Origin of the sequence: Cupriavidus sp. WS (genome assembly GCF_000395345.1) — a bacterium.
In the GTDB taxonomy this organism is placed as follows: domain Bacteria; phylum Pseudomonadota; class Gammaproteobacteria; order Burkholderiales; family Burkholderiaceae; genus Cupriavidus; species Cupriavidus basilensis_B.
Window position 1 is genome coordinate 1 of the sequence record NZ_AQPL01000123.1, and the last position, 57,233, is coordinate 57,233.

The 57,233-nt window shown below is 69.1% G+C and carries 48 protein-coding genes; 13 read left to right on the forward strand and 35 right to left on the reverse strand.

What is annotated here, in order from left to right:
- The 7 genes from K206_RS38030 to K206_RS0111190 all read right to left on the reverse strand — a co-directional run.
- On the reverse strand, positions 1-999 hold a 999-nt coding region (locus tag K206_RS38030), incomplete at its 3' end, for an MSMEG_0569 family flavin-dependent oxidoreductase (protein ID WP_020202495.1).
- Positions 1,000-1,058: 59 nt separating this feature from the next.
- A complete protein-coding gene (locus K206_RS0111165) occupies positions 1,059-1,346 on the reverse strand; it encodes an MSMEG_0570 family nitrogen starvation response protein (RefSeq protein ID WP_020202496.1) in 288 nt (95 codons plus the stop codon).
- 9 nt (positions 1,347-1,355) lie between these two features.
- Positions 1,356-2,348, reverse strand: coding sequence for a sll0787 family AIR synthase-like protein (locus tag K206_RS0111170; protein ID WP_020202497.1), 993 nt, complete (start codon positions 2,346-2,348; stop codon positions 1,356-1,358).
- Positions 2,345-2,890 carry an MSMEG_0567/Sll0786 family nitrogen starvation N-acetyltransferase gene (locus K206_RS0111175; RefSeq protein ID WP_020202498.1) on the reverse strand — a complete coding sequence of 182 codons (546 nt, stop codon included), beginning with the start codon at positions 2,888-2,890 and terminating at the stop codon, positions 2,345-2,347. Before K206_RS0111175 ends, K206_RS0111170 begins: the two co-directional genes overlap by 4 nt.
- The gene (locus tag K206_RS0111180) at positions 2,887-3,966 is read right to left on the reverse strand and encodes an MSMEG_0568 family radical SAM protein (RefSeq protein ID WP_029043493.1); all 1,080 of its coding nucleotides are present in this window, start codon (positions 3,964-3,966) and stop codon (positions 2,887-2,889) included. The genes K206_RS0111175 and K206_RS0111180 overlap by 4 nt, the downstream gene beginning before the upstream one ends.
- The gene (locus K206_RS0111185; protein WP_020202500.1) at positions 3,959-4,975 is read right to left on the reverse strand and encodes a Nit6803 family nitrilase; all 1,017 of its coding nucleotides are present in this window, start codon (positions 4,973-4,975) and stop codon (positions 3,959-3,961) included. Before K206_RS0111185 ends, K206_RS0111180 begins: the two co-directional genes overlap by 8 nt.
- Positions 4,976-4,997: 22 nt before the next feature.
- A complete protein-coding gene (locus K206_RS0111190) occupies positions 4,998-5,480 on the reverse strand; it encodes an MSMEG_0572/Sll0783 family nitrogen starvation response protein (RefSeq protein WP_020202501.1) in 483 nt (160 codons plus the stop codon).
- A gap of 400 nt (positions 5,481-5,880) precedes the next feature.
- Between K206_RS0111190 and K206_RS0111195 the strand changes: the two genes are divergently transcribed.
- Together K206_RS0111195 and K206_RS0111200 are read left to right on the forward strand one after the other, a co-directional pair.
- Entirely contained in the window at positions 5,881-7,272 is a 1,392-nt protein-coding gene (locus K206_RS0111195) for a PLP-dependent aminotransferase family protein (protein WP_020202502.1), read from the forward strand.
- 18 nt (positions 7,273-7,290) lie between these two features.
- The gene (locus tag K206_RS0111200) at positions 7,291-9,723 is read left to right on the forward strand and encodes a DNA polymerase II (RefSeq protein WP_020202503.1); all 2,433 of its coding nucleotides are present in this window, start codon (positions 7,291-7,293) and stop codon (positions 9,721-9,723) included.
- A 27-nt stretch (positions 9,724-9,750) separates the two neighbouring features.
- Here K206_RS0111200 and K206_RS0111205 read toward each other — a convergent pair whose 3' ends face one another.
- The 4 genes from K206_RS0111205 to K206_RS0111220 all read right to left on the reverse strand — a co-directional run bounded on the left by K206_RS0111205 (position 9,751) and on the right by K206_RS0111220 (position 14,739).
- Positions 9,751-11,325, reverse strand: coding sequence for a DHA2 family efflux MFS transporter permease subunit (locus tag K206_RS0111205; protein WP_020202504.1), 1,575 nt, complete (start codon positions 11,323-11,325; stop codon positions 9,751-9,753).
- A gap of 82 nt (positions 11,326-11,407) precedes the next feature.
- A complete protein-coding gene (locus tag K206_RS0111210; RefSeq protein ID WP_020202505.1) occupies positions 11,408-12,697 on the reverse strand; it encodes an efflux RND transporter periplasmic adaptor subunit in 1,290 nt (429 codons plus the stop codon).
- 77 nt (positions 12,698-12,774) lie between these two features.
- A complete protein-coding gene (locus tag K206_RS0111215) occupies positions 12,775-14,265 on the reverse strand; it encodes an efflux transporter outer membrane subunit (protein WP_020202506.1) in 1,491 nt (496 codons plus the stop codon).
- A gap of 39 nt (positions 14,266-14,304) precedes the next feature.
- The gene (locus K206_RS0111220) at positions 14,305-14,739 is read right to left on the reverse strand and encodes a MarR family winged helix-turn-helix transcriptional regulator (protein WP_020202507.1); all 435 of its coding nucleotides are present in this window, start codon (positions 14,737-14,739) and stop codon (positions 14,305-14,307) included.
- Positions 14,740-15,075: 336 nt separating this feature from the next.
- Here K206_RS0111220 and K206_RS0111225 point away from each other — a divergent pair, with 336 nt between their 5' ends.
- From K206_RS0111225 to K206_RS0111240, 3 genes are all read left to right on the forward strand, one after another.
- A complete protein-coding gene (locus K206_RS0111225) occupies positions 15,076-15,861 on the forward strand; it encodes an SDR family NAD(P)-dependent oxidoreductase (RefSeq protein WP_029043495.1) in 786 nt (261 codons plus the stop codon).
- 364 nt (positions 15,862-16,225) lie between these two features.
- Positions 16,226-17,212, forward strand: coding sequence for a tripartite tricarboxylate transporter substrate binding protein (locus tag K206_RS0111235; protein WP_020202509.1), 987 nt, complete (start codon positions 16,226-16,228; stop codon positions 17,210-17,212).
- Between the two features lie 22 nt (positions 17,213-17,234).
- A complete protein-coding gene (locus K206_RS0111240) occupies positions 17,235-18,212 on the forward strand; it encodes a D-2-hydroxyacid dehydrogenase family protein (protein ID WP_020202510.1) in 978 nt (325 codons plus the stop codon).
- 21 nt (positions 18,213-18,233) lie between these two features.
- Here K206_RS0111240 and K206_RS0111245 read toward each other — a convergent pair whose 3' ends face one another.
- On the reverse strand, positions 18,234-19,622 hold the full coding sequence (locus K206_RS0111245) for an MATE family efflux transporter (protein WP_020202511.1): 1,389 nt from the start codon (positions 19,620-19,622) through the stop codon (positions 18,234-18,236).
- A gap of 173 nt (positions 19,623-19,795) precedes the next feature.
- Between K206_RS0111245 and K206_RS0111250 the strand changes: the two genes are divergently transcribed.
- Entirely contained in the window at positions 19,796-20,260 is a 465-nt protein-coding gene (locus K206_RS0111250; protein WP_020423748.1) for a MarR family winged helix-turn-helix transcriptional regulator, read from the forward strand.
- Between the two features lie 189 nt (positions 20,261-20,449).
- Here the strand turns inward: K206_RS0111250 and K206_RS0111255 are convergent, their stop codons facing one another.
- Complete coding sequence (locus K206_RS0111255) at positions 20,450-20,644, reverse strand: hypothetical protein (RefSeq protein ID WP_020202513.1); 195 nt, start codon at positions 20,642-20,644, stop codon at positions 20,450-20,452.
- 168 nt (positions 20,645-20,812) lie between these two features.
- On the opposite strand from K206_RS0111255, the gene K206_RS0111260 reads away from it, so the two are divergent.
- From K206_RS0111260 to K206_RS0111275, 4 genes are all read left to right on the forward strand, one after another.
- On the forward strand, positions 20,813-21,628 hold the full coding sequence (locus K206_RS0111260; RefSeq protein ID WP_020202514.1) for a fused MFS/spermidine synthase: 816 nt from the start codon (positions 20,813-20,815) through the stop codon (positions 21,626-21,628).
- A 351-nt stretch (positions 21,629-21,979) separates the two neighbouring features.
- Positions 21,980-22,963 (forward strand): ABC transporter permease, encoded by a 984-nt coding sequence (locus tag K206_RS0111265; RefSeq protein ID WP_020202515.1) that lies wholly within the window; start codon positions 21,980-21,982, stop codon positions 22,961-22,963.
- A gap of 140 nt (positions 22,964-23,103) precedes the next feature.
- Positions 23,104-23,994 carry an ABC transporter permease gene (locus tag K206_RS0111270; protein ID WP_020202516.1) on the forward strand — a complete coding sequence of 297 codons (891 nt, stop codon included), beginning with the start codon at positions 23,104-23,106 and terminating at the stop codon, positions 23,992-23,994.
- A 1-nt stretch (position 23,995) separates the two neighbouring features.
- A complete protein-coding gene (locus K206_RS0111275; protein WP_020202517.1) occupies positions 23,996-25,711 on the forward strand; it encodes an ABC transporter ATP-binding protein in 1,716 nt (571 codons plus the stop codon).
- Between the two features lie 72 nt (positions 25,712-25,783).
- Here the strand turns inward: K206_RS0111275 and K206_RS0111280 are convergent, their stop codons facing one another.
- The 9 genes from K206_RS0111280 to K206_RS0111320 form a co-directional block, all read right to left on the reverse strand.
- Positions 25,784-27,403, reverse strand: coding sequence for an ABC transporter substrate-binding protein (locus tag K206_RS0111280; protein WP_020423749.1), 1,620 nt, complete (start codon positions 27,401-27,403; stop codon positions 25,784-25,786).
- Between the two features lie 32 nt (positions 27,404-27,435).
- Positions 27,436-29,226 carry a hydantoinase B/oxoprolinase family protein gene (locus tag K206_RS0111285; RefSeq protein ID WP_081651373.1) on the reverse strand — a complete coding sequence of 597 codons (1,791 nt, stop codon included), beginning with the start codon at positions 29,224-29,226 and terminating at the stop codon, positions 27,436-27,438.
- Positions 29,223-30,941, reverse strand: coding sequence for a hydantoinase B/oxoprolinase family protein (locus K206_RS0111290; RefSeq protein WP_020202520.1), 1,719 nt, complete (start codon positions 30,939-30,941; stop codon positions 29,223-29,225). Before K206_RS0111290 ends, K206_RS0111285 begins: the two co-directional genes overlap by 4 nt.
- Positions 30,938-33,094 carry a hydantoinase/oxoprolinase family protein gene (locus tag K206_RS0111295; protein WP_020202521.1) on the reverse strand — a complete coding sequence of 719 codons (2,157 nt, stop codon included), beginning with the start codon at positions 33,092-33,094 and terminating at the stop codon, positions 30,938-30,940. The genes K206_RS0111290 and K206_RS0111295 overlap by 4 nt, the downstream gene beginning before the upstream one ends.
- Before the next feature lie 287 nt (positions 33,095-33,381).
- Positions 33,382-34,926, reverse strand: coding sequence for an amidase (locus K206_RS0111300; RefSeq protein WP_231401593.1), 1,545 nt, complete (start codon positions 34,924-34,926; stop codon positions 33,382-33,384).
- Entirely contained in the window at positions 34,923-36,530 is a 1,608-nt protein-coding gene (locus K206_RS0111305) for an ABC transporter substrate-binding protein (protein ID WP_052165859.1), read from the reverse strand. The genes K206_RS0111300 and K206_RS0111305 overlap by 4 nt, the downstream gene beginning before the upstream one ends.
- A gap of 393 nt (positions 36,531-36,923) precedes the next feature.
- Positions 36,924-37,193, reverse strand: coding sequence for a Txe/YoeB family addiction module toxin (locus K206_RS0111310; protein WP_020202524.1), 270 nt, complete (start codon positions 37,191-37,193; stop codon positions 36,924-36,926).
- The gene (locus K206_RS0111315; RefSeq protein ID WP_020202525.1) at positions 37,190-37,453 is read right to left on the reverse strand and encodes a type II toxin-antitoxin system Phd/YefM family antitoxin; all 264 of its coding nucleotides are present in this window, start codon (positions 37,451-37,453) and stop codon (positions 37,190-37,192) included. Before K206_RS0111315 ends, K206_RS0111310 begins: the two co-directional genes overlap by 4 nt.
- A 167-nt stretch (positions 37,454-37,620) precedes the next feature.
- Positions 37,621-39,813, reverse strand: a complete 2,193-nt coding sequence (locus tag K206_RS0111320; protein WP_020202526.1) for an SdiA-regulated domain-containing protein — start codon at positions 39,811-39,813, stop codon at positions 37,621-37,623.
- A 517-nt stretch (positions 39,814-40,330) separates the two neighbouring features.
- Here K206_RS0111320 and K206_RS0111325 point away from each other — a divergent pair.
- Positions 40,331-41,968 carry a hypothetical protein gene (locus tag K206_RS0111325; protein ID WP_029043498.1) on the forward strand — a complete coding sequence of 546 codons (1,638 nt, stop codon included), beginning with the start codon at positions 40,331-40,333 and terminating at the stop codon, positions 41,966-41,968.
- A 104-nt stretch (positions 41,969-42,072) separates the two neighbouring features.
- On the opposite strand, the gene K206_RS0111330 is transcribed toward K206_RS0111325, so the two are convergent.
- The 7 genes from K206_RS0111330 to K206_RS0111360 all read right to left on the reverse strand — a co-directional run bounded on the left by K206_RS0111330 (position 42,073) and on the right by K206_RS0111360 (position 48,570).
- Positions 42,073-42,438 (reverse strand): glyoxalase superfamily protein, encoded by a 366-nt coding sequence (locus tag K206_RS0111330; RefSeq protein ID WP_020202528.1) that lies wholly within the window; start codon positions 42,436-42,438, stop codon positions 42,073-42,075.
- 146 nt (positions 42,439-42,584) lie between these two features.
- Positions 42,585-42,902, reverse strand: a complete 318-nt coding sequence (locus tag K206_RS0111335) for a chaperone modulator CbpM (RefSeq protein WP_020202529.1) — start codon at positions 42,900-42,902, stop codon at positions 42,585-42,587.
- A gap of 4 nt (positions 42,903-42,906) precedes the next feature.
- Positions 42,907-43,851 (reverse strand): DnaJ C-terminal domain-containing protein, encoded by a 945-nt coding sequence (locus tag K206_RS0111340; RefSeq protein WP_020202530.1) that lies wholly within the window; start codon positions 43,849-43,851, stop codon positions 42,907-42,909.
- A gap of 191 nt (positions 43,852-44,042) precedes the next feature.
- Positions 44,043-45,584, reverse strand: a complete 1,542-nt coding sequence (locus K206_RS0111345; protein WP_029043499.1) for a tripartite tricarboxylate transporter permease — start codon at positions 45,582-45,584, stop codon at positions 44,043-44,045.
- Between the two features lie 5 nt (positions 45,585-45,589).
- Positions 45,590-46,072 (reverse strand): tripartite tricarboxylate transporter TctB family protein, encoded by a 483-nt coding sequence (locus tag K206_RS0111350; protein ID WP_020202532.1) that lies wholly within the window; start codon positions 46,070-46,072, stop codon positions 45,590-45,592.
- 350 nt (positions 46,073-46,422) lie between these two features.
- Positions 46,423-47,565, reverse strand: a complete 1,143-nt coding sequence (locus K206_RS0111355) for an iron-containing alcohol dehydrogenase (protein WP_020202533.1) — start codon at positions 47,563-47,565, stop codon at positions 46,423-46,425.
- A 204-nt stretch (positions 47,566-47,769) separates the two neighbouring features.
- Positions 47,770-48,570 carry an IclR family transcriptional regulator gene (locus K206_RS0111360; protein ID WP_020202534.1) on the reverse strand — a complete coding sequence of 267 codons (801 nt, stop codon included), beginning with the start codon at positions 48,568-48,570 and terminating at the stop codon, positions 47,770-47,772.
- A 171-nt stretch (positions 48,571-48,741) separates the two neighbouring features.
- Here K206_RS0111360 and K206_RS0111365 point away from each other — a divergent pair, with 171 nt between their 5' ends.
- Positions 48,742-49,155, forward strand: a complete 414-nt coding sequence (locus tag K206_RS0111365) for a hypothetical protein (protein WP_020202535.1) — start codon at positions 48,742-48,744, stop codon at positions 49,153-49,155.
- A 242-nt stretch (positions 49,156-49,397) separates the two neighbouring features.
- Positions 49,398-50,699, forward strand: a complete 1,302-nt coding sequence (locus tag K206_RS0111370; RefSeq protein ID WP_020202536.1) for a UDP-N-acetylglucosamine 1-carboxyvinyltransferase — start codon at positions 49,398-49,400, stop codon at positions 50,697-50,699.
- A gap of 15 nt (positions 50,700-50,714) precedes the next feature.
- Here K206_RS0111370 and K206_RS0111375 read toward each other — a convergent pair whose 3' ends face one another.
- The 6 genes from K206_RS0111375 to K206_RS0111400 form a co-directional block, all read right to left on the reverse strand.
- Positions 50,715-52,352, reverse strand: a complete 1,638-nt coding sequence (locus tag K206_RS0111375) for a histidine kinase N-terminal 7TM domain-containing protein (protein WP_029043501.1) — start codon at positions 52,350-52,352, stop codon at positions 50,715-50,717.
- A 75-nt stretch (positions 52,353-52,427) separates the two neighbouring features.
- A complete protein-coding gene (locus tag K206_RS0111380; RefSeq protein ID WP_020202538.1) occupies positions 52,428-53,732 on the reverse strand; it encodes a HipA domain-containing protein in 1,305 nt (434 codons plus the stop codon).
- Entirely contained in the window at positions 53,729-54,001 is a 273-nt protein-coding gene (locus tag K206_RS0111385) for a helix-turn-helix domain-containing protein (RefSeq protein WP_020202539.1), read from the reverse strand. Before K206_RS0111385 ends, K206_RS0111380 begins: the two co-directional genes overlap by 4 nt.
- 170 nt (positions 54,002-54,171) lie before the next feature.
- Positions 54,172-55,347 (reverse strand): acyl-CoA dehydrogenase family protein, encoded by a 1,176-nt coding sequence (locus K206_RS0111390; RefSeq protein WP_020202540.1) that lies wholly within the window; start codon positions 55,345-55,347, stop codon positions 54,172-54,174.
- A 100-nt stretch (positions 55,348-55,447) separates the two neighbouring features.
- Positions 55,448-56,785, reverse strand: coding sequence for a type II toxin-antitoxin system HipA family toxin (locus K206_RS0111395; protein WP_020202541.1), 1,338 nt, complete (start codon positions 56,783-56,785; stop codon positions 55,448-55,450).
- Positions 56,786-56,787: 2 nt separating this feature from the next.
- Positions 56,788-57,039: a helix-turn-helix domain-containing protein gene (locus K206_RS0111400; protein WP_020202542.1), complete on the reverse strand. Its 252-nt coding sequence runs from the start codon at positions 57,037-57,039 to the stop codon at positions 56,788-56,790.
- Positions 57,040-57,233 lie beyond the last annotated feature (194 nt).

Here is a 57,233-nt window from a genome sequence, read left to right on the forward strand (position 1 = left end):
CCGCCACACCGGCTCGTAGACGCTGGCCGGCGGCGCCGCGATGCCTTGCTTCTCGATGTACTTGTCGATGCCGGCGTTGATGCGGTTGTAGGTGTCGTCGGCGTCCTGCAGGTTGGCCGCCAGGTTGGGCGCGAAGCGCAGGTGGCCGTCGCGGTAGTCGTCCAGCACGCCGTACAGTTCCATGCCTTCGCTGGCGAACTTGCGCAGGTCGATGTCGCGCCCGCCGTCGCGCCCGGTCACGTAGTGGTTGGTGTTGTCGCGCACGCCTTCGCGCAGCGGGTGCTCTTCCACCGGCATGTCGTAGTACTGCATGTCGGCCAGCCAGTCCACCACGTCGCGGCCGCGGTAGAAGCGCGCGCAGCGCGGCGCCTCGCCCACCGCCAGGTAGACCTTGCGCCCGGCCAGGTGCAGGTCTTCGGCGATCTGCGCGCCGGACTGGCCGGAGCCCACCACCAGCACCGCGCCTTCGGGCAGCGCCTGCGGGTTGCGGTACTCGGACGACTGGATCTGGCGGATGCCGGCCGGCAGCCGCTCGGCCATGCGCGGCACGATCGGCGCGTGATAGCCGCCCGAGGCCACCACCACCTGGTCGGCGGTGAAGTCGCCGTTCGAGGTGAAGACCTCGTAGCCGCCGTGCTCGCGCGGCCTGACGCGGCGCACCTCGGTGTGCTCGAGCACCGGCGCGTCGACCATGCGGATGAAACCGTCCAGATAGGCCTCGATCTCGTCCTTCTTCATGAAGCCGTGGGGGTCGCTGCCCCGGTACGGGTAGCCGGGCAGCGCGCATTGCCAGTTGGGCGTGACCAGGCAGAACGCATCCCAGCGCTGGTTGCGCCAGGTGTGGGTGATGGTGTGCTTCTCGATCACGAGGTGGTCGATCCTGGCCTGCTGCAGGTAGTAGCTCATGGACAGGCCTGCCTGGCCGCCCCCGACCACGATCACGCTGTAGTGCTTGGCGGCTGCCCCGCCGGGTTGGCTTGCGCCGAGAGTATTGGACATGATGGTTCCTTCGTAGATAGCGGTGATGCGCGAATGACTGGCGTGCTGCCCGGGCCGCGCTAGCGCCCGAAGCCGAGCACGCGCACGGTGGCGTCCGGCTGGGCGCTCCACTTGGCGGCGGTGTTTTCGATCTGCTCGAGCTGGTCCATCGCCGAGGAGCAGGCGTAGCCGTACTTGGCCCGCACGCGCTCGGAGGCGCTGCCCAGCGCCTGGCGCGCGCGCGCGAGGAAGTCCTCGAGCGGATAGTCCTGCCCGGCGGCGAAATACTCGGTGACGACCGACGAGGGCGAGTAGCAGGTGGCCTGGCTGTTGTCCGGCCATTGCACCCGGAAATGCGTGACTGGCATGGGTAGTCCTTATGCGGTGAGGGGGGCCGTGCCGCGCGGCACGATGAAGGCGTCGCTGGCGAAGTCCCACAGCACGGCGCGCTCGCCGTGCCGCTCGACCCGCACCGTGCGCGTGGCGTCGATGGCGCCGATGTCCGCGCACGCGATGCCGCGCGCGCGGAAGCGCGCGCCCACGGCTTCCACGTCCTGCTCGTCCACGGCCAGCAGGAAACCGAAGCTGGGGAAGGCGCTCAGCCAGCGCTGCGGGTCCACGCCGGGCGGGGCGGGGATGCGCGCGAGGTCGATGACGGCGCCCACGCCGGAGCACTCCAGCAGCATCAGCGCGGTGCCGAGCGTGCCGGCCATGCTGATGTCCTTGGCCGCGGCGCACAGGCCGTCCTCGGCCAGCGCCGGCAGGATCTCCAGGTCGCCGCGCAGGCGCTGGGCGGGCGCCTCGGTGGAGGCGTTCCAGTACGGATACGGCTCGACGAAGGCGCCGCGCAGGTCCACCGCCATCAGCAGGCGCTGGCCGGGACGCGCGGCGAAGCTGGAGAGCAGGCGCGTGGCGCGCCCGAGGATGGCCACCGCGAGCTGGGCCTGGTCGGCGCGGGCGTTGCTGTGCCCACCCACGATCGGCACGCCGTAGCGCGAGGCCGCCGCCGCCATGCCCTTGAAGACCTCGGCGGCATCGTCCACGCCCTGGCTCCAGATCGCGTCGACCACCGCCAGCGGGCGCCCGCCCATCGCGCACACGTCGCTGATGTTGACCATCACCGCGCTGTAGCCGGCGAACCACGGCATGGTGCGGATGAAGTCGCTGACCATGCCTTCGATGGCGAACAGCAGGTAGCCGCCGCCGTCGGCGATGGCGGCGCAGTCGTCGCCCACGGCCACGGCCTGGTCGAGGTCGCGCGCGCCGCCGGGCAGGGCGCTGCCGAGCGAGGACAGCATGCCGGCGATGTCCGTCTTGTGGCCGAAGCCGCGGCTGGCGCGCTGCGCGCGCACGAGTTCGTCGAGCGTCATCGCGCGGCCCTGCCTTCGGCGACGAAGCCTTCGCGCGGCGTGTGGCAGGGCGGGTACATGTTCAGGTCCGCCTGCATCAGGTGGTGCGGATGGCCGAGCAGCGTTTCTTCCGACAGCACGCTCCAGTGCAGGCGCCGGAACAGCGGCACGTTCTGGCTCTGCACGTGGGCCAGGAAGCGCTGGCAGCCCAGCGCGTTGGCACTGCTCACGGCCAGGCGGATCAGCGTGGCGCCGATCTTGCCGTGGCGGCGGAAGGCCGCGTCCACCGCCAGGCGCGAGCCGAACCACACGCCGGGCTCGCTCTCGTGGATGCGCACGGTGCCGACCACCTGCTCCGGCTGGCCGGGACGGGACACCACGGCCACCAGCAGCTGGGCCACGTCGTCGACGGCATCGCGGTCGTCGCCGGCGAAGATGCCCTGCTCGTCGCAGAACACCGCGCGCCGCAGGCGGTAGGCCTGCTCGCTTTCCCAGGCCGCGTCGGCCCAGCGCACGCGCAGGACCTCGGCGGCCGGCACTTCGACGCAGAGATCGGCTTTCATGCTGCCAGCCCTTCGTAGGACGACAGCGACGAGCAGGCGCCGCACTTGCCGCAGCCGGCCTTGATGTCGGCCGAGCGCATACCGGCCGCGGCGACCATCGCGCCGAGCGGCTGCAGCACCGACTTCATGAATTCGGGCGTGGGCGCCGGGTGGTCTTCCAGCGGCGTGCCGGAGATCGGCACGAACGGCACCACGAACGGATAGACGCCGAGGTCGAGCAGCTCGCGCGAGATCGACAGGATGGCCTCGGCGGTGTCGCCCAGGCCGGCGAGGATATAGGTGCTGACCTGGCCGCGGCCGAACACCGCCACCGCGGCCTTGAACGATTCCATGTAGCGGGACAGCGGCACCGAGGCCTTGCCCGGCATGATGCGCTCGCGCACCGACGGCGTGACCACTTCCAGGTGCATGCCGAGCGTGTCGATGCCGGCCGCGCGCATGCGGCTGAACCAGCGGTCGTCGTCGGGCGGCTCGCACTGCGCCTGGATCGGCAGGTCGACCGCGGCGCGGATGGCGAACGCGCTGTCGCACAGGATGCTGGCGCCGCGGTCCGGCGTGGGCGGCGTGCCGGTGGTCAGCACCATGTGCTTGACGCCGTCGAGCAGCACCGCGGCGCGCGCCACCTCGGCCAGTTGCTCGGGCGTCTTGCGGGCGATGGTGCGGCCGGCCGCGAGCGACTGCCCGATCGAGCAGAACTTGCAGGTCTTGCGCCGGCTTTCGTAGCGGATGCAGGTCTGCAGCACCGTGGTGGCCAGCACGTCGGCGCCGTGCAGCGTGGCGATGTGCGAGTAGGGCACGCCTTCCATCGTCTGCATGGCGTAGAAGCGCGGCGTCCTGGGAAAGCTGATGCTGGCGATCGGGATGGTGCCGCGCGTGAGCCTGACCGAGCCGCTCGCGTCGGGCGCGGAGGCGACGAACGGCGAATCCCAGGCCGTGCTGGTATGCACCGGCACCATGATGGTCACGCCGTCGATGGTCACCGCCTTGTGGTCCGACGGGCCCGCGCCGCCGCGGCGGCTGGCCGCCCCCGCGCGCGGGTCTTCCAGGCGCATGCCGACGGATTGAAGCTCAGTCATCAACTGCCGGCTCGAGGCCGGCGTCGTCTCGCTGGAGTGCATGTTGGGGGCTCCCGTTGAAGTTGGCGAATGCGGTGCTCATGGCCGAGACCGTGGTGGCCGGCCGGTCGTTGATGGCGAGGCTCAGCAGTTCGGGGCGCGCGTAGTGCCCCACCGAGTCCATCATGCGTTTGCGCTTGGTGATGAGCGACATGTCCAGGTCGGCGATCACCAGGCCTTCGCCCTCGCGCAGCGGCGTGGCGAGGTGCTTGCCCTCGGGCGAGATGATCGCGGTGTTGCAGCCGCCGCGCAGGGCCTTCTGCAGCTCCGGGTCGGTGGTCACGGAGGCGATCTGCTGCTCGGTCAGCCAGCCGGTGGCGTTGACCACGAAGCAGCCCGATTCCAGCGCGTGGTGGCGGATGGTGACTTCGATCTGGTCGGCGAAGACCGGGCCCACCAGCGAGCCCGGGAACTGGCTGCAGTGGATTTCCTCGTGCTGGGTCATCAGCGCGTAGCGCGCCAGCGGGTTGTAGTGCTCCCAGCAGGCCAGCGCGCCCACGCGGCCGACGGCGGTGTCGGCGACCTTGAGGCCGGCGGCGTCGCCCTGGCCCCAGATCATGCGTTCGTGGTAGGTGGGGGTGATCTTGCGGCGCTTGAGCACGAGGCGGCCGTCGGCGTCGAAGATCAGCTGGGTGTTGTAGATGGTGCCGTGGTCGCGCTCGTTGACGCCGAGCACCACCACCATGCCGTGCCGGCGCGCGCGCTCGGCGACGGCGTGCGTGACCGGGCCGGGTACCACCACGGCTTGCTCGTACAGGCGCATGTGGTCGGCGCCGGCCTGCACCGGCGGCCGCACGAAGGAAAAATACGGGTAGTACGGCACGAAGGTCTCGGGGAAGACGATCAGTTGCACGCCCTCCAGGGCGGCCTTGTCGATCGCCTCGCAGACCTTGCCGAGCGTACCCTCGCCGTGTTCGAGGTCCGGGGAGATCTGGACCGCGGCTGCGCGCACGATGCGTTTCTGTGACATGGTGATACCCGCCTCTCTGTGCTTAAACCGTCCAGGTGTCGATGATCAGCGCGTTCTCCTTGCGGTGCAGGAGCTTGAGGTCGAGCACGTCGAGCGGGTTGATCGGGCGCACGCCTTCGATCAGCGAGGCTTCGCCGTGGCCGTACAGCGCCTGCAGCGCGAAGCGGCAGGCGTAGACCTTGCCGCCTTCGTCCATGAACTTGGTGAGCTGCTTGTTGAAGTTCAGGTGGCCCGGGAAGGCTTCGTCGCCCAGCGTGGGGAAGCCGCGCTGCAGGCCCAGCGTGACGCCCGGGCCATACAGCAGGATCGAGGTCTCGAAGCCCTTGCGCTGCAGGCGGGTGGCCTGCAGCATGTTGACGAAGCCGATCGAGCCTTCGAAGGCCACGGTGTGGAAGGTCACCAGCGCCTTCTCGCCCGGCTCGGCCTTCACGTCCTCGAAGACCTTCTCTTCGTAGTCGACCAGGAAATCGCCCTTCTTGTGGGCCGGTTTGTTCACTGCGGGCATGTTTTTGCTCCAATTCGTTGGGGTTCAGTCGATCAAGCGATCCGTCGATCGATCGATCGGCCGGGGGGCCGACGTGGAACCTTGTGCAACCGGTATGCCATCCGCGCGGCATGGCCATGCGATCAATCTGCGATCTGGCAGGCGCAGCCGTATTGATCGCATCAGTGATCGGCAGCGATTCGCGCCCGGCGTGTACCGCGATTGCCACCTCGCGGCCACGCGCCGGCTGCCTGGAATGCACCGCGGCGCGGCCGGCGGGGCGATCGCATGCGCTCAATCGGTGCAATCAGGCTCGTTCACGCACCATCATGCTGCGCGAATTGATGCAATCAATATTGCTTGGGAAAAGCAATCGCTTGGTGCTAGCCTTGAGGCTCGAATCCAGCTACCGGAGCCCGCCTTGTCTGGCCTGACGAACCATTGGGAAAAGCGCATCGCAGAGAGTCCGAAGCCGGCCTATCTGATGATTCCCGACCTGATCGAGGAGGCGCTCGCCAGCGGCCGCCTCCAGGCGCGCGACCGGCTGCCCGCGCTGCGCGATCTCGCCGACGCGCTCAAGCTCAACTACACGACGGTGGCGCGCGGCTACAACGAGGCGCGCAAGCGCGGCCTGATCGACACCAAGGCCGGCAGCGGCACCTATGTGCGCGGACGCGCGCCGGCGCTGCCGCTGCGCGCCGGCACCGGCGCCGAGATGACCATGAACATGCCGCCCGAGCCGCCGGCGCTGGCCGCGCGGCTGCGCGAGTCGATGACGCGCCTGATGGGTGCCACCGATCCGTACACGCTGCTGCGCTACCAGGACTTCGGCGGCACGCCGGCCGACCGCGCGGTGGCCACCGGCTGGCTGCGGCGGCTGGTGCCGGCCTGCAGCGCGGAGACCGTGCTGATCGCGCCCGGCATCCACAGCGCGCTGGTGGCGCTGCTGTCGCAGTTGTCCCGGCCGGGCCAGGCGATCTGCCTGGACACGCTGGCCTATCCCGGCATCAAGGCCATCGCCGCGCAGCTCGGCGTGCAGCTGCAGGCGCTGCCCGGCGACGAGGACGGCCCGCTCGCGCCGGCCTTCGAGGCGCTGTGCAAGACCCAGAAGCCGGCCGCGTTCTACTGCAACCCCACGCTGCAGAACCCGAGCACGCGCACGATCCCGCAGCGCCGCCGCGAGATCCTCGCCGACATCGCGCTGCGCTACAGCGTGCCGATCATCGAGGACGACGCCTACGGCATGCTGCCGCACAGCGTGCCCGATGCGTTCGCCACGCTGGCGCCGGAGCTCACGTACTACGTGACCGGGCTGTCCAAGTGCTTCGGCGCGGGCCTGCGCATCGCCTTCATCCACGGCCCCAACGCGCGCCAGACCCAGCGCCTGGCCGGCACGCTGCGCGCCACCACGGTGATGGCCAGCCCGTTCAACACGCTGCTGGCCACCGCGTGGATCCAGGACGGCACCGTGGACGACATGCTCAAGGCGATCCGCGCCGAGAGCGTGGCGCGCCAGGCGATCGCGCAGCGCATCCTGGCGAGCCGGCCCTACGACGCCGATCCCGGCGGCTTCCACCTGTGGCTGCCGATCCCCGGCGAAAGCGTGTGGAGCCCGTCCGAGCTGGCGCTGCACCTGCGCTCGCGCAGCATCGGCGCGGTGTCCAGCGCGGCGTTCTCCACCGACGGCAACCCGCCCGACGCGGTGCGCATCTGCCTGGGCGGCCCGAGCGACCGCGACGAGGTGGAGGAATCCCTGCAGATCATCGCCGACACCCTGGACGACCCGCACCACCTGCACTCGGCCATGCTCTGAGGCGCCGGCGCCGGTAGAATGTCCGGTGGCCGCGAAGGCCGGATTTTCCAGGGCAGCGAAGGCAACGACAGGGTGGACCGACTACGACAACAGGGTTTTCTTCTGACCCGGCACTGGCGCGACACCGCGGCCGGCGCCGAGGTCGAGTTCTGGCTGGCGACCGACGACGGCCCGCGCCACGTCCGCCTGGCCCCGCAGCAATCGGTGGCCTTCATCCCGGCCGAGCACGGCGAGCGCGCCACGCAGGTGCTGCGCGGCGAGCGCGGCTTCGAGCTCAAGCCGCTGCCGCTGACCGACTTCCACCAGCGCCCGGTGCTGGGCCTGTACTGCCCGCAATACCGCCAGCTCGGCAAGCTGGAAAAGCTGCTGCGCGAATACGGCGTGGACGTCTACGAAGCCGACATCCGGCCCACCGACCGCTACCTGATGGAGCGCTTCATCAACGCGCCGGTGTGGTTCGGCGGCGAGCCGCCCGCGCCCGGCAGCGCGGGCCCGCTTCTCAACACCCAGATGAAACCCGCGCCGGACTACCGGCCGCGCCTGAAGCTGGTCTCGCTCGACATCGAGACCACCGCCCACGGCGAGCTGTACTCGATCGCGCTGGAAGGCTGCGGCCAGCGCCAGGTGTACATGCTCGGCCCGCCCAACGGCAACGCCGACGGCATCGATTTCGACCTCGAATATTGCGCCAGCCATGCCGACATGCTGGAGCGGCTGAACCAGTGGATGGCGCGCCACGACCCCGACGTCCTCATCGGCTGGAACGTGGTGCAGTTCGATTTGCGCGTGTTGCAGAAGCACGCCGACCGCTACCGCGTGCCGCTGCGCTTCGGGCGCGGCGGCGGCCTGCTGGAGTGGCGCGAGCACGGTTTCAAGCAGGAGCATTATTTCGCCTCCGCCGCCGGGCGCCTGATCGTCGACGGCATCGAGGCGTTGCGCTCGGCCACCTGGAATTTCCCCTCGTTCAGCCTGGAAAGCGTGGCGCAGACGCTGCTCGGCGAAGGCAAGTCCATCGACAACCCGTACCAGCGCATGGCGGAGATCGACCGCCGCTTCGCCGAGGACAAGCCCGCGCTGGCGCGCTACAACCTCAAGGACTGCGAGCTGGTCACGCGCATCTTCGCCAGGACCGAGCTGCTGCACTTCCTGCTCGAGCGCGCCGCCGTCACCGGCCTCGCCGCCGACCGCAGCGGCGGTTCGGTGGCCGCGTTCAGCCACCTGTACATGCCGCTGATGCACCGCCAGGGCTACGTGGCGCCCAACCTCGGCGACGTGCCCGAGCAGGGCAGCCCCGGCGGCTTCGTCATGGACTCGCGGCCGGGCCTGTACGACTCGGTGCTGGTGCTCGACTACAAGAGCCTGTACCCGTCCATCATCCGCACCTTCCTGATCGATCCGGTCGGGCTGGTGGAAGGCATGCAGCATCCGTCCGACGCCGATTCGGTGCCGGGCTTCCGCGGCGCGCGCTTCTCGCGCGGCAAGCACAGCCTGCCGGCCATCGTCAGCCAGATCTGGCAGGAGCGCGAGGCCGCCAAGCGCCAGCGCAACCAGCCGCTGTCGCAGGCGCTCAAGATCATCATGAATGCCTTCTACGGCGTGCTGGGCTCGAGCGGCTGCCGCTTCTTCGACCCGCGCCTGGCCTCGTCGATCACCATGCGCGGCCACGAGATCATGCACCGCACGCGCGAGCTGATCGAGGCGCGTGGCTACGAGGTCATCTACGGCGACACCGACTCCACCTTCGTCTGGCTCAAGCACCCGCACTCGGAGCGCGACGCGCAGCAGCTCGGCCGCGCGCTGGTGGAGCACGTCAACCAGTGGTGGCGCGACCACCTGCGCGCGGCCTACGGACTCGAAAGCGCGCTGGAACTCGAATTCGACACCCACTACCACCGCTTCCTGATGCCCACCGTGCGCGGCGCCGAGCAGGGCAGCAAGAAGCGCTACGCCGGACTGGTGACGGACGAGCACGGCAACGAGGAGATGGTGTTCAAGGGGCTGGAGACCGTGCGCACCGACTGGACCCCGCTGGCCCAGCGCTTCCAGCAGGAGCTCTACCAGCGCGTGTTCAAGAAGCAGCCCTACCGCGAATACGTGCAGGACTACGTGGCGCGCACGCTGGGCGGCGAGTTCGACGACCTGCTGGTCTACCGCAAGCGCCTGCGCCGGCCGCTGGAAGCCTACCAGCGCAACGTGCCGCCCCACGTGCGCGCCGCGCGCGCGGCCGACGAGTTCAACCAGCGCGAGGGGCGGCCGCTGCAATACCAGAACGGCGGCTGGATCAGCTACGTGATGACCACCGCCGGCCCCGAGCCGCTGGAGACGCGGCGCGGCGCGCTCGACTACGACCACTACCTGGAGCGCCAGCTGCAGCCGGTGGCGGACGCGATCCTGCCGTTTCTGGACGAGGATTTCTCAAGGCTGGTGACGGGGCAGCGGGATTTGTTCTGAGGCGGCGGAGAGAGGCCCGCGCACGGCTCAATGCGCCGCGGCCGCCGCGTCCGACATCGGCCCCTTCACCGGCCCTTTCACCGGCCGCGTGAGCCAGACCAGCGGCACGATCATCACGAAGATCACGCCCGAGATCCAGAAGATGTCGTTCAGGCCGAGCATGATCGCCTGCGCGTTGAGGCCGCGCTCGAAGTAGGCCACGGCCTGCTCGGGGCTGAAGTTGAGCGTGGACTGGATCGATGCGAGCGCGGCGTGGTAAAGCGGGCTGGTCGGGCTGGCCTGCTCGGCGAGCTGGCTGTGGTGCAGGACGCTGCGGTCGTTCCACGCCGTGCCGGCGATCGACGTGCCGGCGGCGCCGGCGAACACGCGCGCGAAGTTGGACAGGCCGGCGGCGGCGGGGATCTTTTCCGGGGGCAGGCCGGACAGGATGATGGAGGTCAGCGGCACGAAGAACAGCCCGGTGGGGATGCCCTGCAGCAGCGTCGGCAGCACCAGCGTCCACGTATCCACGCCGGTGGTGTAGTGCGAGCGCATGAAGAAGACGGCGGCGAAGCCGAGGAAGGCGGCGGTGGCCCACACGCGCAGGTCGAGCCGGGGCAGGCACTTGCCGAGCACCGGCGTGAGCAGCACGGCGAAGATGCCCAGCGGCGCGGTGGCCAGCCCGGCGTTGACGGCCGGGTAGTTCAGGTACTGCTGCATCCATTGCGGCAGCAGCACGAGGTTGGCGAAGAACACCGCGTAGGCGACCGAGATGGCGACGGTGCCGCCGAGGAAGTTGCGGCGCTTGAACAGGCGCAGGTCGATCACGGGGTTCTTCTCGGTCAGTTCCCAGATCACGAAGAAGGCGAAGCCGAGCAGGGCCACCACCGCGAGCGTGACGATCACCGGCGAGCTGAACCAGTCAAGGTCCTTGCCCTTGTCGAGCATGATCTGCAGCGCGGCGACCCACAGCACCAGCGCGCCCAGGCCGACCACGTCGATCGGCAGCTTGCGCGGCGGGGTCTCGCGGTCGCGGTAGATGGCCCAGGTCACGGCGGCGGCGAACAGGCCGACCGGGATGTTGATGTAGAAGATCCACGACCACGAGTAGCTGTCGGTCATCCAGCCGCCCAGCGCGGGGCCGGCGATCGGGCCCACGGTGGCGGTCATGGCCCACAGCGCGAGCGCGGTGGCGCTTTTTTCCTTGGGATACGAGCCGAGCAGGATGGCCTGCGAGAGCGGCACCAGCGGGCCGGCCACGGCGCCTTGCAGGATGCGCGCGGCCAGCAGCACGGTGAGGTTGGGCGCCATGCCGCACAGCCACGACGACAGCACGAACAGCAGGATGGCGCCCACGAACAGGCGGATCTGGCCGACGCGCTGGGTCAGCCAGCCGGTCAGCGGGATCGACACCGCGTTGGCCGCGGCGAACAGCGTGATGACCCACGTGCCTTCGTCGATGGAGACGCCGAGATTGCCGGAGATGGTGGGAATGGCCACGTTGGCGATCGACGAATCGAGCACGTTCATGAAGGTGGCCAGCGCCACCGCGAAGGTGGCCAGCACGAGCTTGCCGCCGGTCAGCGGCGGCGGTGGGGCGAGAGGTTGGGATTGGGCTTGCATGGGGCGCTCCGGCGCGGTCTCGGTGGATGCCGGCGGCTGGCCGGCATCTGCTGATAAGTCAGATAATTGCTCAAAAAAAAGATCAGACGCCTGCGCCGGGTTTCGCCGGGCGCGCCGCCTGCGTGGCCTGCGCGCCGGGGCCGCTACCGCCGCTGTTGCCGTTGCTGCCGCTGTTCCGCGCCACGATGCGCGCGATCTCGCCGTCGGCTTCCGCGCCGTAGCGTTCGAACACGTCGGTCTTGTAGACGGTGCGGTAGCCGGTGCCGGCGCCGTCCGCGGCGGGCGCGAGATGCGAGCCGCCGGCGTTGCGGGTGTCGACGTCCACCTGCATCGACAGGCCGATCTGCAGCGGGTGCGCGCGCAGTTCCGCCGCATCGAGCGCGATGCGCACGGGCAGGCGCTGCACCACCTTGATCCAGTTGCCGGTAGCGTTCTGCGCGGGCAGCGCCGAGAACGCGCTGCCGGTGCCGGCGGAGAAGCCGACCACCTTGCCGTGGTAGGTCACGCCGCTGCCGTACAGGTCGGCGTGCAGCGCCACCGGCTGGCCGATGCGGATGTTCTTGAGCTGCACTTCCTTGAAATTGGCGTCGATCCACACGCCGTCGAGCGGCACGATGGCCATCAGCGGGTTGCCGGGCGCGACGCGCTGGCCCACCTGCACCGAGCGGCGTGCCACGTAGCCGGCCACGGGCGCCGGCAGGCTGTTGCGCGCGTTGGCGAGGTAGGCGTCGCGCACCCTGGCCGCGGCGGCCTGCACGCTGGGGTGGCTCGACACGCTGGCCTGGTCGGTCAGCGCGCGGTTGGCGGCGAGCTGCTGGCGCGCGGTCTCGAGCGCGGCGGCGGCGGTCTTGACGGCATCGCGCGCGTGCGCCACGTCTTCGGCGGCCACGGCGCCGCTCTCGCTGACCTCGGTGCGGCGGCGCAGGTCGTCGCGGGCGCGCGCGAGGTCGGCCTCGCGCTGGGCGATGGTGGCGGCGAGCACGCCGTTGTTGACGTAGAGCGCGCTGACCTGGCGCACGGTCTGGCCGAGCACGGCCTCGGCGTTGGCCAGCGCCACGCGGGCATCGGCCGCGTCGAGGCTGACCAGCGGCTCGCCGGCCTTGACGATCTGCGTGTCGTCGGCGTTGACCGCGATCACGGTGCCGGTGACTTGCGGCGTGATCTGGACCAGGTTGCCGTTGACGTAGGCGTCGTCGGTGTCTTCGTGGAAGCGGGCCACGGTGTAGTAGTACGCGCCCCAGCCGGCGGCGGCCAGCGCTGCGGCGAGGCCGAGCACGGCCAGGGAGCGCCTGCGCGCGTTGGCCGCGGGCCGGGCCGCGGCTTGCGGGTTGTCTTGCCGGGGGCTGGGTTCGGTCTGGTTCTGGGTAGTCATGGCGGCACCTGTGTGCGGAAGTCGCGGTGAATGGGGTTGACGATTTGCGGTTGGGTGAGCGGCGGCGGCAGGCCGGTTCAGCGGGCCAGCGCCACCTGCGCGGCGCCGTCCGGCGTGTCGGCGTAGCCGCCGCCGAGCGCCGCGGCCAGCGCGATCTGGCGGTCGCGGCGGGCCATGCGCAGGTTGGCCACGGCCTGGGCGCTGGCCAGCGCGTTGGTCTGCGCGTTGAGCACGGTGAGCTGCGTGGTCAGGCCGGCCTTGTACTGCGCCAGGGCCAGCGCGAGCGCGCGCCGCGCGGCTTCGTCGCTGCGCACGGCGTTGGCGATCTGGGCGTCGGTGGCGCGGATGTCGGCGAGCTGCGTGGCCACGTCGGCCAGCGCGTTGACCAGCGTCTCGTTGTAGCTGGCCACGGCGAAGTCGAACTCGGCATAGCGGCCCTTGAGCTGGGCGCGCAGCGCGCCGCCGTCGAAGATCGGCAGGTGGATGGCCGGGCCGGCCGCCACGGTGCCGCTGGCCGCGCGCAGGAAGCGGCCGAAGCCGAACGCGTCGAGGCCGATGGCGGCCGACAGGTTGATGTCCGGGTAGAACTCGGCCTTGGCAACCTTGATGTCGTGCAGGGTGGCGTCCACGCGCCAGCGCGCGGCCACGATGTCGGGGCGGCGCGAGACCAGGTCGGCGGGCAGGTTGTCGGGCAGGCGCACTTCGTCGCCGGCGCCCAGGCTCGGGCGGGCGATGGCCAGGCCGCGGTCCGGGCCCTGGCCGAGCAGCGCGCCGAGCTGGTAGCGGGTGCGCAGGATGCTGCCTTCCAGCGCGGAGACGGCGACCTCGCTGGTGGCGAGGTTGGCCTCGGCGGTGCGCTTCTCGACCTCGGTTTCCAGGCCCATCCGCACGCGGCCGTCGGTCAGGCGCAGCACGGCGGCGCGCTGGGCCACCTCGTCGCGGGCGATGTCGAGCAGCGCGTACAGGCGCGCCAGTTCGTTGTAGGCGCGCACGACCGCGGTGCCGAGCGTGAGCCGGACCTGCTCCGACTCGGCCTCGCTGGCGCGCAGGGCGGACACCGACGCGCGCAGCGCTTCGCGGTTCTTGCCCCACAGGTCCAGTTCATAGCTGGCGCCCAGCACTGCTTTGTTCTCGGTCTGCCACGAGCCGCCATACGGCGGCGGCGTCATGGCGTTCGCGGAAAAGCGCTGGCGGTTCCACGAGTAGCCGAAGCCGACCTGCGGCAGCGTGCTGGCGTTGGCGCTTTCGCTGACCGCGGCGGCGGCGGCCACGCGCGCGCGGGCCTTGTCCAGCGAGGGGCTGCCCTGCAGCGCTTCGGCAAGCAGGGCCTTGAGCTGCGCGTCGCCGAACTGGCCGGCCCAGTCGGGCGACGGCCAGCGGCCTTGCGCGGTGGGGATGCTCTGCGTGGCGGCGTAGTCGCCGGCGCCGGCGATCTGCTTGTCGCTGTGGATGCCGGCGTAGTTGGCGCAGCCGGCCAGCGCGGCGACCATCAGCGCGGAGAGGGCGAGGCCGGCCGGGCGGGCAAGGCGGCGCAGGCGGCTGGCCGGATTGGTATGCTGATTTCTCATTTTCTGACCTATCAGTTAATTTGGCGAAAAAAAGCGGGCTCAGGCGCCTGCGAACTTGACCAGCAGCCGGCGGAACTCGGCGAACTCTTCGCGCGAGAACGCGGCGAGGCGGGCATTGAGCACGTCCGGCGCGATCTCCGCGGCGCGTTCGGTGACTTGCCGGCCCGCCCCGGTCAGCGCCAGGTTGACCACGCGGCGGTCGTCCAGGCTCCGGCTGCGGCACAGCAGTCCGCGGGTCTCGAGCTTGTCGAGCATGCGCGTCATCAGGCCGGTGTCCACGCCGAGCCGCCTGCACAGCCCGAACGGCGTGGCGTTGCCGTGGCGCATCGACAGCAGGATGGCCATCTGCTGGCTGTTGATGCCGAGGTCCTTCAGCGCGGCGTCCAGTTCTTCCATCAGGCCGTTGCGGGCGCGATTGAGGAAGTACCCGACGCTGTGGGTCAGCGGGTAGGTTTCCCTGGTGTAGTGGTTCACGGCTGGCTCCCGTCCTTGGTTGATCGAGCAGTAGCTGACATGTCAGATAAAGACAAGAGGAATTTGCGGGCGGAAGTTCGAGCCGGAAGGCAAGAGGCGGGAGTGGCACGGTTCCCGCCTGTCTTGCCGGAGCGTTCGTGCGGGTAATTTCCTCCTGTCGGGCTGGGTCCGGGCCGCATGCGGTGACGGCAACGCGACTTGCGCCCTGGCGGCCTTGAGCGTGCTCCCCGAGGGCGGGGCGGCGGCATCGGGCATGTGTGCCGCCTCACGCACGGCGGCAAGCGCGGTTACGATGTCGGCGACAACAACGGCGATCACAATCAAGGGAGTGCAGCGGTGGAACTCAATCTGCGGGACAAGCTCGTCATCGTCACGGGCGGCAGCAAGGGCATCGGGCTGGCATGCGCGCGGGCCTTCGCGCGCGAGGGCGCGCGGGTCGCCATCATCTCCAGGGACCCCGGCAACGTCGAGCGCGCGCTGGCCGGACTGGCGCAGGAGGGCATCCGGGCCGCCGGCTACGCGGCCAACCTGTCGGCGTACGAGGACGCGGCCAGGGTGGTGGCGACCATCGAGGACGAGCAGGGCGCGGTCGACGTGCTGATCAACAGCGCCGGCGCGGCCAAGCGCTACGAGCCGGAGGCGCTCGACGGCAATGCGCTGCGCGCGGGCATGGAGGACAAGTATTTTCCCGTCGCCAATGCGCAGGAGGCGGTGCTGGCGCGCATGCGGCCGCGCGGCAGGGGCGCCATCGTCAACATCATCGGCACCGGCGGCAAGATGCCGACCTCCACCCATCTCTCCGGCGGGGCGGCGAACGCGGCGCTGATGCTGTCCACGGTGGGCCACGCGGCGCACTATGCCGCGCTGGGCATCCGCATCAACGGCATCAATCCGGGCCACACGCTGACGGGGCGCGTCGAGCAGTCCCTCGCGCTAGAGGCCAAGCGGCTCGACATCAGCCGCGACGAGGCCTTCGCCCGCACCGCGGCCGACGTGCCGCTGGGCCGCTACGGCCGGCCCGAGGAGATCGCCGATGCGGCGCTGTTCCTCGCCAGCGAGCGCGCCAGCTACATCGTCGGCGCGATCCTGTCGGTCAACGGCGGGCGCGGCCCGGTGATCTGAACCCGCCGCCCAGGCGGAAGTCGCGCACGTAGGTGAAGCGGCCGGCCAGCTTGGCCGGCAGGTCCACGCGCGGCACGCCCTTGCCGACCAGCGCATGCGCGGCCGCGCCAGCCCGACGTCGGGCTCCTCGGCCACCATCTGCGCCAGCGCGATGCGCGCGCCGGTGCCGAGGTCGACCTTGCCGCTGTACACCGTGCGCTGTACACCGTGATGCATGCGACCGGCCGCCGCGGGAACAGGAGCGGGGCGCGCGCATTTCCACGGCACGGAAATACCGGGTCGTTTTTGCCGGCACATCTCTTAAACTCGGCTGGCATCAAGGCATGCCGCAGCGACGGCACACGAGAAAAAAGGAGACATTGGCATGGCCCATATTTCTGGCCGCCGCCGGGCGCTGCTGCTGGCCGCGCCGGCGGTGCTCTGCGCGGGCTGGCTGCCGCGCGCCCACGCCACGGCGTACCCGGACAAGCCGGTGCGGCTGGTGGTGCCGTTCGCCGCGGGCGGTCCCGTGGACGGCATCGCGCGCATGCTGTCGCGCCAGATGGGCGGCGGGCTGGCGCAGCCGGTGGTGGTGGACAACCGGCCCGGCGCCGGCGGCGTCATCGGCCTGAGCGCCATCGCCAGCGCGCCGGCCGACGGCTACAGCATGGTGCTGTCGTCGATCCAGCTGGTGACGAATCCGGCGCTGATGCCGTCGCTGCCGTTCGTGGCCGAGCGGGATTTCGCGCCGGTGACGGTGGTCGGTTTCATCCCGCACGCGCTGGTGGTGCGCGGCGACTATCCGGCGCGCACGCTGCAGGATCTCGTCGCGATGGCGCGCAAGGCGCCGGGCTCGATGAACTACGGCTCGTCCGGCAACGGCACCTCGACCCATCTGGCCGGCGCGATGTTCGCCGAGCGCGCCGGCATCCGCGCCGTGCACGCGCCGTACCGCGGCGCCTCGCCGGCGCTGACCGACCTGCTGGGCGGGCAGATCCAGTTCATGTTCCTCGACGTGCCGACCGCCTTGCCTTACCTGAAATCCGGCAAGCTGCGCGCACTGGCGCTGGCGCCCAGCAGCGGCGCCTCGGTGCTGCCCGACGTGCCGACCATCGCCGCCTCCGGTTATCCCGGCTTCGACATCCACGCGTGGTACGGCCTGCTGACGCGCACCGGCACGCCGCCCGAGATCCAGCAGCGGCTCTACCAGGAAACGCGCCGCGCCATCCAGAGCGAGGCAGGGCGGGCGTACCTGAAAGCGCAGGGCATCGAGCCCGGCGGCATGCCGCCGGCCGAGTTCGGCGCGCTGATCCGCGCGGACCTGGCAAGCTGGCGGGGCGTCGTCGAGCGCCTGCACATTTCTCTGTCCTGAGCCTTCCTCGGAGTTTCCAACCATGCGAATTGTCATTCCCGACGACTATCAGGGCTGCGTCCGGGGCCTGCATTGCTTCTCCACGCTGGCCGGCCACGACGTCACCGTCTACGAGGACAACGTCAAGTCCCTCGATGCGCTGGCCGAGCGCTTCCGCGACGCCGATGCGCTGGTGCTCACGCGCGAGCGCACGCAGATCGCGGCCGCGCTGCTGGACCGCCTGCCGCGGCTGCGGCTGATCAGCCAGACCGGCAAGGTGGCCGGGCATGTGGACGTGGATGCCTGCACCGCGCGCGGAGTCGCCGTGGCCGAAGGCTCGGGCTCGGGCGCCGCCACGGCGGAACTGACCTGGGCGCTGATCCTGGCGAGCCGGCGCCATCTCGTCGCCGAGGTCAACCGGCTGCGCGGCGGCCAGTGGCAGGGCACGCTGGGGCAGGAGCTGCGCGGGCAGCGGCTGGGGGTCTGGAGCTATGGCCGCATCGGCAGACAGGTGGCCGCCTACGGGCGCGCCTTCGGCATGAAGGTGTGGGTGTGGGGCCGCGAAGGTTCGGTGGCGGATGCGCGCGCCGACGGCTTCGAGGTCGCGCCGTCGCGCGAGGCTTTTTTCGCCGAGAGCGACATCGTCAGCCTGCATGTCCGGCTCAACGCCGAGACCGAGGGCCTGATCGGCGCCGCCGACCTGGCGCGCATGGGCCCGGCCGCGCTGCTGGTCAACACCAGCCGCGCCGAGCTGGTGGCGCCCGGCGCGCTGGTGGCGGCGCTGCGCGCGGGCCGCCCGGGCTTCGCGGCGGTCGATGCCTATGAGCAGGAGCCGGTGCTGGGCGCCGCGCATCCGCTGCTCCAGCTGGACAACGCGCTGTGCACGCCGCACATCGGCTTCGTCGAGCGCGACAACTACGAGGCGTACTTCGGCACCGCCTTCGACAACATCAACAGCTTCTTTGCCGGCGCGCCGAAGAACCTCGTCAACCCGCGGGCGCTGGAGGCGGCGCGGCGCTGAAGCCGGCCCCGCCGCCGGCGCCTAGCTGGTCTCCCTGAAGCCGAAGAGGAAGACCGATGCGATGACCGCGCCGTACAACACCATGCCGAGCGCCGAGGCGGCGAAGAACGCGACCAGCGAGCCGGTGAGGTGGATGGCCAGCCATCCGCCGCCGACCGCGACCAGCAGCCGCAGCAGGCCGGCCAGCAGCGGCCATTTCAGGCGGCGCGCGCCCTGCGAGGCGAAGTACAGCGCGAATCCCAGCCCGAAGAAGCCATAGAAGGGGCCGACCACGCGCAGATAGGTCGTGCCCGTCGCGAGCATGCCCGGGTCGGTGCCGAACAGCCGGAGCCAGCTCAGCGGCCAGATGGCGGCGCACAGGCCGATGGCCTCTGTCACCGCGAACGACATCGCGCCGCCGATGAGCGCGATCTGGCGCACCCGCGCCGGCTGGCGCGCGCCCAGGTTCGAGCCGACCATCGCCACCAGCGGCGCGCCGATGCCGAAGGCCACCGGAATGACGAGATATTCGAGCCGCACCCCGGTACCGTAGCCGGCCAGCGCCGACACCCCGAAGCTCGCGCCGACCATCGCGGTGGTGGCGCCGATCATGGTGTTGGTGATGAACGGGTTGATCGCGGCCACGCCGCCGACCGAGAGTATTTCCATCGCCAGCGGCCAGCGCAGCGGGCCGCGCTGCAGCTTCGCGGCGTTGCGCCCGCTCAGGCAGTACCAGGCCAGCACGGCGGCGCCGAGCGCGTAGTAGATGAGCATGGCGACGCCCGCGCCAGCGATGCCGAGCTCCGGCATCGGGCCCCATCCGAAGATCAGGCTGGGCGACAGCGGGATCAGCAGCAGCGCGCCGCCGCAGATCACCGCGCCCGGCGTGACCATGTTGCCGGTGCCGCGGATCACGCTGGCCAGCGCGTTCATGACCCACATCATGACCGAGCCGGCGAAGACGATGTCCGAGTAGGTCAGCGCCGCGTCCAGCGCGGCGCCGCTGCCGCCGAGCGCGCGGTAGAGATACGGGCCGGCAAGCAGCAGGGCGGCGGACGAGACGATGCCCAGTCCCGCGTTGATGGCCACCGCGTGCAGGGCGAGGCTGCTGGCTTCGGCATGCCTGCCGCCGCCGAGCGCGCGCGACACCGCCGCGGAAATGCCGCCGCCCATGGCGCCGCCGGCCATGTTCTGCAGCAGCATCAGCACCGGCAGGACCAGCGCCATGCCGGCCAGCGGCGCCGTGCCCAGGCGCGAGACGAACCAGGTCTCGATCAGGCCCGTGCTCGACTGCGCCAGCATCATGGCGAGGTTGGGCCAGGCCAGCCGCGCGACCGTCGGCAGCACCGGCCCCTTGAGCATCGCCTGCAGCCGCGGGTTGGCCGCCGCGCTGGCGGCATGCGGCGCATTGGATGCCGCGGGAGTCGTCATTCTGTCACCTCGGAGGGATTCGCACGGTGACTGGCACACCGCCTCGGCCGATGCCACATGCAGGCATATGCAAGTAGCCGGAAACGCAAAGGTATGTGCATATGCAAGCAATGTCAAGTGAGGTAAGCTCGCCGCATCACGTCCACTGCCGCGGCCAGGACCGCCAAGCCACAATGACATCCCTCCGGAGCGACGCAACCCTGTGCAATGGCGGCGCGCTGCGCAAGGCAGCCCGCCGCGTGTCCCAGCTCTACGACGCCGTGCTGGCGCCGTGCGGCCTGAAGCTGTCGCAACACGCGATCCTCGCCCACGTCGACCGCGCCGGGGCGCCGCCGTCGATGGGGCAACTGGCGAAGGCGCTGGTGCTCGACCGCTCCGCGCTGGCCCACAACATCAAGCCGCTCGAACGCGACGGCCTGATCGAACAGTTGCGGGACCCGGAGGACGGCCGCAGCCGCCTCGTCGCGCTGACCGACGCCGGCCGGAGCAAGCTCGTCGAATCGAAGCGGCTGTGGCGCCTGGCGCAGGCGCGGTTCGAGCACGTCTACGGCGAGGACGACGCGAAGGCCCTGCGCAGCGCGCTGGCCAGGATTCATTCCGATGAGTTTGCCGAGGACTTCGTGGCCGTTGGCGACTGAACCGGCCACGCGCGGCGGGCGGGGGCGGGGCGCCCGGTCCGGCCCGGCAGGCGCGGGGAGGGCGGCGATGCCCTCCACCGCCGGAGGGCTTATTGGGACGGTGGAGCGGGCGGCTCTGGGACGGCAACAGTGCGATCCCAGGCGATATTCCGGCAGCGGCGCATGCGCCCGCCGGACAGCGGCATGCGGCTATCGGCTGCTTTCCCTGACCGAGCCGACCTTGGGCCGCGTCGCATAGTCGACGCCGTGCTGTTCCAGATAATCGCGGATCAACTGGCGCACGACCTGCGATGGCGTCTGGTCCTGTGCCGCGCACAGCGTCTCGAAAGCTTTCTTCTTCACCGGGTCAATCAACACGGTAAGCCGTGCGGTCTTGGTTTCCATGCGTTTTCCATGCGTATCAGAGTCGCATCGTATGATAATGCTATTATCATAGTATACAACCTGACAGCCGGAGTACAGGCCCGCTGGCTCAGGCTGGCCGTGCCGCCCCGGGACCGATTCCGGGAGGCCCGCACAAGCTGCCTGGCCCTGCAAGCCCACGTCATCAAGATGGATCCATCCCGCGCCTCGTTCGAAGCGTATTTGAAGTTTCTTGCCGAAACGCCCGATGACGGCAAGCCGGTGATCCTGGAAACCGATCACGCGCTGTCGCTGCATTTCGACGTGCATGCCACGCAAAGCCTCATGTCGCGGCGCGACCCCGACAAGCTGGTGCTCGGTTATACCCGGACCATGATGGGCTTCCTGCTGCTGCGCCCGGCGCCGGCCCGCATCTCGATGATCGGCCTCGGCGGCGGCTCGCTGGCCAAGTACTGCTACCGCCATCTGCCCAACGCCAAGGTCGTGGCCATCGAGATCGATCCGGCCGTGATCGCCTTGCGCGACACTTTCCATATCCCGCCCGACGACGACCGCCTCGAAGTCATCTGCGCGGACGGCGCCGAGTACGTCAAGGGCCAGGACGCGCGGCCCGACGTGATCATGGTCGACGGCTTCCTCGCGCACGGCATGCCGGCCCAGCTGGGAACGGCGGATTTCTACGGCGCCTGCCACGCGCGGCTGGCCGACGACGGCGTGCTGGTCGCCAATTTCCTCGAGAGCGACCAGGACATTCCGTTCTACCTGGAAGAGGTCCGCTCCGTGTTCGGCGAGTCGTTCGCCGTTTCGCTGTCGGAAGACAGCTGCAACTACACGCTGTTCGCCTGGAAAGGCGCGTGGACGCTGCCGTCCCTCGAAACGCTGCTCGCCCGCGCGCGCATCCTGGAGACCGCGCACGCACTGAACCTGCGCTCCGCCGCGCGGCGTCTGAAGCAGGGCAAGCGGCTGGCGTCGGACTGGCGGTTCTGGCGGAAACTGGGGGGATGACGGCGCGTGGCCGGGGGCAGCAACCCCGGCGGCGGTTGGGGGGCGGCTGCAGGCCTGTCTGGCGGGCCGGCGCGGCGCGGATTGCGGCCCCCGGTGCCGCGGCCATCTGACGGAAGTAAATCGAATATGCGTAGACGATAAAGTTCGTTGGGTGCGCACGGAGACCGCCTTAGCCTGACTGTCGATCCAGCTTTCCGCCAGACAGTCCCTCATGACCCTCTCCTGCAGCAAGTTCCTTGGCACCCGCTCGCGTGGTGCCGGCGCCGTCCATCGCGGCGTCTCACCGACCACGGCCGTCATGCGCCGGCCTTCCGATGCAGGCGTGGTCAGCCCGGACGGGGCGGTGCAGCCATGAAGCTGCGTCAGGCGAGCCGCACGCTGATCCGCACGGCGTGGCAGGCCGTGCCGACGGTCATTGGCGTGATCCTTCTCAATTTCATCCTGATGCAGCTGATTCCCGGCGACGCCGCCGACGTGGTGGCGGCCGAGTCGGGCTCCGCCACGGCGGAGAGCATGGCGCAGCTGCGCACGCATTTCGGCCTCGACCTGCCCGTGCTCCAGCAACTGGGTGCCTACCTGAACAACCTCGCGCATTTCAGCCTGGGCGTTTCGCCGCGCTACAACATGCCGGTGATGGCGCTGATCGGCGCGCGGCTCGGCAATACGCTGCTGCTGATGGTGACGGCGCTGACGCTCGCGCTGGCCATCGGCATCGCCGCGGGCACGGTCATGTCCACGCGCGTGGGCCGCTGGCAGGACCGCACGCTTTCCGTGCTGGCACTGCTGCTGTATTCCACGCCGGGTTTCTGGCTGGGGCTGATGGCCATCGTACTGTTCTCGGTGCACCTGGGCTGGCTGCCCACCGGCGGCAGCGAAACCATCGGCGCGGGCTATGCCGGCTGGACGCACGTGGTGGACGTGGCACTGCATCTGGTGCTCCCTGCGCTGGCGATGGCCGGCTTCTATATCGCAATCTTCTCGCGGCTCACGCGCGCGGCGATGCTCGAGGTGGCCCGGCAGGACTTCGTGCGCACGGCCGAAGCCAAGGGGCTGCATCCGTGGACAGTGAACCTGCGCCACATCTTGCGCAATGCGCTGATCCCGGTCACCACCGTGGCCGGCATGCATTTCGGCACGCTGCTGGGGGGCGCGGTGGTGGTCGAGACCGTGTTCAGCTGGCCCGGACTGGGACGCCTGGCGTTCGACTCGGTGGCCGGACGGGACTACACGGTGCTGCTTGGCGTCTTGCTGATGTCGTCGATGCTGGTCATCGTCGCCAACATGCTGGTCGACCTGCTGCATGCCTGGCTCGATCCGCGCATCCAGGTGCGATGAGCGTCCCGCCGCGGTCTTCCCGTCCGTCTTCCTTTCTCTCCCTGTTTCCGAACAACCAGGCTTCAACGCGTTCGATGTCCACACCGCTCTCATCCGATTCCGCGCTTGCGTCCCCGCCGGTGCCTCGCTCCGAACCTGCCTTGACGGCAACCGCGGCCGCGAAGGTCGGCGCCGGCGCCAGGCCGGTCTCCAGCCGCCATGCCGCGCTGCGCGCCTTCCTGCGCAATCCGGCCGCCGTGGCGGGCGTGCTGCTGCTGGCGTTCATGCTCGTGCTGGCGCTCGCCGCGCCGCTGCTCTATCCGGGCGACCCGCTCGACATGGTCGCGCCGCCGCTGTTGTGGCCGGGTCATGACGCGGCCTTTCCGCTCGGCAGCGACTCGCTGGGCCGCGACGTCATCGCCGGCATCGCCCACGGCGCGCGCGTGTCGCTCGCCGTGGGCGTGGTCGCCGCGGTGCTGAGCCTGCTGATCGGGGTGCTGGTCGGGGCAAGCGCCGGCTACTTCGGCGGCCGCATCGACGACGCCCTGGTACGCATCACGGAGCTGTTCCAGACGATGCCGTCGTTCCTGTTCGTGATCGTGGTGGTGGCCATCGGCCAGCCTTCCGTGCCGGTGATCGTGCTCGCGATCGGTCTGGCCTCGTGGCCGGTGATCGCGCGGCTGGTGCGCGCCGAGTTCCGCGCGCTGCGCGAGACGGAGTTCGTGCTCGCCGCGCGCAGCCAGGGCTTCAGCCACGCGCGCATCATCTTCCAGGAGATGCTGCCCAACGCGTTACCGCCGGTGATCGTGACGACGTCGGTGCTGGTGGCCAGCGCCATCCTCATCGAGTCGGCGCTGTCCTTCCTCGGCATGGGCGATCCGAACGCGGTGTCCTGGGGCAGCATGATCGGCCAGGGCAGGGAGCTGCTGCGTACGGCGTGGTACCTCACGGCGCTGCCGGGCGCGGCCATCGTGCTGACGGTGCTGGCGCTCAACCTCGTGGGCGACGGGCTCAACGATGCATTCAACCCGCGCCTGAGGGGGCGCCACTGACATGGCGGCAAACCACATCAACCAAGACCCGCCGCTGCTCGACGTGCGCGGCCTCGATGTCTTCTTCCACGGATCGAATGGGCCGATCCAGGCTGTCCGCGGGCTGGACCTGACCTTGCGGCGCGGCGAGACGCTCGCGCTCGTTGGCGAATCCGGCTGCGGGAAGTCCACCACGGCGCTCGCGCTGCTGCGCCTGCTGGCGCCCGGCGCCGCGCTGCGCGGCAGCATCCGTTTCGATGGCCGCGACATCCTCGCCTTGTCTCCCGCCCAGCTGCGCGAAGTGCGTGGCCGCGAGATCGCCATGATCTTCCAGGAGCCGATGACCTCGCTGAACCCCGTGCACACGATCGGCGCGCAGATCGGGGAGACGCTGCGCAGGCACGAAAGGCTTTCGGCCCCGGTGGCCCGCAGGCGCGCCATCGAACTGCTCGACCTGGTGCGCATTCCCGAGCCACACCGGCGTATCGATGACCACCCGCACAACCTGTCCGGCGGCCAGCGGCAGCGCGTGATGATCGCGATGGCGGTGGCCTGCAATCCGCGCCTGCTGGTCGCGGACGAACCCACGACCGCGCTGGACGTCACCATCCAGGCGCAGATCCTCGCGCTGCTCGACGGCCTGCGCCGCGATCTCGACATGGCGCTGCTGCTCATCACGCACGACCTGGGCCTGGTCGCGCAATGGGCCGATCGCGTGGCGGTCATGTACGGCGGCGAGAAGGTCGAGGAGGGGCCGGCGGCGAGTTTGTTCGAGGCGCCCGCGCACGCATACACCAAAGGCCTGCTCGGCGCGTCGCTGCACGCGGGCAGCGCGCTGCATTATGCCGAGGCGCGGCTGCCCGAGATACAGCCTCGCCTCGATCCCGTCACCGGCGCGCGCGAGTTCGCCTTGCATGTGCCCGCGGCGAAGCCGCTCAGGCGTGTGCCGGCGGGCGCGCCGCTGCTGTCGGTACAGGCGCTGCGCACCGATTATTCCAAGCGGGGGGGCGGCGTGCTGCACGCGGTGGACGGCGTGTCGTTCGACATCCACGCGGGAGAGACCGTGGGACTCGTGGGGGAGTCGGGCTGCGGGAAGTCCACGCTGTCGCGCACGCTGCTGCGTCTCGTCGATCCGGCGGCGGGCCGCATCGTGTTCGACGGCACCGACATCGCGCCGCTCGCCGAAAAGGCGCTCAAGCCGTGGCGCCGCCGCGTGCAGATGGTGTTCCAGGACCCGTATGCCTCGCTGAACCCGAGGCGCAGCGTGTTCGACATCATCGATGCCGTGCTCAAGGTACATGGGGTGAACGACCGTGCCGAGCGGCGCAGCCGCATCGCGGCGATCCTGGAACGCGTGGGCTTGCCGGCCGATGCGGCGCGCCGTTTTCCCAATGAGTTCTCGGGCGGACAGCGCCAGCGCATCGGCATCGCGCGCGCGCTGGTGCTGCGGCCCTCCCTCGTGGTGCTCGACGAGCCCGTGTCGGCGCTGGACGTGTCGGTGCAGGCGCAGATCCTGAACCTGCTGGTGGAGCTCAAGGAAGACTTCGGGCTCTCGTACCTGTTCATCTCGCACGACCTTTCGGTGGTGCGCTATATCGCCGACCGCGTGATGGTGATGCATCAGGGAAAGATCGTCGAGACCGGCAGCCACCGCGAGATCTGGGACCGGCCGCAGCATCCGTACACGCGCAGCCTGATCGCGGCCGTGCCGGGCGCGCAGCAGCGCAAGGCGGCGTGATCGCCCTGCCACGGGCATCCGCCGCCGGAGATCCGCAAGCGCCTGCCGGCCTGACGGCCGGCAGGCCGGCGCCTACTTCTTCGGCGCGTCCACCCACACGTCCGCCAGATTCGACTCCACGCCGTCCGCCGTCAGCGAATGGTCATGCACGCGCTGGTTGGCGATCGTGATGAACATCGGCTGGTAGAGGTTCAGGTCCGGCACGTCGCGCGCCACGGTGTCCTGGAACGTCTTGAACAGCTTCAGGCGCACGGCGGGGTTGTTTTCCACCGCCGCGTCCTCCAGGAGCTTGTCCACCACCGGGTTCTGGTAATGCGTGCCGTTGGAAAAGGGCACGCCCTTGATGAAGTTCTTCGACCAGTACAGCCGCTGCACGCCCACGGTCGGGTCGAACAGGTTGCTCGCGCCGTTGGTGGTGAACGCGAAATCGCGGTCCGTGTAGATGCGCTTGATGAACGCGCTCGGATCCTGCGAGCGTACCGTCACCGCGATACCCACGCGTGCCAGCGCCGCGCGGAGGTAGTCCGCCAGGCGCGCACCGTCGCCGGCGATGGGGTTGTAGTCGAGCGGCACGCTGAAGCGGACGCCGCCGGCCTTCTTCGGATAGCCTGCCTCGTCCAGCAGCGTATTGGCCTTCTTCAGGTCGAGCGCGTAAGGCGAGGGCGCCGGATCGTGGAAGGCCTTGAGGCCCGGCGCGATCGGCGAGTAGCTTACCTGGCCATAGCCGTAGTTCACGACCTTGACGATGACGTTTCGGTCCACCGCGTGGGCCACGGCCTGGCGCACCTTCTCATTGCGGAAGTACTCGTTGTCGAGGTTGAACTCCAGCCGCGTGACATTCGACGAGTAGCTGTTGCCCTTGGTCTCGAAGCGCAGCGAGGGCACCTTCTTGAGACGGTCGAGGTCGGCCAGCGGCACCGGTGTGCGGTAGCCGAGGTCCACCGCGCCGGTCTCGAACGCCACGGCGGCGGCGGCGGGGTCGGTCACGAAGCGTACGATCAGCTGGTCGACGAAGGGCTTGGGCTTGTCCCAGTAGTCGGGGTTGCGTTCGTACACGATGTGGCTGCCGCGCACCCATTCCTTGAACCGGAACGGGCCGGTGCCGATGGGCGCGTTGTTGTTCGGATTGCTGGCGGGATCGGTCCCCTCGTAGAGATGGCGGGGCACGATGGGCGTCTCGGTCGCGACCAGCGCGCGGATGAGGTACGGCGCGGGCCTGGACAGCCGCAGGATGGCGGTGTACTTGTCGGGCGTGTCGATGCCGACGAGGTTGGCGAACGTGTTGCGCCCGCGCGGGTGGATCTTCTTCAGCAGTTCGATGGAGTAGGCGACGTCGGCCGACGTGAAATCCTTCCCGTCATGCCATTTCACGCCGTGACGCAGCGTGAACGTGTAGGTCAGGCCGTCGGGGCTGATCGCCCATCTGGTGGCCAGTTGCGGCTGCGGGTTGACGTCGTAGTCGTACTTCAGCAGGCCTTCGGTCACCTTGGCGCTCACGCTCAGGATGGGCGTGGCGACGTTGCCGATGGTGACGAGCGCGGTCGGCTCGCTGGTGGACAGCAGCGTGAGCGTGCCGTTGTGGTTGGGTGGCGCGGCGAAGGCGGCGCCGCCGGCATTGGCCGCGAGGCCGATGGCGAGCAGCGTGGCGAGGAAGGTGCGACGCAGGGGCAACGAGGGCTTCAGGAGGTGCATGGAGTAGGACGCAGGATCAAGGTGGAAATGAGTCAGGAGGTGGCTTCGGCCGGCATGTCGTCATCCGTCTTTGCCACCAGGGTTTCGGGCGAAACCAGCCCCTCGCGCAGGTCGCGCGCCGCCAGCGCGGGGTCGCGCCCGGCGGGGTCGCCAAGGCCGCCGCCGCCCGGCGTCTCGACGATCAGGCGGTCGCCGGCCGGCACGACCTGGCGGCCCTTGGCCCGCAGCGTGGCGCCCGAGGCCAGCCGCAGCCGGCCAGGCGCGCCATCGCCGCCGCCGAGCGCGCCGCGCGCGGGGTTGGCCACGCGGTCGAACGCCGCCGCGATCAGCATGGCCGCGTCCTCGCGCGCATGGCGTACCTCGATCACCTGGCCAAGGCCGCCGCGCGTGGCGCCGGTGCCGCCCGAGCCGATGCGGAACTCCTTGCGGTCGAAGATGATCGGGGCCTGGGTTTCCAGGATTTCGAGCGAGACGTTGCGCACGCCGCTCGGATAGGCCGTGACCGAGAGGCCGTCCTTGCCGGGCCGCGCGCCGGTACCGCCGGTGGAGAAACTGATCACGTTGAAACGCTCGCCGCGGCGCATGGCCTCGGCATCGGCCTGGCTTGCCCCTGCCAGCACCTCGCCGCCAACGAGCTGCAGGTTCCACAGCGACGAAGCGCCCTCGGCCGGCACGCGATCCGCCCGCGCCTGGCGGAGCGCGCCGAACACGGCGTCGGGCAGCAGTTGCCCGAGCACGTGGCGCGCCGTCACGGCGGCGGGATGCAGCGCGTTCAGGATGCAGCCGGCGGGCGCCTCGACGCGGATCGGCGCCAGCGATCCGGCATTGTTCGGCACGTCGGGCCCGACCAGGCAGCGGATGCCGAACGAGGTGTAGGCGTCGGTGTAGGCCTTGGGCACGTTGATGCCGCGCGCCACGCTGCCCGAGGTGCCGGCGTAGTCCACCGTGATGCCGTCGTCGGCGATGGTCACCGAGACCTGCAGCGTGATGGGCGCGTCGTAGCCATCCGCTACCAGGGTGTTGTGCCAGGTCCCGCGCGGCCAGCCGCGCAGCGCGTCGCGCATCGCCCGGGCCGAGCGCGCGATGACAAATTCGCCCAGTTCCTCGAGATCGGATAACTTGAACTCGCGCAACAGCGTGCGCAGCCGCCGGCCGCCGACCTCGTTGCACGCGATCAGCGCGAAGAGGTCGCCCTCCACCTGCTCCGGGTCGCGCACGTTGGCGCGGATGATGGCCCGCACGGCCGGGTCCACCGTGCCGCGGCGCACGAAGCGCAGGATGGGGAGGAACAGGCCTTCATGGTAGATCTCCAGGCCGTCCGGGCTGGAGCCGATGCCGCCGATGTCCACCACATGCAGCGTGGAGGCGAACAGCGCCACCGGGCGCGCCGTCCCCGGCTCGCCGTCATCGCGCTCGCCGTGGTGGAAGACGGGCGTGACCATCGTCATGTCGAACAGGTGGCCGGTGCCTTTCCACGGATCGTTGGTGAGGAACACGTCGCCGTCTTCCATCGTGTCCGGCGGAAAGCGCCGCAGGAAGTGCTTGACCGATTCGGCCATCGAGTTGACGTGGCCCGGCGTGCCGGTCACGGCCTGCGCGATCATCCGGCCATCGGGCAGGAACACGCCGGCCGACAGGTCGCCGGCCTCGCGCGTGGGGGTGCCGAAGGCCGTGTGGATCAGCACCTGCGCCTGTTCCTCGACCACGGAGAGCAGACGGTTCCAGGCGAGTTGGTGGCGGATGAGCCGGCCGGGTCGGGCGGCCTGACCGGACGGACTGGTCGGGACGTCAGCCAGTGTCCTGGCAGCGGATGTCTTGCTCATGCGGCGGTTCCTGCGGGATCTTTGGTAGGGGTGGCGGCGTGCTTCGTGACCAGGCCCGCCTCGATGTCTCGCGCGAGCAGGGCGGGGTCACGCTCGGCGGGATCGCCAAGGCCGGCGCCGCCTGGCGTCTCGACCACCAGCACCTCGCCGGCCGGAATGACCTGTCGGCCCTTGCCGCGCAGCACGGTACCGGCGTGTCGGAGCCGAGCCGTGCCGGGCGCGCCGTCGCCGCCGCCGAGCGCGCCGCGCGCGGGAAAGCGCACGCGGTCCCAGGTGGCGGACAGCACCATCGGATCGCCGTCGGCGTTCTCGATTTCGATGACCTGTCCGAGGCCGCCGCGCGACGCGCCGACGCCGCCCGAGTCCGGGCGGTACTCCTTGCGCCGGAACAGCAGCGGCGCCTGCGTCTCGAGGATTTCGAGCGACACGTTGCGCACGCCGCTCGGATAGGCCGTGGCCGAGAGACCGTCCTTGCCCGGGCGCGCGCCGGTGCCTCCGGTGGAGAAGCTCACGATGTTGAAGCGTCGCGCGCGGCGCAGAGCGTCGTTCGGCCCGCCCTCGATCGGCTGGCCGCCGAACAGGCGAACGTTCCAGAGCGACGAGGCGCCTTCGGCGGGCACGCGGTCGGGCCGCGCCTGGCGCAGCGCGCCGAATACCAGGTCGGGCAACATCTGGCCGATCGCCGCGCGCGCGGCAACGGCGGCGGGCGGCAGCGCGTTCACGATGGAGCCTTCCGGCGCCACGACCCGGATGGGCGCGAGCGAGCCCGAGTTGTTGGGCACGTCGGCGCCGATCAGGCAGCGGATGCCGAACGAGGTGTAGGCGTCGGTGTAGGCCTTGGGCACGTTGATGCCGCGGGCGATGCTGGCCGAGGTGCCCGCGAAGTCGACCACGATGCCGTCGTCCGACACCGTGATGGCCGCATGGAGATCCAGCGGCGAGTCATAGCCGTCCACCGTCATGTGGTTGTGCCAGGTACCCTTGGGCCATGCGCGCAGCGCCTCGCGCATGGCCAGCCGCGAACGTTCGATGATGTAGTCTCCCTGCGCCTGCAGGTCGCCGAGCCCGAACTCGCGCAGCATGCGCCGCAGTCGCGTGGCGCCCACGGCGTTGCAGGCCACCAGCGCGTGGAAGTCGCCCTCCACCTGGCCGGGCTCGCGCACATTGGCGCGCACGATGTCCAGCACCGCTTCCTCGATCACGCCCTCGCTGACGAAGCGCAGCGGCGGCAGGAACAGTCCCTCCTGGTAGATATCCAGCGCATCGGGGCCGGCATTGACGCCACCGATGTCGACCACGTGCACGGTGGAGGCGAACAGCGCGACGAGGCGCTTCGCGCCGTTTTCTCCATCGCCGTCGCCATCCCCGTGGAAGACCGGCGTGAGCATGACCACGTCGAACAGGTGCCCGGTTCCCTTCCACGGATCGTTGGTGACGTAGACATCGCCGTCGCGCATGGTTTCCACCGGAAACGCGCGCAGGAAATGCAGCACGGAATCGGCCATCGAATTGACGTGGCCCGGCGTGCCGGTCACGGCCTGCGCGATCATCCGGCCATCGGGCAGGAACACGCCGGCCGACAGGTCGCCGGCCTCGCGCGTGGGGGTGCCGAAGGCGGTGCGGATCAGGGTCTGGGCCTGTTCTTCCACCACCGCGAGCAGGCGGCTCCAGACCAGTTGCTGGCGCAGCGCCTGACGGCCAGCAGCGTTTGTCATACGGCCTCCGCTTCGGCCGCGGGCGCGCGCTGCCGGCGCGCGGCGGTGGTGTCGTCGAGCACCAGCGCGCCCAGCTTGCTCACGCGCGCCTCGAAGCCCGAAATGACGTGCGTGGTCGTCTCGTCTTCCACCACCAGTGCCGGGCCTTCGATCCACTTGCCCGCGCCGAGCGCGGCACGCTCGAAGACTGGCACCTCGCTCCACTGCCCGGTCTCCGCGTCGTACAGCCGCCGGGTGCCGGAGGGCTGGGCGCGGTGCGCGTCGGCCACGATTTCGTCCGGCTCGGGCGCCGCGCGCCCGCCGGCTTCCACGGCGACCGACCAGCTCACCGCCTCCGCCGCGATGTGCGGCAGGCTGCGGCCGTAGAGCGCGGCATAGCGCGCCTCGAAGCGCTCGTGCAGGGCCTTGCCGCTGGCCACGTCGAACGGGCCGTCCGGCAGTTCCACGGGAATCTCGTGGCCCTGGCCCGCGTACCGCATGAAGGCCTGGCGATGGCGTACCAGCGAAGCGCCCGGCGCGGCGCGCAGCACCACGTCGTCAGCGGTGGCGGTGAGTTCGGCAAGCAGCTTGTCCACCGCCGCGTGGTCGATGCGATCGAGCCGCTGCGCGAGGCTGCGTACCGTCTGGTAAGCCACCGGTGCCCACAGGAAGCCCAGCGCCGAACCCACGCCGGCGGAATTGGGGATCACCAGCCGCGCCACGCCCAGCTTGCGCGCCAGCAGTGCGGCATGCAGCGGCGCGGCACCACCGAAGGCAATGACGGTGCTGTCTTCCGCCACCTTGCCGAGCTCGGAGGCATGCACGCGCGCCGCGTTGGCCATGTTTTCCGTGACGATCTCGATCACGGCCTGCGCGGCCGGCTCGATGTCGAGGCCCGTTTGCGCGGCCAGGCCCCGCAGCAGCGCCTCGCGTGCGCGTTGCGGGTCCAGCCGCACCTTGCCGACCGCGAAGCGCGCCGGGTCGATGGTGCCGAGCGCGGCGTGCGCATCGGTCACGGTAGGCAGTTCGCCGCCCAGCCCATAAGCCGCCGGGCCGGGCGAGGAACCCGCGCTGTCGGGGCCGACCTGGACCACGCCAAGGTGGTTGACGCGCGCGATGGAGCCACCGCCGGCGCCGATTTCCACCATCTCGATGACCGGGATGCGGATCGGCAGGCCGGAGCCCTTGAGGTGCCGGTGCACGCGACCGAACTCGAAGCTGCGGCTCACCTGTGGCTGGTAGTCGTCGATGAAGCAGATCTTGGCCGTGGTGCCGCCCATGTCGAACGACAGCGCGCGCGCGGCGCCGATCTGCTCGGCGACCTGGCGTGCGAGCACCGCGCCGCCGGCGGGGCCGGATTCGACCAGGCGCACCGGTTCGTCGATGCCGGCCTGCAGCGTGGTGATGGCGCCGCCCGAGGTCATCAGGAACGGCTCGGCGCGCAGGCCGCGCGCGGCCGCCCCTTCCTGCAGGCGGCGCAGGTAGCCCGCCACCTGCGGCTGCACGTAGGCGTTGGCGCTGACGGTGGACAGTCGCTCGTACTCGCGGATCTCGGGGCATACGTCCGAGGCCAGCGACACCCACAGGCCGGGTGCGTGCTCGCGCAGCAGGTCGCGCACGCGGCGCTCGTGCGCGGGATTGGCGTAGCCGTGCAGGAAGCAGACGGCCACGCTCTCGATGCCGTCGGCCAGCAGCCGCCGTGCCAGCTCGACCACCTGCGCCTCGTCGAGCGGCGTGATCACGCGGCCGGCCGCATCGGTGCGCTCGACCACGCCATGACGCCAGTGGCGCGGAACCAGCGGCGCGGGCTTGTCGAGGAACACGTCGTACTGCGCGAAACGGTCTTCGAGGCCGATTTCCACCAGGTCGCGGAATCCGTGCGTGGTGAGCAGCGCGGTAGGCGCGCCTTTGCGCTCGATCAGCGCGTTGGTGGCCAGCGTGGTGCCGAGGATCAGCAGGTCGACGTCGGCCCAGCCGGCACCTGCCAGTCGCAGCACTTCTTCGACGCCGCCGAGGACGGCTTGCTCCGGCGCCGTCGGCGTGGTGAGTACCTTCAGCGTGTGCTTCTCGGTGCCGCGCAGCAACACCACGTCGGTAAAGGTGCCGCCGACGTCGACGGCGACACGCAGGCGCGGGTCATGCGCGGCGGAGGGGGAGGGGAGTTGCGAAGACATGAGGGAGAAGCTCTTTGAAAGGGTCGGCGCTCGAATCCGCTTGGCGCCGGCCGGCGACGCAGATGCAACCGCGCTGGCGGCGCACGCTTTCGCCACGGCACGCGCCGTGGGGCAGGGCCATAAGCCACGCGGAGGAAACCGATCATGTTGCGCGCGTGCGGCGGCCTGGGCAACGAACGCGTTCGACTATCGTTATGCGCTGCGCTGCGCTGCACTGCGCGGCCCGCGGCACCCGGTGGCCGGAGCGGCGGCGCGCGCCTGCCATCGGGCGGCGCGAGGCGGCCGTCCTATCCCGCCGGCTGCTCGTCGTAGCCAGGCGGCGCGACGAAGCCGCCGTAGGCCTGTTCCAGCAGGTGCGCGAAGTGCAGGGTGGTGCGATCTTCGAGGTAAGGGCCAACGGCTTGCGCGCTGATGGGCAAGCCTTGCGCATCGAGTCCGAGCGGAAAGCTGGTGGCCGGCAGTCCTGGCAACACCGGCAGGCCCGCCCAGTAGAACAGGTCGAGGAAGCGGACCTGGCGGGTGCCGTCGGCGAACTCGACCGGGAACGTGCGCGCGTCCTTCGGTTCGCGCTGGTCGTGCGCGAAGGCCGGCAACGGCGCCACCGGCGTCACCACCACGTCGAAGCGTCCGAACAGGCGCTCCCATTGGTGGCGCAGTGCGAAGCGCGCTTCGTTGTCGCGCAGCCAGTCGGCATGACGCAAGGCCGGCGCGCGCAGCCAGGCGGCATCGGCGCTGTCGTCATCAGGCGAGAGTGCCGCAAGGCGTTGGCGCGCGGCCTCGCTCTGCGCGGGCGGCGACGCCAGCGAGGAGCCCAGCAGGCTGCGGTACACGCGGTGCTGCAGCACCAGATCGGGCAGGAGGCCGGCCGGCACGTCGGCGATGTGGCTCACTTGCGTGCCCTGAGTGCGCAGGCGTTCCACGAGGCGCTCCACCACCTGCTGCTCGTGCAGGCTGCGTTCGGTGCCCGGCCACTGGTCGATGACCAGCACCCGGAAGTCCCGCAGCCGTGCGTGGCGCGCAGGCGGCAGCGCGACCTTCCAGGCCTTGGCGGCGATCGGCTCGCGGTTGAGCAGCAGGTCGAGCGCCAGCTCCAGGTCGGCGGCGGTGCGTGCCAACGGACCGGCCACCACCAGGTCGCGGTCCGCCAGGCGGCCCGAGGGCACGCCGGTGCCGCCCAGCGCGACCAGGCCCGCGGTCGGCTTGTGGCCGTAGACGCCGTTGAAGTGCGCGGGAATGCGGATCGAGCCGCCGATGTCGGTCCCCAATTCCAGGGAGACATAGCCAGCCGCCAGCGCGGCCGCCGAACCGCCCGACGAGCCGCCCGGGGTACGTGCAAGATCCCATGGATTGTTGCTCGTACCGTGGATGGCGTTATAGCTCTGCAGGTCGGCCAGCGCGAGAGGAACATTGCTCTTGCCGACGATCACGGCACCGGCCTCACGCAGTGCCGCGACGGCCAGCGCGTCGGTTGCGGCGACGTTGTCGGCATAGGCGGGGTTGCCGTTGCTGGTGACAAGTCCGGCCACGTCGAACGATGCCTTTACCGTGATCGGCACGCCTAGCAGCGGCTGGCGTTCGCCGCGAGCCAGGGCAGCGTCGGCCGCGCGCGCGTCGGCGCGGGCTGCTTCGTCGTTTCGCACGACGACGGCGTTGATCGCTCCGTCGAGGCGGTCGATGCGCGCCAGTACGTGTTCGAGCAACTCGACAGCCGTTACGTGGCCGTCAGCGAGCGCCTGGGCCTGTGCGCTCGCGCTCGCAAAGGTCAGCGCCTGCAAGCGAGACTGCTGGATGTCCTGCGTCGTCATGCTGGATCCCCGGGTGTCGGCATTCATTTGCGCGGCTCGATCCAGGCGTCCGAGAGATCGCCCGCCATCAGGTCGATGCTGTTATTGAGGTTGTGTACGCGCACGCTGTACACCTGGACAAATGGAACGGTGACAAGCGGCAGCACCGGCAGGTCGCGCCCGACGATCTGCTGGATCTGCTTGAAATGACTTGCGCGCCTGCCAGGGTCGACCTCCACGGCCGCCTGGCGAAATAGCTCGTCGACCTGCGCATTGACATAGTGCGAGCCGTTGATCCAGACCAGCGGGTTGCGCACACCGTCGCCCCAGTAGATCCGCTGCACGCCCACTGTCGGGTCGAACAGGCGTCCGAGGCCGTTGATATTGATGTCGAAGTCGCGCGTGGTGTAAACGCGTTTCAGAAAGGTGGGAAGGTCGCCATCCACGACTTCCACCTTGATGCCGACGCGGCCGAGCGCCGAGCGCAGATAGTCCGTGGTCCGCTTGAATTCCGCCCCGGGGATGTAGCTCAGTCGGAGGGCAAAGCGCTGGCCCGTGGCCGGCTTCGGATAGCCCGCCTCGTCAAGCAACCGGTTCGCCGCCGCGACATCGAACGGGTACTGGAAGGTACTGTCGTCATAGTAGTCAGACAAGACGCGCGGAACAGGGGAGTTCACCAGCTCTGTGCGCTGGTAGTAGATGGCATTCCGGATGAAGTTGCGATCGATGGCCTGTGCAATGGCGTGGCGTACCTTGACGTTCGCCAGGATTGGATTCTCTACATTGAATTCCAGGAATGACGCGTTGTTGAGGAAGCCATCGTACGTGTCGTCCGTCCTCAGCTTCGGGTTCGCGGCCAACCGCTCCAGGTCAGCCAGTCCGACCCCCTGTGCCGCATCGACCTCGCCGGTTTCCACCGCGGTCGAAATAGCGGCCGGATCTCGCATGAACTTCAGGATCACCCGGTCGAGGTGCGGATAGCCCTTGCGCCAGTAGTTCGGATTCTTGCGAAGCACCACGTGGCTGCCGCGTACCCACTGCTCGAATAGGAAAGGCCCGGTGCCAACAGGCGCATTGCTGTTCGGGCTGCTTAGCGGCGCACCGTCACCATAGCGATGCGCAGGCACGACGGGCAGCTCGGCAGACGACAGCGCCTTGAGGAGAAAGGGCGCCGGTTTCGACAGGACAATGACCGCGGTAAGCGGGTCAGGCGTGTCGACGCGCTCCACATTGGCCAGCGTGATGCGTCCGCGCGGCCCCTGCTTTTTTTGCGCAAGCACCGAGTACCGGACGTCCTCGGCGGTGAAGTTGGTGCCGTCGTGAAATTTGACGCCCGGCCGAAGCTTGAAGGTGTACTTCAGGCCATCGGCACTGACTTGCCAGGCCGTAGCCAGTAGCGGCTGGGGGTTGAACTTCGCATCGTAGCGAAGCAAGCCTTCCGTGATCTTGCCGCTGACGTTGCGATTGTCGGTCTTTGTGTCAAGAAAGGAGACGAGTGCCGTAGGCTCTTGCGAGAGGGCGTATGTCAGTGTGCCGCCTTCCACGGGGGACTGTGCATTGCTCGGCGCAGTGACAGCGAGTGGCAAGGCTGCGAGCACGAGATGAAAATACAGGCGGTCGAACTTGAGAGTCCTAAGCAAGGATGGGAGCATGACATGCAGCGTGGATCGCAGCGTCGTTGAATAGGCATTCGATTGTCTTGGAATTTCGCGAACGCACTTAGCATTTGTTCGCGCATTGAAATGCGACGCGGCTGCATGTCAACATGCAGCCGCGATCAAATGGCGCTGGACCGGGTAGGCGCAGCGAGAGCGGTGCGAATGGGGTGTGATCTCGCGCTGTGTGGCCTGGCTACGGCACGCGGTGCGTCATATGCAAGAGGATTTTTCGTCTGTCGAGCCGCGCCGGGGTTGGGTTTCAGTTCCGGATTGCATATTTAACATAAGGCTAATTATGCGTGCATCAGATGTACAGGCTAAATTAGAAATGTCGTACCCCAAACGGCCCCAGATCTAGCCGAAAGCCGCCATGCAATCACCTAAGCCCTACTTGTCGCCGTAATGCAGGCGACAGGCGATGATGGTCAGTTCGTCGTCGCTGGCGAAATAGACCAGGCGGTTGGTGTCGTCGATGCGGCGCGACCAGTAGCCGGACAGATTGCCTTTCAGGGGCTCGGGCTTGCCGATGCCCTCGAACGGCTGGCGTTGTGCGTCCTGGATCAGCGCGTTGATGCGCTTGAGCGTCTTCTTGTCCTGGCCCTGCCAATACACATAGTCTTCCCGGGCGTCAGGCGTGAAGGCCAGCGGGCGCGTCATTCAGCGTCCGGGTCGATCAGGTCGTGCTTCTCGGCCATGCCGGCGTGGTGCTGCTGAATCGAGCGCATCAGGCGCCCGGCGTTGGCCGGCGAGTTGAGCAGGTGCATCGTTTCCATCCAGCTGTCGTACTGCTCCTGCGACATGATGACGGCATTGGGTGCGTCGCGTCGTGTGATCAGCACGGCGTCGTGATCGGCGATGGCCTGGTCGATGACTGCCTTCAGGTTGTTGCGGGCATCGGAGAAATGAACGGTGCGCATGGCCTCCCTCCGTCAGACTTGTTCAATTAACGGAACAAGTCTAGCACCGGGAAGTTCGGCATCGCAGTTGAAATATCCAAATCCGGACACCACACCACCCCCACAAAAACAACCGCACCCCGGAGGTCGACCGACCATCCGGGGTGCGTTGTCCTGCGTCGGCCTTCTTACTTGCCGGGCGAGCCGACCTCGGTGGGGTCGCCAGGCGCGGCGAAGGCATTCAGTTCACCGGCCACCGCCGCCTTATAGGCCGGCGCCGAGGTGGAAACGCCGTCCCAGACCGCCGAGGTGTTTGCCGTTCCGCCGAACGCGGTGCCGGCATGGCTGGCCGCGGTGAACGTCACGCCGGTGGAAGGCGCCGAAGTCGGGACGCTGACCGTCGATCCGTCCGCCTGCGTCGTCGTGACCGCCGAGCCCTTGTAGTTGAAGGCCGTTACCACCTTGCCCTGCTGGTCGAAGAGAACCACCATGTCCTCCTTGCCCAGGCCGATGCCCTTGGCGCCCATTGCGATGACCGGCGTGGTCGCATCCAGGCCCCAGGCCGTCTTGAACGCGGTGGCGTCAGTCGTGTTGACCACGACCAGGCGCCCGCCCGCGGGAATGACCGTGCCGGAGGGGAACAACTCGAAGTTGTTGGCATCCGTGGCGGTCGCGTGGTCGTCGCTCCACTTCCAGCCGGACAGATCGGCCACTGCCGTGCCGTAGTTGTAGATTTCGAAGAAGTCGACGCCGGAGGGCGTGCTCTCGTTCGAGTTCACTTCGCTGACCAGCACGGTCGGGACCACGGGTGCCAGCGAGACGGTGCTGAAATTGAATGCCGTGGGCGAACTGATGCCGTCGAAGGCATTGCCCGAGGTATCCAGGACGGCACCGGCATCCACGCGGACATCGTAGTTGATGCTGTTCTGCAGCGGGGTGCCGGGCGTGACGATGACCGACGAGCCGCTGAACTTGACCTGCGCCGTGTCGGTGACCGGAATCGTGCGCGTATCGCCGGCGCTTTCGATCACGATGTTGCCCACTCCCCTGCTCACCGTCTCGTTGAAGTTCAGCGAGATCGAGGCGTTCGCGGCGACATTGGTGGCATCGTCGGCCGGCATGGTGCTGGCGAGCTGGGGCGCCACGTGGTCGGCTTCGCCCACGGTGCTGAAGGACAGCGCGGCGGCATTGGAGATGGCCGGCGCGCCGTTGATGACGCCATCGGCGTAGCTGATGGTGTACTGGGAGCCCGGCGCCAGATCGACGGCGGGATTGATCTTCACGACCTTGCCGCTGATGGTCACCTGCGCGTCGCGCACGGGAATCTTGCGGACATCCTTGGCGCCGTTGCTGAGGACCACGAAGCCGTCGCCGGCGGTCACGTCCTGCGGGAAAGTCAGGTAGAGGTTGCTGCCGACGCCGACCGCGTCCTTGTTCTTGGTCGGCGTGAAGACGGCCAGTTCGGGACCGGTGCCATCGCCCTTCTCGCCCACGGCGTAGAGGTTGCCGGCCGGGTCCATCGTCACGCCTTCGTTCTGGGCGGCGCTGCCCACCGCCAGGCTGCTGTGGACGTTGCCGGCCCGGTCGACCTTGACGACTTCGCCGTCGGGCCCGCTGATGACGACGAGGTTGTCATAGTCGGGCGCCGTCGACGGCAGGATGTTCGACAAGGCAAACACGTCGTTGTGCGAGGACAGCCCGGTCTTGGTGGGATCGAACAGGTCGACCGAATTGTCGGTGGTCGGCGAGCCGTTCGACGCCGTGCCAGCCGCGAAATCGATCGTGGTCTGGAACAGCCCGATGGGCTGCTTTTCCTTCGCGAAGATGTAGCCGCCCGTCATCGGGTCGTAGCTGACCCCTTCCAGGCCGATGTTGCCAATGGTCGTGCCCAGCTTGACGGTCTTCGCGCCGGTGCCGTCCAGAACGGTGTTGGGAACGTAGCTGAACTGGTCGACTTGCCGGAAGCGCTCTTCCACCAGCACGAACTTGTTGCCGCCGACCCAGGAGATGCCTTCGGTGTCGTAGAAATACGTGCCCTGCGGCTTGGTCGCGTCGGCGGCCAGTTGCATGGAGTCGATCAACTGGCCCTGCTTCGTGACCTGCGTGATCGAGGTGCCGCCATCGCCGATGACGAACAGCGTCCCGGTGTCCTGGTTGTAGGTCACGCCGGACGCCTCCGCGGCCAGCAGGTTGGCTCCGGTCCCTACCGGCAGCGCGTACTTGCCCGTCGAGTAGTAGTTCTCCAGCTCGTAGGTATCTTGCGCAGCCGCGAAGGAAAGCGCCGGCGCGCTGGCCGCGGGAGTCTGGGCGCTGGGGCCTGCCGGGGAGGAGGACGGGGAGTCACTGCCGCACGCGCTCAGGGCAAGCGCGAGCGCGGTCAAGGGGAAGACCAGTCTCCGGGTTTTGAATTGTTTTTCTGGGGTTGCCATAGTCGGGATGGGAGCGGTTGTTACAATTAGAAACAGGCATATTAATGGTCTTATATGTCACTTTTGCTTCAGGGAAACAGAATGGCGCCCGACCGCCTGAAGCCCGCCTGCCTGAGTGGCCGCCTGACTGGGGACACAACGGAAGACCGGCAACGCAGTGAAACCGCTCCCATCCCGCTCCCATCTTGGTCGCATCAGGCCCGTGTCACCACCGCCCTGCCCCCCCCACGACGGCGCCCGGATGCCCCGGCCACCAATGCCCGCCTCGCCAAGTGTGCAGCACGCCATATTTGTCAACTCCACCTTTGGCGGGGTATCAGGTCGAAAACCGTTGCGCGAGACTCGACGCCGCCTGGCATTGGCCTGACAGCCCGTGCCGGCCGGAGCGCATGCCAGAGCCAAGGGAGTCAAGGGTCGGGAACCTCCCGGTGTGCGCGACAGAAATCAACCAGATAAGAGACATTCAGGGATGAAATCGAAACTTGTTTTGGCGGGGCTGGCGGCTGCCGTGCTTTCCGCGTGCGGCGGCGGTTCGGGGGATAGCGCAGCAACTGCGCCTGCGCCCATTACCACCAAGGTCAGCGGCACTGCCGCGGTGGGCGCGGCACTGGCCAACGTCACCGTGCAGGCCAAGTGCGCGGTGGGCGGCGGCAGCGCCACGACGGCCGCCGACGGCACCTTCACGATCAACATCGCCGACGCCAAGCGCCCCTGCGTGCTGAGCGCGGTGGCGCCGGACGGCACGGTGCTGCATTCGGTGGTGGAAGCCGGCACGGACACCAGCGTGGTGGCCAACATCACGCCGCTGACCGAACTGGTCACGGCCGCGCTGGCGCAAGGCAGCACGAGCACGTTCTTCGACCAGTTCGACGCCAATGCCCAGGCGCGGCTGACCGCCGCCAACCTGTCGACCTCGACCGATACCGTGCGCCTGGCGCTGACCGGCCTGGTCGACATCTCCGGCACCGACCCGCTCAAGGGCGCGCTGGTGGCGGCCAGCGGCGGCAAGGCCGGCAACGCGCTGGACCAGTTGCTGGACCAACTGGCCGCGCGCCTGGCGACATCCAAGGCCACCGTGGCCGACCTGTCCACGGCCATCGGCAGCAACGCGGGCCCGGTGGCCATCGGCACGATCCTGCAGAAGGCCTCCGCCACCTGCGCGGGCCTGCGCACGGGCAAGTATTTCGGGCTGCGTTCCGGCTACTTCTCCTCGCTGACCGTCGATGCGGACGCGCTGACCCTGACGGACAATTCGCCGCTGACCAGCATGATCTCGGCTTCCGTCGTGAATCCGACGTGGCCGCTGGCGCCGGCCGTGAACGATGCCTGCCGCTTCGACGTCACCGGCACCCCTTCCAGCCTGCTGGTCTCGAAATCGGGCGTGTCGCTGCTGATCCCGAGCGCCGGCGCCGTGGCGGCGCCGAATGGCCTGCTGGGCTTCGTCGTGCCGGCACAGCAGCTGCCGCTGGCCGACCTCGCCGGCAACTGGAATGCGCTGGCTTTCCAGAGCGCCGACAACGGCAACACGTACGGTACGTCACGCCTGACCTTCACGCTGGACGCCAACGGCAAGATGACGGCCGCTTCGAGCTGCGACGACGATAACGCCTGCACGAGCTGGGGCGCCGGCGAGCTGGCCACGCTCACGGCCAACAACGACGGCTCCTTTGCGGCGACCAGCAACGCCGGCACTGGCCGGGCGGCGGCGTTCAAGGGCACGGACGGACTGGTGTCCGCGGTGATCGGCCAGTCGAACGGCCTCATCGTCGCCACCAAGCAGGTCGTGCGCGCCCTGCCCGTTGCCGGTTCGACCAACTCGTACTGGGACTATGTGGCATTTGCCGACCTCGCCAGCCAGTTTGGCGTCTGGAGCACCACGATCACCAGCGTCGATCCCAAGACCAGCACGTACACGCGCACCCGCATCGACGACAAGCGCGTCGACGCCTGGACGCAGAACGTTCCGGTAAACGGCCTGCGCTATCGCGCCAAGGGCAGCGCCGCGGACGAACTGATCGCGATGTCGCTGGGCAACACCGGCGTGGGCGTGAACATCGGCCTGCACGTCACGAAGCCGTACCTCGACATTTCGGTGAATCGTCCGTGATGTCCTGCCCGGCGGCCATGCGCCGCCGGGCGGATTCCACATGGACAGGCTGGACAGCCCGCTGCGAAGCGGGCTTTTTTTTCGCCGGGCCGGCGCGGACCGCGCTAGTCCTCGGAAAGCTCGCAGAAGCGCAGGCGATTGCCGAATGGATCCGCCACCTGCAGTTGCCGTCCCCAGCCGAGGGCTTCGATGGCGGGCTTCGCATATCGATACGGCTTCGATTCCAGTTCGCGATGGAGCGCATCGATGTCATGGACCGGCACGAACACCGTCGATCCGGGCGTCGCGTCGCCGTGGTGCTCGCTCAGGTGCAGCGTCAGGCCGGAGCGCCTGACCTGCATGTACAGCGGAAAGTCGTCGCCGAACCGATGCTCCCACTCCAGCGAGAAGCCGAGGTAGTCCAGATAGAACTCCCTGGCCTTGTCGATCGAGAAGATGCGGAGGATCGGGATGGCGGCGGACAGATTCATGGCTTCAGCGGATCGGGAGACTGGCGGACTGGCGGACTGGCGGACTGGCGGACTGGCGGACTGGCAATGATGGATGCGCGCCGGGAACCTGCAAAGCCCGGGCAGCGCCCGGGCGCCCGCGCCCGGTCTTGCGTCACCTGCCTGCCTCATCGTTCTCCCAGCTGCCGCAGCCGCGCCCTCAGCGTCTCGATCTGCTCCAGCAGGTCGAGTACCACGGCGGTGCCGCCCACGCTCAGTTCGAGGTCGTGCATCAGCCGCAGCGCCGTGCGCGTGCGTTTCAGGGCCGAGCCGTCGAAGCGCCATTGGCGCGGGTCCTCGCCATGCGCGGGGATCACGCCCTCCGCCACCAGCGCGGCCACCTGATCCGTTTCGGCCCGGCAGGCCACGCTCAGTTCGACCAGCGTGAACTGGACCTCTTGCTCCACGAGAACGCCCTGCAAGCCGGGCATGCCGTTATCGCTCATCGCATCAAGCCTCCAGTGAACGGCGCGGGGCAAAGCCGTCGAAGGTCTTCGCCATCTCCCGGTAGGCTGCCTTCGCCTTGTCCGTGTCCGCCGGCGGCAGGGCGATCGACAGCACCGCGTACAGGTCGCCGGGCTGGCCGCCGGGAATGCCCTTGCCCTTGAGCCGCAGCTTGCGGCCCGACGCCGAGCCGGGCGGCAGTTTCATCTGCACGCTGCCGTCCGGCGTGGGGATGATGACGTCCGCGCCGAGCGCGGCTTCCCAGGGCGCCACCGGGATGTCGACGTAGACATCGCCGCCGTCCACGCGGAACAGCGGGTCCGGCGCGAACGCGACTTCGAGGTACAGGTCGCCGGCCGGCGCATCGCCGATGGCGGGGCCGCCCTGCCCGGCGAGCCGCAGGTGCTGGCCGCCGCGGATGCCCTTCGGGATGCTCACGTCCAGCTGCCGCTCGCGCATGCGCACGTGCCCGTCCGCGTCCATCTGCGGCACGCGCAGCGAAATGGTGCGGCGGGCGCCCCGGTAGGCGTCGCGCAGGTCGATCTGCACCTTGGCGTGATGGTCGCTGCCGGCCATGTGCGTGCCACGCGCGCCGCGCGCGCCGGCCGCGCGGGCGCCGAACAGCGTCTCGAAGAAATCGCTGTGGTCCATGTCGGCGCCGGCATAGCCATCGCCGCCGCTGTACTCGAAGCCGCTGTCCCAGCCCGGCGGCGGGGTGAACTCCCGGCCGGACTTGTAGCGCGCCTCGACGTCGTCGTAGGCGGCTCTTTTCTCGCTGTCCTTCAGCGCCTCGTATGCCTCGGCCACGTCCTTGAAGCGGGCCTCCGCATCGGGTTCCTTGTTCAGGTCGGGGTGGTACTTGCGCGCCAGCTTGCGATAGGCACGCTTGATGTCGTCCTGCGTGGCCGTGCGCTCCACGCCCAGCGTCGCGTAGTAATCCTTGAACTCCATGCGGGCTCCCGGCAAGGGACTGCGAGATGCGGCCGGCACTCGCGGCCGGCATCCGCTCAAGTATAGCCAAGGCTCGGGGCGCGGCGTGTGATTCTCTCGTGGCGGGGCGCGCGCCCCGCCTTCCCCGGCGGCTTGCCGGTCATGCCAGCGCATGACCGCGGCAATCCGCGCCGGGGGCGCTACGCGGGGTATTACTTGCTCAGCGCGGGTTCGCTGGCGGGGACTTCGATCGGCTTGCGCGGCTTCTTGCGGCCGCGCCACACCGAGTACGTGACGCCGAGCAGCAGCAGCGCGGAGGCGACGACGAAGGTGCAGCTGATCGGGCGCTGCACGAAGATCATCATGTCGCCGCGCGACAGCAGCAAGGCGCGGCGGAAGTTCTCTTCCACCATCGGCCCCAGCACGAAGCCGAGCAGGATCGGCGCCACCGAGAACCCGAGCCACATGAACAAGGCCCCGATCAGGCCGAAGGCCATGACTTCCCAGATCTGGAACAGGCTGTTCTGCGTGCTGAAGACGCCCACCACGATAAAGAACATCGCCGAGGGGAACAGGTAGCGGTACGGCACCTGCAGCAGCTTGACCCACACGCCGATCAGCGGCACGTTCAGCACGATCAGCAGCACGTTGCCGATCCAGAAGCTGGCGATCAGGCCCCAGAAGATGTCCGGGTGCTCGCCGATCAGCTGCGGGCCGGGAGAGATGCCCTGGATCATCAGCGCACCGAGGATCAGCGCCATCACCGCGTCGCCGGGGATGCCCAGGCTCATGGTGGGGATGAAGTCCACCTGCGTCTTGGAGTGCGACGAAGCCTCCGGCGCGGCCACGCCCGCGATCATGCCGGTGCCGAATTTCTCCGGCGTCTTGGAGATCTTGCGCTCGAGCGCATAGGCGATGAAGGTGGTGATGGTGGGGCCGGTGCCGGGCATGGCGCCGAACACGGTGCCCACGCCGGTGCCGCGCACCATCGGCCAGAATGCCTCCTTCAGCTCGGCCATCGAGGGCCGCATGTCGCGGATGCGCAGCGAGCCCTTGTTGTGCACCACCGCCATGCGGTTGACGTTGAGCAGGAAGTCCGCCACGCCGAACAGGCCCATCGCGATGGCCACCAGTTCCAGGCCGTCGCTCAGCTCCGGGATGTCCAGCGCGAAGCGGAACGTGCCGGTGTTCACGTCGGTGCCGACCACGCCGCAAAGCAGGCCGAACAGCGTCATCGCCACTCCCTTGAGCGGCGAGCCGCGCGACATGGTGGAACCCGCCAGCAGCCCCAGCAGCATGATCGAGAAGATCTCGGTCGGGCCGAACTTGAACGAGATTTCCGTCAGCAGCGGCGAGGCGAAGATCATCACGATGATGCCCACCGAGGCGGCGAAGAACGAGCAGATCATGGTGATGCCCAGCGCCGTGCCGCCCTTGCCCGCCCGCGTCATCGGGTAGCCGTCGAGGCAGGTCACCGCGTGCGGCGGATGCGAAGGCAGGTTGAGCAGGATCGCGCCGATGGCGCCGCCGTACTGCGAGCCGTAGAAGATGCCGGCCAGCATCAGCACCGCGGGCACGGGGTGCATCGCGTAGGTCAGCGGCAGCAGGATGGAGATCGCCGACAGCGCGCCCATGCCGGGCAGCACGCCGATCAGGTTGCCGACCAGCACGCCGAAAAAGGACCACATCAGGTTCGTGCCCTGGAAGGCAACGCCGAAGCCGAACCACAGGTCATGCAAAGCACTCGAGACCATGATGATCAGCCTCCCCAGGTAAACAGCGGCAACTGCAATTGCAGCGCCCACCAGAACACCACCGCGGCGATGACGCACATCGCCAGCGCCAGCACGATGGCCTGCTTGATCGTGTTGCTGCGATCGCCCAGCGCCGAGATGAACACGATCGCGAACGTCGCGGGAATCAGGCCGCCGTACTTGCCCAGCAGCAGGAACGCCAGCACGCCCAGCACGATGCAGACGCAGCCGCGCAGGTCGGGCAGGCCGTGGCTGTGGTCATGCCCCGGCACCGGCGCCGCCGCGGCCTTCTCGCCGCGCGCGGACAGCGCGATCATCACGCCGACCAGCGCCAGCAGCGTGCCCACAGCGACCGGAAAGAAGCCGGGCCCCATGTGGGCCAGCGTGCCGGTGCGGTATTGCAGCCCGGCCGTGACCGAGGCGAGCCCGACCAGCGTCATCAGGGCGCCGCCGTAGTAGTCCTTCTTGAATTGGGAGGGTGTGCTCATTGCGCGGCTCCCCGGATCGCTGGCAGCGAGGGGGGCGCCGCCGGCCGTGTGGCCGCGGGGCGGTATGTGTGGGTGTCTTGGTACATAGGCTGGTCCTTTCGTCTCCTATTTCTGCACCACCGCGCCGCGAATGAATCGCGGATGCCGTGGCGTGTGGAGACTCTATGAACGCAGCCTTCCAAACCGCTTACCGTCGCCTTGCATTCGGCTTTCGTCCGAATGAAATTCCGGGGAAAAATCAATGTTTCTACTTTGTACAAATTCCGATACAAAATAGATCACTACATGACGCATGCGCGGACGGAACTTTCCGGCGGCGGGCCCATACACGGGCGGCCCGCGCGCCGCGCCTACGCGACCTGCTCCAGCAGCGCGATGATCTCCTCCGGCCCCGTGAACTTGCGCGGATTGCTGTGCGTCCAGCGGTCCAGCAGCGCGTTCCTCGCCACCAGCTCGAAGTCCTTGCGCTCCACGCCGACCTTGTGCAGCCGGTTTGGCATCTCCAGCGCGTCGATCAGCTCGGCCACGAGGTCGGCCGTCTCGCAGTTCGCGTCGCCCAGCGCCGCGCTCAGCAGCTTCTGCTTTTCCTCCGTCACCGGCTTGTTGAAGCGCAGCACGCCCGGCAAGGTCACGCAGGTGCAATGGCCGTGCGGCACGTGGAAGGTGCCCGCGAGCACGTGGCCGATGCCGTGGCTGGCGCCCATCGGCACCAGCGACCACATGCCCATCTGCGACAGCCACATGCCGGCCTGCGCGTCGGCGCGCGCTTCCATGTCGCCGGGGTCCTTCCGGGTGCGCTTGAGCGCATCGGGCAGCGTGCGCAGCGCCTGCAGCGCGGTGCCGTCGACGAACGGGCTGCCGTAGGGCGAACAGAACGACTCCACCGCGTGGTCGACCGCGCGCATGCCGGTGGACAGCCACAGCCCGAGCGGCGTGTGCCGCGTCAGCACCGGGTCGAACACCACCGTGCGCGGAATCATCAGCGGGTTGCGGATGCTCTGCTTGAGTTTCCTGACCGGGTCGTTGGAGCCGCCGCTCTGGTGGAACTCGCCGCCCGACAGCGTGGTCGGCACCGCAATCTGGCGCACCTTCGGCCCGCGGAACACCGGCGCCTCCACCACGCCCGTCACCGGGTCCGTCTTGAGGCGGAACGGCTCGAACTGGTCCAGCTCGGTGATGTCGTGCTCCAGGCACAGCTGCACGTTCTTGCCGGCGTCGGTGATCGAGCCGCCGCCGACCGTCACGATCAGGTCGGCGTCCGCCGCGCGCGCGACCGCCGCCGCGCGCAGCACCGCATCGCGCGGAATGTGCGCGGGGATGTCGTCGTGGATGGCGGCGAACCTCGGGCCCAGCGCGTCGCGCAGCTTGCCGATCTCGTCGGTCTTGTTGTTGAGCGTGTTGCTGACCAGCAGGAACACGCGGCGCGCGCCGAGCCGCTCCACTTCCTCCAGGACCACCTCGACGAACGGCCGCCCGAAAAATACCCGTTCCATCGGCGGAATGCTGAATGAACCTTGTCTCATCGTGATCCTTCGTTATGTTGGCCGGGCAACCCGGCGGTGGCATGACACGGCACGAAGCCGCCCCGGCCGGGCGCTGGCGCCCGGCCTCGGTAAATCAGGAAGGGAAGGCCCGCGCGGCGGGCCGGCTCAGGTGGCCAGTTCGGTGGCCAATCAGGTGGCCGGTCGGGCGGCCGGTCAGGCAGCCAATACCGCCGCCTCGACGTTGCGCACCACGTTGAGCAGGCGCGGGCCCCACTTCTCCACCAGATCGCCGGGCGTCAGCTGGTAAGCTGGCCCGCAGCAATTGAAGCCCAGCACCGCGGTGCCGTCGGCCGAGCGGTAAGGCACGCCCACGGCGTTCACGTCGGTCTGCCATTCGCCCACGGACAGGCAGAAGCCCAGCTCGCGGAAGGACTTCAGGCCGGCTTCGAGCGAGTCGCGGATCTGGCCGAACTCGGACGGCGCGCGCTGCGACAGCTCGGCCAGCAGCCCTTCCCGCTCGTCCCCGGTCAGGCCGCAGTAATAGGCACGGCCCATCGCCGAGGTCGCCAGCGGCACGCGCGAGCCGATGTTGAGGCGGAAGTTCTGGTTGGCCGCGCTGGCCGCGTTCTCCACATAGAGCATGGTGTGGCGGTCGCGCATGCCGATGCCGACCGAGGCCGAGCAGCCATCGGCCAGCTCGCGCATCAGCGGCCGCGCCAGTTGCCGCACGCGCATGGCGCCCAGCACGGAGAAGCCCAGCGAGACCACCCGCGCGCCCAGGTAGAACTTGGCCTGCGCCTGCGCGTATTCGAGATAGCCGTTGGCCAGCAGCGTGTAGGCCAGCCGCGACACGGTGGCCTTCGGCAGCCCCGTGCGCTCGACCAGTTCCTGGATGCCGAGGAAGCGCTCCTGCGAGCGGAAACAATCCAGCAGCATCAGGCCGCGCGCGAGGGCGGAAACCTGGTCCTTGTCGGCGTCATCGGGGTCGGGGGTGGTCGCGGTCCTGGTGTTCACGCTGCGGATCTTTAAAATGGGACATGAGGTCCATTATATTCGGAAAAAATGGCAATGCAAGTGTCGAAGCAGGCGTAAATTCGAAAGACCAAAGAAAATTTGACTTTCTCTTTCCGTGCAATCAAAAATAAACGGAACTCATGTTCCATAAAATCAGAGACACTTCCCTCCATGCCCACCGCATCCACCAGCAACGTCGCCGCCCGCGAAGACATCCAGCGCGCCTGCAACGCCGTCCTCGACGCCTTCATGCAGGCGCTCAACGACCACGACGCCGCGGCGATGGACCGCTGCATGCACTTCCCGCACACCCGGCTCGCCAACGGCACCACCACGATCTACGAAGCGCCCGGCAGCAACCCGATGGACCTGTTCAAGCGGCTCGAAGAAGCGGACGGCTGGTCATACAGCCGCTGGGAATCGCGCGAGGTCGTGCAGTGCAATGCCCGCAAGGCGCACGTGCTGCTGAGCTACACGCGCTTTCGCAAGGACCACAGTGTGATCGGCGTCTATGACTCGATGTACGTCATGACCCTGGAGGCCGGCGGCTGGGGCATCCAGGCCCGCTCGAGCTTCGGTCCCTGAATCCGGTCCCTGAGCGCCGCGCGGGTGCCGTGGCGGGCATGCGTGCCGGGAAAGGGCGACAAAGGGAGACAAAGGGCGGGCAAAAGGAGAACAAGGTGACGTGCCGGGCTGCGTCGCGGCGCGCCGGCGCAAGTACAATGCGGGACGCGCCCGCGGCCGGTCCGCGCTGTCGCGCTCCGGCCAGCCTCGATCCGTCTCCGTCAAGTCTCCGTCAGCCCAGCCAGTCCCCTTATTCCTGATCCATGTCCAATCTCATCGTGCACGGTGGTACGCCTCTGCGTGGCCGCATCATCCCCTCCGCCAACAAGAACGCGGTGCTGCCGGTGCTGTGCGCCACGCTGCTCACGGCGGAGCCGCTGCGCCTGCACGGCGTGCCGGACATCACCGACGTGCGCAAGATCCTCGACATCTTCCGCACGCTCGGCAGCGACGTGCGCATGGACCACGCCACCGGCACGCTGGAGCTGCACCACCGCGACACCCGCTTCGACGCGGCCAGCCACCGGCTGCCCGAGGAGATGCGCTCGTCCATCATGCTGGTGCCGCCGCTGCTGGCGCGCTTCGGCGTGGCGCGGCTGGAGGACAACGTCAAGGGCTGCACGCTGGGCGTGCGCGAGATCGATCCGCACGTGGACGTGTTCCGCCGCTTCGGCGGCCAGATCGAGCGCGCCGACGGTTCGCTGCTGGTGCGCAGCGCCGGCCGCCTGACGCCCAACGATCACTGGCTCGACTACGCTTCCGTCACCACCACCGAGAACTTCGTGCTGTGCGCGGCCGCCGCCGATGGGGTTTCCACGCTGACCAACGCGGCGTCCGAGCCGCACGTGCAGGAATTCTGCCGCTTCATGGAGATGCTCGGCGTGCGCATCGAAGGCATCGGCACCTCGCGCGTGACGGTGCACGGCGGCCATGCGCTGCGCGGCGGCGAATTCCACTTCGACGAGGATTTCCACGAGATCACCACCTTCCTGGCGCTGGGCGCCATCACCGGCGGCGACGTGGTGGTGCGCAACAGCGCGCCCGGCAATTTCCCGCTGATCGACCGCACCTTCGCCAAGTTCGGCGTGCAGATCACGCACGAGGACGGCTGGTCGCGCGCCACCTGCCCCGGCCCGCTGGAAGTGCAGACGCCGTTTACCAGCAACGTGCTGACCAAGGTGGAAGCCGCGCCGTGGCCGTATTTCCCGGTCGACCTGCTGCCCATCTTCATCGCGCTGGGCGTGCGCGCCAAGGGCAACGCCATGTTCTGGAACAAGGTCTACGACGGCGCGCTGGGCTGGACCGGCGAGCTCTCCAAGTTCGGCGCCCACGTGTTCTCGTCCGACCCGCACCGGCTCATCACCTTCGGCGGCAACCCGCTCACGCCGGCGGTGGTGGAAAGCCCGTACATCATCCGCGTGGCCATCGCCCTGTTCATGGTCGCGGCCAGCATCGACGGCCGCTCCGAGATCCGCAACGCCACGCCGATCCGCCGCGCCCATCCGCGCTTCGTGGAAAACCTGCGCAGCCTGGGCGTGCAGGTGGAGTGGACCAGCGAGGAATAACCGGGTCCGTCCGGCTCAGGGACAGGTGGCCAGCATTGCCTGGTCGCGCATGACGAAGCGGTCGCGGCCATTGCGCTTGGCCTCGTACATGGCGGCGTCGGCCTGTTCCAGCAGCGCCTCCAGCCGCGGCGAGGCCGGTATCTCGCACACCGCGCCCACGCTGATGGTCACGTAAGGGTGCTCGGGCCAGCCGCCGTGCGGCAGGCGCAGCGCGCGCACCGCCTCCAGCAGGCGCAGGCCGGCGGCGCGCGTGTCCGGCGCCGCCGCCGATGGCAGCACCACCACGAATTCCTCGCCGCCCACGCGCGCGCAGAAGCCGCCGGCGCCACCGGGACTGCCGAGGCCATCGCGCAGCGCGCCGCCGATGGCGCCCGCCACGCGGCGCAGGCATTCGTCGCCATGCACGTGGCCGTGCAGGTCGTTGTACTGCTTGAAGTAATCCACGTCGATCAGCAGGAAGCCCACCGGCAGGCCGCGCTCGCACGCCGCGGCCACCACCGCGGCCGCCTCGCGCTCGAAGAAGCGCCGGTTGTAGGCGCCGGTCAGCGCATCGCGGTACAGGTCCGCCTCGATGCGCGAGAGCTTTTCCTCGGTCTCGCCCAGCCGCTCCGCCAGGCTGGAGTTCTCCACCGTCAGCGCCTGCTCGCGCGAGCGGAAGCGCGTCACGTCGCGCAGGAACACGATGATGCCCACCGCCCGCCCGTTCAGGTTGCGCACGGACTCCACCGTCAGCTCGTAGTCCACCCGCTCCTCGGAAATCAGATGGGACCCGCCGCCATGCGCGCCCGCGCGGCTGGCCTCGACGGCATGCCGCCACGCGCGCGGCACCGGCTGGCCGCGCGTCATGTCGGCCAGCAGGCGCCGCGCCGCCGGGTTGGAGTCCACGATGACATCGTTGGCGTCGGCGATCACGCAGCCTTCGTGCAGCGAATCGAACACCCGCAGCCGGGCGTAGTGCCCCACGTCTTCCAGATGGCCGCGCAGCGCGCAGAACCACACCAGCACCGTCATCACCGAGAACGTGGCCGGCGTCAGGTCGCCGCCCAGCGGCCCCGTGTGCCGCGTCAGGTAGGCCACGTTGGCCAGCAGCGGCAGCACCAGCCCGCCGGCCAGCACGGCACGGCCGCCGCGCGTCAGGCTGCTGCCCGGCACGGGCGCCGTCGCCAGGAAATAGAGGCTGACGAACAGCAGCAGGTAGGTGTACGCCGCCAGCGCGGCATAGGCCGGCCCGTGGGTGAAGACCGCGCCCGGCGGCGCCCCGCCCGGCACCAGCGCGATCGCCGACCAGATCAGCCGGTGCTGCTCGTTGGTGAAGACCAGGCCCAGCGTCACCACGCTGACCACGGCGTGCATCGACAGCAGCCAGCGCGGGACGGCGAGCTTCGGCCGGCTCAGTTGCAGCATGGCGCAGAACCAGCCGATCGGCACCGCCAGGATGCCGACGTACTGCAGCTGGGCCCACAGCACGCGCGCTTCCAGCTCGGCCGAACTCAACTCCAGCAGGCGGCCCCCGCTCCACAGCGCCGTGCCGCCGGCCAGCACCAGGAAGGCCTTGACGGTGGGATCGTCGCGCCGGGTCCAGGCCAGCAGGGCCATCGTCAGGCTGCCGACGACCGCGAAGGTCAGACAGAGAACTAAGGGGTACGAAGGCATTCGGCCGGTTCCAGGGTACCCGCCCGGCGGCAGCGCCGGCGGGGGACGCCGCCGATTATATAAGGCGGCATGCCGCTATATTCCGCCCGGCATGCGCAGGCGTTCGGACATTTCCTTGACCGGCATGGCCAGGATCGCATTCAGGATCCGGCTTTCCCCGCCATCCGGCATGGCCTCGGCCTCCACCTCCGCCCGGACGGGATTCGCGTGCTCCGTGACGGCGGCGATCATGGCATCGAGTTCGAAGGCGGCGGCGGCCCGGCTCAGGCCCAGTTCCTGGCCGGCCTGGATCACGTCCACGCGCCGGAGGTCGCGGTAGTGCCGGGTCGCGCCGATCTGCATCGACAACTCCGAATCCGGCCAGTACGGCGCGTTGTCGCGGTGGTTCCTGGTGTCGTAGACCACGGTGCTGACGATGTCGTAGAACGGGGCCAGGCTGTAGCCGTCCGGGTCGGCGAAGAACGACAGGTTCTTCATGTGCGCGTCGCCGTTGCCCACCAGCAGGTTGAACACCACCCAGCGGTAGATGCCGAGGCGCGCGGCCGCGCGGGTCCGGGTCAGATCGATCAGCGCGCGCAAGGTCTGCGTGGATGCGTGCGTGTACTTGAGCGTCCGGCTCCTGCCGCGCAACTGCATGCCGTCGATCACATGCCGCCGCCGTACCGCGTCGCCGCTCGCGTCGCGGTCGAAACGCGCGATGGCGAAGACCGGCGCGGGCACGCGCAGGAATTCGGTGGCCGGCACCGGCAGGCCCGCGCGCACCGCCAGCCGCATGCAGAACAACTCGTTGATGGCGGCATGCGGCCACGCGGTGCCCCTGGCTTCCGGCTTGAGAATGTGGGTGGACGGTTCGGCGCCGACCGGTTCCAGCAACTGGCGGGCGCCTGGCTTGCCCACCAGGATGGCCGCCAGCTTGTGCTGCGCGCCGCCGACCGACATATGCTTGGGCGCCCTGGCGTCGAGCGGCCGGCCCGGCAAGTCCTGGATGCGCTGATGCAAGTCCGCGAAGGACAGCGGCACCCGGCTGCGGGCGGGTTCCTGCTGGCCCGGCGCGAGCAGCGTGATCGCGCCCGCCGACTCGGCGCCATAGAACGCCAGCATGCCCCACGCGTCTTCGATGTCGAGCCGGGCCGCGCCGGCCAGCAAGGCGCGCTGCCCTTCTTCGGGCAGGAGGTTGTCGAAGAAATACTGCACCGGCCGGTCGGTGCTGCTGTCGACCAATGCCTGCGGGCCGAGCGGCAGGCTCGGGCAGAGCGCGAAACGGCCCGGCTCGCGCAGCCAGCCGGCGTCGTAGGCAAAGCGCCAGACGCCGTTGCTGTCGGTGACTTCGCCGATCTTGATGCCGTTCGCGTAGGCGGCAAGCGTGCGGTCCTCGCTCATTTGCGCACCCGCCGGCGGGCAAGCCCGCCCTGTTCGGCCATCAATGCCTGCACGTCCGGCGCTTCGCCGTACAGCCGCACGCCGAGTTCCTGCAGCAGCAGCAGCACCTTGCCGACCTGCGCGGTTTCCTTGCCCCGCTCCACCGCGGAGATGAAGGCGGGAGACAGGCCGGTGGCGCGCGCGAGCTCGTCGCGCGTGAGCTTTTGCGCCATGCGCGCGGCGCGGGCGAGTTGCCCGAGATTCGCGGGTGCCGAGATGGGATGCTGCATCAGTGACGGGAAGGAAATAACGTATGCGGACGAAGACAGTATAGTGCCTCCCAGCCTTGCAAGGCATATACCGTCTTCAATCGGATACGTTACCGGGCGGCCACCTTGTTTTGCCCCATAAAAGTCACGAACGAATACGCTATCGCCGTTCCTGCCTCAAAATTCCTGCCTCAAAACCCGAGCTGCCGCGCCGCCAGGTCCTTCATGATCTCCTCCGACCCGCCGCCGATCATCATTACCTTGACCTCGCGGTAGACACGCTCGCTCAGGGTGCCGCGCATGAAGCCCATGCCGCCGAGGATCTGCACGGCCTGGTCGGCACAGAACTGCATGGCCTGGGTGGCCTGGATCTTGGCCATGCAGGTGCGCGCGACCAGTTGCGCGGGGTCGCCAGCTTCGTGCTGGACGCGGTAGGCCAGGTCATAGACCAGGTTGCGCGCGGCCTCGATGCGCAGCGCCATGTCCACCAGCCTGTGGCGGATCACCTGCCGCGCCACCAGCGGCTGGCCGAAGGTGTGGCGCTGGCGCGCCCAGTCGAGCGCTTCGCGCAGGCAGGCTTCGCCGTAGGCGTAGGCGCTGGCGCTCATGCCGAGCCGCTCCGCGTTGAAGTTGCGCATGATGAGCGGGAAGCCGCGGTTTTCCTCGCCGATCAGGTTGGCGGCGGGGATGCGGCAGTTGTCGAAGCGCAGGTGGGCGGTGTCGGAGGCGAGCCAGCCCATCTTGCGCAGCTCGGTGCGCGCCAGGCCGGGCGGGCTGCCCTCCACCAGCAGCAGCGAGATGCCGCCCGCGCCCTTGTTGGCGGGGTCGGTGCGCACGGCGGTGGTGATGAAATCGGCGCGCATGCCGGAGGTGATGAAGGTCTTCTCGCCGTTGACGACGTAGTGGTCGCCGTCGCGCACGGCGGTGGTGCGCAGGCTGGCCACGTCGGAGCCGCCGCCGGGCTCGGTGATGGCCAGCGCGGCGATCTTCTCGCCGGCGATCACCGGCGGCAGCACGCGCTGCTGCAGCGCCGGGCTGCCGGCCGCGACGATGGGCGGCAGGCCGATGGTGTGCGAGTTGAGCGAGGCGTTGACGCCGCCCGAGCCGCTGCGGGCGAATTCCTCGGCCTGGACGATGTGGTAGAAGAGGTCGCCCGGCGTGCCGCCGAACGCCTCCGGGTAGCCCAGCCCCAGCAGGCCGATCTCGGCGGCGCGGCGGTAGAGCGCGCGCGGGAAGGTGCCGGCCTCGTCCCACGCGCCGGCGAACGGCGTGATCTCGCGCGCGACGAACGCGCGCAGCGTGCCGCGGAACTGTTCGTGCTCGGCGGTAAAGTAGTGCGGCAGTGGCGGCAGGGTCGGGAGGGGCATGCGCAATCCGGTCTGTGGCGGGTGGCTGGGAGTCCCGAACATAGGCCGCGCCGCCGCGGTTCGTCTTGCGCTAAGTGGTCGGCGCCGCCGCCCGCCTCCCCTACCGCGCCGGCATGTCCGCCAGCAGCCGCGCCGACGCCGCCAGCCCGCCCAGGATGCTGTCCGCCACCTTCTGCGGAAAGCCCGCCGGCAGCGCCGCGTTCACCTGCGCGATCACGGCCGGGGTCCGCGCGACCAGCCGGCCGATGATGGCCTCGGCGTCCGGCCCGTGGAAGCACTTCGCCGCCATCGCGTTGAAATGCCGGCGCTGCACGTCCTTGAACAGGTAGTGCCGGTTCTTGCCGGCCACCGCCATCGCCAGCTTGGCCTTGTGCCAGGACCACTGGTTGGCGCCGTTGCCCACCACCGGCCAGATCGACATCACGTCGTACAGCGGCGTCATGCGGAAGCGCCCGCCCGGCAGCAGGCGGATGCTGAAGTTCTTGGCGTGCCCGTCGGGCGCCGCCAGCATCCAGAACAGGACCTGCGTGGCGAGGAAGGTTTCCAGGTCGGCGTCCGCGTCGACGGACTGGCGCAGGATCTGCGCGATGTCGCGCATGCCGGGGCCGCCGTCGGCCTCGTACTTGAGGTGCGGCGGCACGCCCAGCACCTGGCAGAAATCCTCCTGCGGCAGCCGCAGGATCCAGTTGCCCGACGAATGCATCTGGCGGTCGAAGCGCTGCACGGCCAGCACCTTCTGCCCGTCGAACGCGTGGATCTCGCCGCGCGCGGCTGGCAGCCCGTAGGCGGCCAGGATGGCCAGGCACAGCCATTCGTTCTCGACCGAGGTGCCGAGGTCGGCGCGCTTGTTGCCGACCAGCCCGAGCGGCAGCTTGAGGATATGCGTGGTCGGCGTGGCGCCGTGCGGCTTCAGCCAGCGCCCGCCGTACCACAGCAGCGCGGTCTTCTCCTGCGCACCGGCCAGCGAGATGCGGAAATCGTCGTCGTCGCGCGCGCCGGGCGCGGCCGGGCCGACGGTCTGCCGCAGCAAGGCGGCGATATCGGCGTCCGACAGCGGCGTGCCGTCGATGCGGTCGTGGCCGGCCGGCTGCGCGTGCTCCGCCAGCAGCTGCACGGCGCCCACGCAGTCGCGGCCGATGGCTTCGAGCAGGTCGAAGGCGTCCGTGCCGGCGGTCTGGAAGCGCGTGGCCAGCCGCTTGCGGATGGTGTCGCTGTCGGGCAGCAGGTTGTCGAAATAGTTGCGCACCCGCTCGCCCCGCAGCGGCGCGGCGTCCACGCCGAACGGCAGCGACAGGGACAGCGGCCGCCCGGCCGGCGAGGCCATCCACGCCGGGTCGTACAGCAGCTCCATCTCGCCGCGCGCGGGGATGCGCCACGTCCCCACGCGCTCGCCGTTGGCCCATAGCGACAACGCGCGCGCGTGCGACCTGCGGCCCATCGCTACCACTCCACCGCGGGCGCCGCGGCGTCCGCCGCGCCGCGGTCCTGCACCACCAGTTCCAGCCCCAGCACGCTCACCAGCGCCAGCAGCTGGCCGGCGCTGATGGTGCCGGGGTTCAGTTCCATGTGGGAGATGCGGCTCTGGCTGACGGCGAGGCGCGCGGCGAGGTCGGACTGCGACAGCCCGGCGGCCCGCCGTGCGGATAGCAGCACCTGGCCTAGCTGCGTGGCGGTGGAAAGCTGTTGTTTCATGGTCTTGCCTACGACATGGGTAATGTCACTTTACAAACAATATGGGTATTTTGCAAATACCAATGAAGTGGGTATTTATCATTTACGCATGTCATTCGTAAATGGCGGCGCAGCCCCGCACGCCGCCGGAGGCCCGGCCAGCCACTTTCCGCAAGCCTTGCGCCGCCGCGTTGGCTACGCTCCTGTGCTCAAGC

Excerpts from the sequence above, each read along its gene's own strand:
- K206_RS0111395 (WP_020202541.1), bottom strand. The coding sequence starts at position 56,785 with ATGGGCCGCAGGTCGCACGCGCGCGCGTTGTCGCTATGGGCCAACGGC.
- K206_RS0111355 (WP_020202533.1), bottom strand. The coding sequence starts at position 47,565 with ATGGAACGGGTATTTTTCGGGCGGCCGTTCGTCGAGGTGGTCCTGGAG.
- K206_RS0111235 (WP_020202509.1), top strand. The coding sequence starts at position 16,226 with ATGGCCCATATTTCTGGCCGCCGCCGGGCGCTGCTGCTGGCCGCGCCG.
- K206_RS0111240 (WP_020202510.1), top strand. The coding sequence starts at position 17,235 with ATGCGAATTGTCATTCCCGACGACTATCAGGGCTGCGTCCGGGGCCTG.
- K206_RS0111385 (WP_020202539.1), bottom strand. The coding sequence starts at position 54,001 with ATGCAGCATCCCATCTCGGCACCCGCGAATCTCGGGCAACTCGCCCGC.
- K206_RS0111245 (WP_020202511.1), bottom strand. The coding sequence starts at position 19,622 with ATGACGACTCCCGCGGCATCCAATGCGCCGCATGCCGCCAGCGCGGCG.
- K206_RS0111215 (WP_020202506.1), bottom strand. The coding sequence starts at position 14,265 with ATGAGAAATCAGCATACCAATCCGGCCAGCCGCCTGCGCCGCCTTGCC.
- K206_RS0111205 (WP_020202504.1), bottom strand. The coding sequence starts at position 11,325 with ATGCAAGCCCAATCCCAACCTCTCGCCCCACCGCCGCCGCTGACCGGC.
- K206_RS0111315 (WP_020202525.1), bottom strand. The coding sequence starts at position 37,453 with ATGCGCACCGTTCATTTCTCCGATGCCCGCAACAACCTGAAGGCAGTC.
- K206_RS0111170 (WP_020202497.1), bottom strand. The coding sequence starts at position 2,348 with ATGACGCTCGACGAACTCGTGCGCGCGCAGCGCGCCAGCCGCGGCTTC.
- K206_RS0111370 (WP_020202536.1), top strand. The coding sequence starts at position 49,398 with ATGTCCAATCTCATCGTGCACGGTGGTACGCCTCTGCGTGGCCGCATC.
- K206_RS0111260 (WP_020202514.1), top strand. The coding sequence starts at position 20,813 with ATGGATCCATCCCGCGCCTCGTTCGAAGCGTATTTGAAGTTTCTTGCC.
- K206_RS0111290 (WP_020202520.1), bottom strand. The coding sequence starts at position 30,941 with ATGACAAACGCTGCTGGCCGTCAGGCGCTGCGCCAGCAACTGGTCTGG.
- K206_RS0111365 (WP_020202535.1), top strand. The coding sequence starts at position 48,742 with ATGCCCACCGCATCCACCAGCAACGTCGCCGCCCGCGAAGACATCCAG.
- K206_RS0111300 (WP_231401593.1), bottom strand. The coding sequence starts at position 34,926 with ATGAATGCCGACACCCGGGGATCCAGCATGACGACGCAGGACATCCAG.
- K206_RS0111255 (WP_020202513.1), bottom strand. The coding sequence starts at position 20,644 with ATGGAAACCAAGACCGCACGGCTTACCGTGTTGATTGACCCGGTGAAG.
- K206_RS0111175 (WP_020202498.1), bottom strand. The coding sequence starts at position 2,890 with ATGAAAGCCGATCTCTGCGTCGAAGTGCCGGCCGCCGAGGTCCTGCGC.
- K206_RS0111350 (WP_020202532.1), bottom strand. The coding sequence starts at position 46,072 with ATGAGCACACCCTCCCAATTCAAGAAGGACTACTACGGCGGCGCCCTG.
- K206_RS0111180 (WP_029043493.1), bottom strand. The coding sequence starts at position 3,966 with ATGACTGAGCTTCAATCCGTCGGCATGCGCCTGGAAGACCCGCGCGCG.
- K206_RS0111325 (WP_029043498.1), top strand. The coding sequence starts at position 40,331 with ATGAAATCGAAACTTGTTTTGGCGGGGCTGGCGGCTGCCGTGCTTTCC.
- K206_RS0111250 (WP_020423748.1), top strand. The coding sequence starts at position 19,796 with ATGACATCCCTCCGGAGCGACGCAACCCTGTGCAATGGCGGCGCGCTG.
- K206_RS0111265 (WP_020202515.1), top strand. The coding sequence starts at position 21,980 with ATGAAGCTGCGTCAGGCGAGCCGCACGCTGATCCGCACGGCGTGGCAG.
- K206_RS0111400 (WP_020202542.1), bottom strand. The coding sequence starts at position 57,039 with ATGAAACAACAGCTTTCCACCGCCACGCAGCTAGGCCAGGTGCTGCTA.
- K206_RS0111185 (WP_020202500.1), bottom strand. The coding sequence starts at position 4,975 with ATGTCACAGAAACGCATCGTGCGCGCAGCCGCGGTCCAGATCTCCCCG.
- K206_RS0111190 (WP_020202501.1), bottom strand. The coding sequence starts at position 5,480 with ATGCCCGCAGTGAACAAACCGGCCCACAAGAAGGGCGATTTCCTGGTC.
- K206_RS0111275 (WP_020202517.1), top strand. The coding sequence starts at position 23,996 with ATGGCGGCAAACCACATCAACCAAGACCCGCCGCTGCTCGACGTGCGC.
- K206_RS0111310 (WP_020202524.1), bottom strand. The coding sequence starts at position 37,193 with ATGACGCGCCCGCTGGCCTTCACGCCTGACGCCCGGGAAGACTATGTG.
- K206_RS0111375 (WP_029043501.1), bottom strand. The coding sequence starts at position 52,352 with ATGCCTTCGTACCCCTTAGTTCTCTGTCTGACCTTCGCGGTCGTCGGC.
- K206_RS0111200 (WP_020202503.1), top strand. The coding sequence starts at position 7,291 with ATGTCCGGTGGCCGCGAAGGCCGGATTTTCCAGGGCAGCGAAGGCAAC.
- K206_RS0111210 (WP_020202505.1), bottom strand. The coding sequence starts at position 12,697 with ATGACTACCCAGAACCAGACCGAACCCAGCCCCCGGCAAGACAACCCG.
- K206_RS0111390 (WP_020202540.1), bottom strand. The coding sequence starts at position 55,347 with ATGCCCCTCCCGACCCTGCCGCCACTGCCGCACTACTTTACCGCCGAG.
- K206_RS0111340 (WP_020202530.1), bottom strand. The coding sequence starts at position 43,851 with ATGGAGTTCAAGGATTACTACGCGACGCTGGGCGTGGAGCGCACGGCC.
- K206_RS0111330 (WP_020202528.1), bottom strand. The coding sequence starts at position 42,438 with ATGAATCTGTCCGCCGCCATCCCGATCCTCCGCATCTTCTCGATCGAC.
- K206_RS0111165 (WP_020202496.1), bottom strand. The coding sequence starts at position 1,346 with ATGCCAGTCACGCATTTCCGGGTGCAATGGCCGGACAACAGCCAGGCC.
- K206_RS0111335 (WP_020202529.1), bottom strand. The coding sequence starts at position 42,902 with ATGAGCGATAACGGCATGCCCGGCTTGCAGGGCGTTCTCGTGGAGCAA.
- K206_RS0111345 (WP_029043499.1), bottom strand. The coding sequence starts at position 45,584 with ATGGTCTCGAGTGCTTTGCATGACCTGTGGTTCGGCTTCGGCGTTGCC.
- K206_RS0111285 (WP_081651373.1), bottom strand. The coding sequence starts at position 29,226 with ATGAGCAAGACATCCGCTGCCAGGACACTGGCTGACGTCCCGACCAGT.
- K206_RS0111295 (WP_020202521.1), bottom strand. The coding sequence starts at position 33,094 with ATGTCTTCGCAACTCCCCTCCCCCTCCGCCGCGCATGACCCGCGCCTG.
- K206_RS0111380 (WP_020202538.1), bottom strand. The coding sequence starts at position 53,732 with ATGAGCGAGGACCGCACGCTTGCCGCCTACGCGAACGGCATCAAGATC.
- K206_RS0111305 (WP_052165859.1), bottom strand. The coding sequence starts at position 36,530 with ATGCTCCCATCCTTGCTTAGGACTCTCAAGTTCGACCGCCTGTATTTT.
- K206_RS0111280 (WP_020423749.1), bottom strand. The coding sequence starts at position 27,403 with ATGCACCTCCTGAAGCCCTCGTTGCCCCTGCGTCGCACCTTCCTCGCC.